Raw genomic sequence first — 57,671 nt, 5'->3', positions numbered from 1 at the left:
TGAAAGCAAGGTATTACTATTTCCTGATGGGCAGGGTGAGTACGTTGCCGTGACTCCTCTAGTCGCAGCGGGTTTTCAGAGGTGGGTACATAATCTGGTCACTAATCCTGATATTAGAAGTCGGCCAGTATTTTATGCACGACCATTACAGGTGAGTAGTTTTCTGGGAACCTGTGGCGGTAAGTTATATTGCTTTCACTATCTTCCCAGATTGGGGAAACGAGATCATAGGCTTGAAGACAGTCTTCATCGTTGGCGGACCAAGAGGCATCTGCTCAGCGTTGGGTGTATTTTTCAAAAGAAGAATCTGGCTTTTTTGCTGGATTGCTCCTTGGGTAAGGTCGTTGTTGAGTCAGAAAAACAGAGGAAAGATCGTTTACAACAGGAAGCTGTTTGTATTGGAGCGATTATTGAAGAACTCTTTTCAAGTCTAAGCATGTTAAGGGCTCACTACCTGGCTGGTGAGAGCCAGATTAGCCAGACACTTGAAGGAACCATTGAGCTGCAGCTCATACAGGGGGGCTTAAGGGATGTAGATGAAGCTGTTGAATATTTTCTATCACAACTGAATGATGTATTGGAACAAACGGAATATTCCGTTCAGCTGGCATATCACCCAAGGTTATTGCCTATATTTGAAAAGGGAATAAAAGAAACAATAATCAAAATTGCTGAGCCTACTGAAACCGCTGATATCAAAGGTCAGTTTCTTCACTTCAAACGACTGGTGGCGTACGACGCTAACGCAAGAAGTAATCCATACGTATTAGGGCTACCAGCCTTAACAGCGTGGGCTGGGTTGGTACATGCCTTTTTATGTAACCTTGGGTATGAAAGCGGTCAAACCGATTTCCGGTTTGCTGTCATTCTTCGGAAATACGGATTGAATAAAGGGCATCCCCTGCCAGAGCAGGAAGTTAAGCATGGGAAAGTATTGAATGGCCCAATTATTGACTGTAGAAGTTGTGATCTTGAGTTTGACCTGATGATACAGCTGCCACTCTATTCTAAAGAGGTTGATTTAGGTGAAGATAATCTATTTTGTTGCATGCCTTCGAGATTTGCTGGCGGAACACTGACTCACCCTATCGAAGGAACCTACGGGCAGTGTGACCTCTATCAATGCTGTGCAGTTTATCGTTCTCTGGAAGAACTATCGGGTTCACTTTGCCAATTGCCAAGCTACGCAAGAATCATCTCATCTGTCTGTGACAGCCCTGGTAAGCATGAACTGATAAGCCTGCTATCCGAAGGCAAAGTACTACCCATAGGCTCCGGATTTCGGTTTCTGGGAAATCCCACTGTCAGGAAAGGTATTGAAGGCTACACCCACGCTTTTGCCTATTCTGATATGTCCGTGATAAGGCTTACATCCGTACACTCGATAAATCCACTTGATCGTAGCTTTTGGTCTATGAATTACAGTGACTCTGGTATAGCTATTTCTGTGGAGCAGCATACTCATGGCAGATAAAGTGAAACCGTGTAAACAACACTCGCAACAGCGTTCACTATATATTGGAAAGGGGCTTTTTTTCTGGGTAGACGAGAAATCTAAAGAACACCCTTTACCGCCAGACACGACCACTATCTCAGCAACCAAAGATGGTTACTCAGATGGTTATGCTCCAAATGGGGAAATAAAGAAAAGTGTAAAGGCTCAATCGCTATCTCAGGCAAATATTCAAACGATTCAAGAGGCTTATATGCCACCAGAAGCCGTGGCCCTGATTATACGCTTCTCGATAACTTTTAAAGCACATTCTGGCAAGTTGCATAGATGTGATAGTGAGGAGATGAAGAAGATTATCGCGAAGCTGGCCGTGGCATATAAGAATGTGGGTGGGTATCGTGTATTGGTACGTAGGTATCTTGAAAATTTGCTGCTTGGGGTCTGGTTGTGGGAAAACCAGTGCACGCTGGGAACTCAGATTTGTCTGACAGATTATAAGACTAAAGATCAACTTATCGTTGATGATGTGGAAATCAGGTGTTTTAGCCGGGATTTGGATGATTTAGAAGAGTCCCTTGAACCATGGATCGATAGGATTGAGAAGGCTCTCACATCACCAAAGGATTACTGCTCCATTTTGGTTGAGGCAAAGCTCAAATTGCCTTTGAGTGCTGAAGTTTTTCCAAGTCAGGGATTTGCTGAAGGAGAATCTCTTAGTAAATTGCTGGCAACCTGCAATTTTAATGGTGAGGAGCAAGTTGTTTTTACAAGACACAAGCTCGGTGCTGCGGTGCATCAGATTGATGATTGGTTTTCTGGGGCTGACTACCGGGTAAGGGCTAGTACTTACGGAGCCGATAGAGAAGAACTGACAGCTCATAGACTTCCAAAGGAAGGAAAGGACTATTTCTCTTTGCTGCAAAACGCTAATGACTATATTGAGTTTCTTGAGTCCAACCCTGACCCACAAGATTCAAAGATGGATAAAATTCATTTTCTTATGGCTTGTCATGTTTGCGGAGGACTCCGTCAGAAGAGTGATAAAAAATGAAACGCTTTGCCTTTGGCATTCGGTTTAAGGCCGGATCGAATAATGAGCTAATGGTTGGAAGGTGCTTGAAGGTTCTTCATGGATACCACTACAAGCAAAGCGTCAACATTATAGGCGTAACATTTCCCAAGTACTCTAATAGAACCATTGGAGATGTCATTGGTTTTGTTTCCGTAGAGTGGCTCTGTCTACAGCAATTAATGACACATCACTACTTCCAGCAGATGCAGAAGCTTAAAAAGTTTACCTTCAATGAGATCATCACCGTTCCTGACAACGTGCCTGAAGTTAGATATGGCAAAGATCAAAAGAGTGATAAATATTGTGAAGGAGGTAGGCAACGTCGTATAAGGCGTGGCCAGCGAATAGCTGGAAGAAAAGGATATGTGTATCAACCCCGACAAGACCCTTCAAGCCGGGAGCGGAATATACAGCTGTTTCACAGAATTCCGATGACCAGCTCTGAGAATCCCTCAAAAGTGTATTACTACAGGTTACAGAGGCATAAGGCCAACAAGATTGTATGTGATGGGTATACCAGTTATGGCTTGGCAAACCAAGTGGACGCCAGAGGGACAGTGCCCGAGCTGGTTTTTACCAATATATAACTGCCTTCTGTAATCCACTGTTTTTCAATAAATTATTTTGATATTTCAAAAAAAGGTATTTTGGATAATTCTGACCTATCCTTCTGTTACGCCTATTGTACGGGTGCTTTATGTCTAGTGACCTGCCGTGCAGGTAGTTGAGAAGATGCTGCAAATCGTTGATGTAGCGATCTCTGAGTGACCTACCGTGCAGGTAGTTGAGAAGGAAAACGAAAGAACTTACGGGGTCAAGATATCGTGACCTACCGTGCAGGTAGTTGAGAAAATGGGAGGCGGAGCTACAGCCGCATTTGGTGCGAACCTACCGTGTAGGTAGTATTAAAAAACACCCCCATTAGAGCAAACGCTCTAATGGGGGTGTTTTTTGGGTATGTATTGCCGTTTTAAGCAATAAAATGTCAAAAAGTGGTAGTATTTTCTATGACATATTAGAAAGTAACTCCTCTGCAGCCCCTATTCTTACTGATCATTATTTGTCAAAAAGTCAAAGTGCCGACACTTGATTTGTTGGTACTTTGATTAGGTGACATAAAACTTTAGTTTTTGACCAAACAGACCTCGGTGACAATACAACACGTGTTGTATAACTGAGGTCTTTTTTATGTACCGCAGAAAACTCGGAAAATCCAGGGTTAGCTGCTTATGTATTTCACGGCTTTTTCACATCGTCAAATTGTTGAGCGGCCTTATCGAAGGAATATACCCCGGCAAATTCTTCATTCATTTTCTCGATGATATTTCTGGATTTGCAAACGATCAGGGCATCAGCGAAACCGGCTTCTTTTCCTTTGACGGCTTTGGCTTTTTTGTAGGTATTGAGAGCTTTCCATACAACCGGCCCGTTTTCAAAAACAATGGACGGTTCATGGAATAGGTGCAAAATTGTTTTCACTATCTCTTTCTTTTTCAGCTGATACTTTCGGCCTGCTAATGTCCAGACGGTTTCGACCAGGACGGCATCCGTTACAAGAACACGCCAATTCCCCTTGATAAGCCTTGCTGCCTGTTTGCTCTGCACAACATCATCACTGAGCAAATACCTTAATAAAACGTTGGTATCTATGGCGATCATTGCAACCCACTCTGCAAAGATTCGTCATCAGAAATGTCTGCCTGCGGCTTTATATGACTCAAAATACCCTCAGCAGACCCCTTTATCTTCTTGATGATTGTTATCTGCCCATCTGCAACAAAGCATTCAACCTCATCGCCGGGCTGAATGCCCAGTTCTTCACACTGATTGGCGGGTAGCGTGATCTGTCGCTTTGAACTCAAAATTGGCATCGTCAACCTCTTTACTTATATTGAATTGTAAAGATAGTAGCTGACTTTGCTTTATGCAAAAAGTAAAGCATGGGTGGTTCAGATGGGTTTCAGGGAGGTTTCATGGGGGGCATGCAGAAGTTCAGGCCATCAATCCTTGCCAGGTTCCCACGCAGAGCAAGGGAAGGTTGGGAATCAGCTCTTTTCTGAACTATATACACGACTTGAGCCTACCTTACATATCCTCCACAATAGCGACTGACGTCGTAAGCCAGTTTGTGCCAGCCGAACATCTCTGCACACCCGCACTCCTACTTGCAAGATTCAGAACATTCTATGTCTCAGTCCCATAACAACCTCGCTGCCTTTATCTGGTCTGTTGCTGACTTGTTGCGGGGGGATTTCAAGCAGTCCCAGTATGGTCGGATTATCCTGCCATTTACCCTGTTGCGTCGTCTGGAGTGCGCACTCGCGCCCTCCAAAGAGGCGGTGCTGGCCAAATATGAGCAGGTGCAAACCATGAACCTGCCCGCCGATGGCAAGGAGAAAATGCTGCTGCCTGCCACCCGCACCCCGGAGAACCCGCAGGGCCTGACTTTCTGCAACACGTCGCAGATGGACCTGTCCAAACTGGGGCAGACCGGGATTAAAGACAACCTGGAGAACTATATCCAGTCCTTCTCCAAAGATGCCCGGGAGATTTTTGAGCACTTCCGTTTTGACGAATTTATTGATGCCCTGAACGCCAGTAATCTGCTATTCAAGGTGGTACAAAAGTTCGGCACTATTGATCTCAGCCCGGCAGCGGTGTCCAACCATGAAATGGGGTTGGTGTTTGAAGAGTTGATTCGTCGTTTTGCGGAATCCTCCAACGAAACCGCCGGTGAACACTTTACCCCACGGGATATTGTCAAACTGACCACTGCCCTGGTGTTTATGGAAGACGACGATGCCCTGAACAGGGAAGGCGTTATCCGCACTATTTATGACCCCACAGCGGGTACTGGCGGCTTCCTGTCGTCTGGTATGGAGTATGTGTACGAACACAACCGGGATGCGGTGATGCGGGCTTTTGGTCAGGAGCTGAACCCGGATCCTACGCCATCTGTAAGGCGGATATGATGATCAAGGGGCAGGATGTCAGCCGTATCAAGCTGGGCAACACCCTCTCCAACGACCAGCTGAGCAACGACACCTTTGACTATATGCTCTCCAATCCGCCCTTCGGTGTGGACTGGAAGAAGATTGAAGGCACAGTGAAGGATGAGCATGAATTCAAGGGCTTTGATGGTCGTTTCGGCCCTGGCCTGCCAAGAGTATCGGACGGTTCGCTGCTGTTTCTGATGCACCTGATCAGCAAGTTCCGACCGATCACTTCTGATAACCAGAACCCCAGCCGTATCGGCATTATCCTTAACGGTTCGCCGCTGTTTACCGGCGGTGCGGGCAGCGGTGAGAGCGAGATTCGCCGTTATATTCTCGAAGCCGACCTCCTGGAAGCCATTGTCGCCCTGCCCACGGATATGTTCTACAACACGGGCATCGCCACCAATGTGTGGGTGTTGAGCAATAAGAAAGCCAATGCCCGCAAGGGTAAGGTGCAGCTGATTAACGGCACCAGACTGTTTGGCAAAATGCGTAAATCCCTTGGCTCCAAGCGCAACCTGATGAGTGATGACGATATTCGCACCATCACCCGTAGCTTTGGTGCTTTCGAGGTAACAGCAGACGAAAAATTTGGCAGTAAGATGTTTGCTACCCATGCATTTGGCTATCGTCGTATTACTGTGGAGCGTCCGCTGCGACTTTCGGCGCAGATTACTGATGCAGCTATTTATAATCTGCGCTTTGCGCCCAAGCCATTTAACGCCGTGATGCGCTGGATGGTTGAAGAGTTTGGTGACGGTTGTCACGAAACATCGGCGGAGATCGAACCGCTTGTTCGTGAAAAAATCAAGAACGATTTTAAAGAACTCAAAGAGAAGCAGATTAAAGAGCTATTCACCGTCAGTCTGTGGAAAAGGCAGTTCGATTTGTCGGTTAAGGCCCGTGCGTTGCAGCAGGAAAACGGTAACGCAGAGTTTCTCGACTTCAATGTCTTTGAAGAAAGCTTGAAAGCGGCCCTGAAAAAGACAGAAACCACACTGGATGCCAGGGAGAAAAAACAGTTTCTGGAAGCGGTTACAACCAAAAATCCGGATGCTGAGCCCGTTATTAAGAAAATTCTGAAGGGCGGCTCCTCGTCGTCCATGACGCCGCCGCATACCGTTCATCCTGAACATAAAGAAGCGCAGCCACTTTACGGTGCGTTTGAATACAAGAACAAAGTCGTTGAATTCCAGACCGATGGCGATCTGCGGGATAACGAGAATATTCCCCTCGACCCATCCGTCAGCACCACCACCCTGATCGAAACCTACTTTAACCGGGAAGTGGCACCCCATGTGCCGGATGCCTGGATTAATGCCGACAAGTGCGATGAGCAAGACGGCGAGATCGGTATTGTCGGTTATGAGATTCCCTTTAACCGGCATTTTTGTGTACCAGCCGCCACGGACACTGGAAGCGATTGATGCGGATTTGGATGCGGTCAGTCAGCGGATTATGGGGTTGCTGGCGGGGGTGCATTCGTGATGGATGGAAAATACGAAGCTTATCCAGAATATAGAGACTCCGGAGTTGAGTGGTTGGGGGCGATACCAGTTCACTGGAGAAACTCTTCATTGAAATACTACATACAAAGCATGGTTGCAGGAGGGACTCCAGAGTCTTCAAATCCTAAGTACTGGGCTGATAGTGGCATGGGTATTCCTTGGGTATCAATCTCTGATATAACTAAAGGATATTTGATATCCAAAACAAATAAAGATGTGACCCTGTTAGGAGGGAATGCGAAAAGCCTGAAAATACTGCCTAGAGGGACGATTCTGTACTCGATTTTTGCATCATTAGGAAAAGTGGCTGTTGCAAATGTACCATTGACCACTAACCAAGCAATTCTTGGGATAATCCCGTCAGCTGCTCTCGATAGTAAATTTTTACAGTATTGGCTCAGAGAATTAGAGTCTTATCTTTCTCTTATTTCAAGCTCAAACACCCAAGATAACTTGAATGCTGAGAAAGTAGGCAACTTGCCAAGTGTATATCCTCCTGAGGAGGAACAAGGAAAAATTGCCGCATTCCTTGACCACGAAACCGCCAAAATCGATACCCTGATCGAAGAGTAGAAAACCCTGATTCGTCTGTTGCAGGAAAAACGTCAGGCGGTGATCAGCCATGCCGTTACCAAGGGGCTGAATCCGGATGTGCAACTGAAGGATTCTGGCGTGGAGTGGCTTGGGCAGGTGCCGGAGCATTGGGAAGTATCCCTGCTCAAGTACTATACCGACTACATGCAGACAGGGCCATTTGGCAGTCAATTACATGCCGAGGATTATGTTGAGGATGGTATTCCAGTTATCAATCCTGCACACATCGTTGATGGAAAGATTGAGCCGGAATCGAAAAGCACAGTTGATGGCGTAACTTGTGAGCGATTAGGGAGACATAAATTAATAGAAAACGAAATTATATTTGCTCGTCGTGGTGAGTTAGGCCGGTGCGCAATTGTCCTTAAGGAGAATGAAGGTTGGCTTTGTGGTACAGGAAGCCTTCGTGCGGGACTATCTGGAAAGTTGCTACCTGAGTATGCCTATCTGCTGATTACATCTGATGGCGTAAGAGCAGAGTTATCTTTGGAGTCTAAAGGCTCAACAATGGATAATTTAAATACTGAAACTCTTGGCCGTATTCGCTTGCCAATACCACCCTTGGCAGAGCAGGAGTCGATAATTCAACATGAACAAACCATTGGCACCAAATATGGTGAGTTGTTAAAACAAGCACAGCAACAAGTTGGTTATCTCCAAGAACGCCGCACTGCCCTAATCTCCGCCGCCGTCACTGGCAAAATCGACGTCCGTGACTGGGTGCTGCCACTACACTCACCAAAACAACAACATCCCAACCCCGTCGAGGCCACTGCATGACAACACCCCAGCCAGCCACCGGTGCTACTGCCAGATAATCTGCTGAATATTCTGCACCGCTTTATCCATCTGGAGATCGAAGAGAAAGAACACGCCGATGGTCGTAAGTACAAGAAAAAGACGCTGATCTTCCCCCGTTATCACCAGTGGGATGTGGTGCGCAGGCTGATCACTGCGGCAAGGGATGAAGGCACCGGCCATAAATACCTGGTTCAGCACAGTGCCAGTTCCGGTAAATCCAACTCCATCGCCTGGACTGCCCATCAGCTTTCGACGCTCTATAACGGGCGGGGCGAAAAGCAGTTTGATTCGGTGATCGTGATTACCGACCGCACGGTGCTGGACAGCCAGTTGCAGGACACCATCTACCAGTTTGAACACGCCGATGGGGTGGTGGGGCGCATCAATAACAAGGAGGGTGAAGGCAGCTCCAAATCCGAAAAGCTGGCGAAGGCGCTGGAAACCGCCCAGCCGATTATTATTGTCACCATTCAGACCTTTCCGTTTGTGCTGGATGCCATTGCCGATAGCGTCAGCCTTCAACAGCGCCGCTATGCGGTGATTGCCGACGAAGCCCACTCATCGCAAACCGGCGATACCGCCAAGCGGTTGAAGCAGGTGTTGATGGTGGATGGGGAAGCCAAAGACCTGGAACTATCTTCAGAAGATAAATTGAATGCGTCGGTGGCGGCCCGTCGTCATAACAGTAACCTGAGCTATTTTGCCTTTACTGCAACCCCGAAAGCGAAAACATTAGAAGCCTTTGGTCGTTTGCCTAATCCGAATGCACCGCCTTCCATCAAGAATATCCCTGTCGCTTTTCATGTGTACTCCATGCGCCAGGCCATTGAGGAAGGCTTTATTCTCGATGTGCTGAAGAACTACACCAACTACAAGGTGGCCTACAAACTTGCCCAGAAGTTGGAAGCAGCAGACGAGGAGGTGGAAAGCAAAAAGGCCAGGGTGAAGCTGAGCCGCTGGGTGCGGCTGCACGATTACAATATCTCCCAGAAAGTGCGGGTGATTGTCGATCACTACCGAACCCATGTGATGGGTTTGCTCCACGGGCAGGCGAAAGCGATGGTGGTGACCAGTTCCCGTAAGTAAGCGGTGCGTTACAAGCTGGCGTTTGATAAGCACCTGGCGGAAGACTCTTCATGTAAAGAAATGGGCTCCATTCAGGTGATGGTGGCGTTCTCCGGCGAAGTGGCGTTTTCGGCGGATGATCCGGATAGTTTCATGCTGTTGGATCAGAAGTTTACCGAGAAGACCATGAATCCGGGCCTTAAAGGTCGGGAGATGCGTAAGGCGTTTGATACCGACGATTACCAGGTGATGCTGGTTGCCAATAAGTTCCAGACCGGTTTTGACCAGCCCAAGCTGTGCGCCATGTATGTGGATAAGCCGTTGGGTGGCGTGGAGTGTGTGCAGACGCTGTCCCGCTTGAACCGGACCTATCCGGGGAAGAAGGAAGGCGGAACTTTTGTGCTGGATTTTGTTAATGAGCCGGAGGAGATTCTGGCCTCGTTCCAGCCTTACTATCAGACAGCAGAGCTGGCGGATGTGTCGGACCCGGACAACATCTTTGAGCTGTTCAACAAGCTGCGGGAGAGCGGCGTCTTCCAGTGGCACGAAGTGGAAAAGTTCTGCGATGCCTTCCTCAGTAAAAACAAGAGCAATGCCGCCATCAGCAATATCTGCAAACCGGCGGTGGAACGCTGGCAGAAACGGTACAGCTCTGCCGTGGATGCTTATCAGGAAACCCGGAAAATCTTCGAGCGCACCAAAGCGGCAACCAACGACGCTGTGCTGTTAGCCAATGCGGAAAACAGCATGAAAGAGTGTAAGCGGGAGAAAGACCGGCTGGAGATTTTCAAGAAAGACCTGGGCAGCTTTACCCGGTTTTATGAGTTTATGTCCCAGATACTGGAGCGGCTGAATGATCTGTTTGTCACCGATAACCTGACTGACAAGGATATGATCAACTACGCCTGCACCGTTCGGGACAAGCTGGCTGAGAACGCCACGGTGATGAAGCAGATTGCCAACAATACGGCAGAGCAGGCGTTGTTGGGTGACTTCCCCCAGGCTATTGATGATGCGGTGATGGAGAGCAGTGAAGCGCATCAGGAGATGATGTTGCAGTATCTGTCGAATCCGGAGCTGGCGAGAGGGTTTGCCCGGGTGGTGTTTGATTTGTTGAAACAGTAAGTTCTTTTTGTCGGATACCCACATTGGACTGATGGCCGATGGTTAGTAGTGATTATTGATCCATGAAAAAATGCTTGACTCATTGGTGGATTTTGGCTAAATGTGTGTTTTTTGAACTGAGACCATAAGTTATTTCAGGGCGAAAACACGACTTGCGTAGTGCAATTGATGAACGCTTTGCCTCAAGATTGAAGGATAAAGTCAGTATGATCTCACCCTGTGAGTTTCCCAGGGTTAACTGATCTTGAAGGTTTCACTTGCAAGATTGTAACCTCAATGTAGAGCCTGTATCGCAATGCTATTTTGTACTCCTCAATTAACGCCTAAAAATAGACAAAATGATTTTTTCTTGAATAGTCATTGCGCACTGCTGGTCTGCAAAAATGATCCTTATTCTACAATCCTGGATGCTAACGATGCCTTCTATCGTTTGGTTGGTTACAGTCGGGCAGAATTCAAACATTTAATGAATGATCAATTTGCCTCAATTGTCATTGATGATCTGTCGGTGATACTTGATAAGGTTGTTAATGCGGTGAATAACGGGGCAACGCTTGATTATGAGTATCGCATACGAACCAGGCAGGGCGAGGTATTGTGGATACACGATATTGCCAATTACAACAAGGAACTTGACTGTTTTTTTGTTGTTATAATGAATATTACGTATAGACAAAACGCGCTGGAGTCGGTGCTGAGAACCACGGGGATAGACCATATTACCCAATGGTTGTCCTCTTTGATTAACCACATTCCTGACCCGATAACGATTTTCGATCCCACGGGCAAACGCATATTTTCTAACGAGGCGTTTTACACGATTAAGAGCCATGCATTCAGTGATAATGACTGGGATGCTGAGAAGTTCGAGCAAAAACTGGTTTCCCTGACTCAGCAAGGTGACGATGAGCAGTTGCTGATAAAGATCGGGAAGCAAATCTACAATGTACAAAGCAAGGAAATCATTCACCCATTTGAACAACAAATTTATACGATGTTGATGTTTAACGACGTGACTCAGTTGCGGGAAAAACAGCGTGAACTGACCAATGCCATGTCTGCGAGGGATCACTTCCTGGCGGTAGTCAGCCATGAGTTGAGAACGCCAATTTCGGCCATGATGGGTCTGATGAATTTGTTGCGGGAAGATCTGGTGACACCTGACAGTCATGCCGTTCTGGACAACGCATTAAAGTCTGCAAAAAGGCTTAACTTGCACGTAAACAGCATATTGGATTTTTCCAAAATTCAGGCAAATCAATTTGAACTTGATATCCAGAAGATTGATATCAGGTCAGACTTGCAAAACTTGCTAAACAGCTATCAACCAGTGTGTCAGCAAAACAACATTAACTTCCTGATTGAATGGGGTGCATGTGATCATGACGTGATTTACCTGGATGGAGTGAGGGTAAATCAGATCGTCGAAAACATCATGAGTAACGCCATTAAATTTACGGCTGACGGTTTTATACAAGTCAAGTTGTCCGTACGTGATCAGCTGTTAGAGATTGTTGTTCGTGATTCAGGCTGTGGCATGGCATCAGAGCAACTCGCTAATCTCTTTTCTCCATTTACCCAGGGAGATAAGTCGATCAGTCGACGTTATGGTGGCACAGGACTGGGGTTGTCGATTGTAAAAGGATTGGTTGACTTGATGGGGGGTGATATATCAATAAACAGCTTACTTCAAGTTGGCACATCAGTAAGGGTTGTATTGCCATACCAGGATTTGCAACAAGAGACAAAAACCCCACAGCCAGCGGTCTCTTCGGAGGAAATACCGGAGGTGAATCCGGTTGTTTCCCAGAAAGAAGTTGCACCTGACAAAGAGGTTGCACATGTTCTGGTTGTTGACGATGATGTGATTAACGGTCAGCTTTTTATGCTGCAATTATCACGTTTGAATATTACTGTAACGTATATCAGTGATCCGACGGCTGTTCTGGAATTTTTAGACAGTAATAACTCGCGTATTGATTTAATTATCATGGATATTCACATGCCTGAATTAAATGGGTACCAACTGGCAGAACAGATAAAATCCACAGAAACGTTTTGCATGTTGCCTATTTTGGCCTGTACTGCGGATAATGCTAAAAATGTCAACGATAAAGTGAAACAAGCTGGTATGGTTGATGTGATCTTTAAACCGTACAACATCGAAAGCCTGTTCGAAAAAATATGCAGCATTGTCAGTGACGGTAGATTGAACAGTAGTGACTCGAAAACGAAATAACGTGAGGGGTAATTTCCCAATATCCAGGAAACGTCACTGGCTTTCCCTTCTTCCTTTTCTTCACGTCAACTCTGGCGAAGCGTATCAGACGGGTTTTATCCTCATGCAAGAAAAACCAAACTGCCCCAGTCTTTTACCCCTGTTAACGCTTCACCGGATACCTCACAATATACGGCGCATGACCCGGGGCAGGGGTGGCCCGCCAGTCTTCCCCACAGGTGCTTTCAACCTTTAATGGTCACCAGGGGCCAGAGAAACTCCGGCGTGTTTGCCGACAGATCAGTGTTGGGTACGGCAGGCCCTGCAGAAAAACTTTACGGTTCATTAGATTTTTTTATTCTTGCGTCTAGTATGGGTCTATCTATAACGAATAGGCTGATTTTATGGATTCTGCACTGTACCCCCGCACCCCACTTAATATGTCGATGTCTGGCGAATTCAGTTCACCCCGAACTGATCGTTCCCATCCAGGCCGTGCACCAGAAGATAGGCATACGTCCGTTTATGGCAGGTTTTCTGTAGAGCGCTCTGATACTCGACCCATCTTTTCAGTGAGCAATTTTTTACCCGGGATGCCACTGGAAAGGGACCTTTACCCTTCAGGCAGATTTGGTTCGGGAGTTTCGAGTGTTGGTAATGTCCCAAGGAATTTGTCCCTGCATAATCAGGTAGCAATGGTGCCAGACTATCCCCCTTATCCCGTGGAAGCTCAGCAACTGGCAGGGGTTGGTATGGCTTCTGGTTATTGCCCCTATGGTTGCACCGCTACTCCCACCAGTCCAGTGAATGCGATGGTGGAAACCAGCCAGCCAGATTCCTTCAGGAAGACAACGCATCAGGCCGATACCAGTGAATCGAAGTCCCGACAAGCAGGCCCGCAGAAAAAAGCACGTAAAAAACGAACAAATTTTCCTCCATGGAAAGTTTATGAACTTAACAAAGCTTTTCACAAATCGGCTTATATAAAAAGCTATCAACGATCTGGGCTGGCTTCAAAATTACAGATGACAGAAGAGCAGATAAAAGTATGGTTTCAGAATAAAAGAATGAATGTCAAAAGGCAGGCCATGGCAGATTTGACAAGGAACACCGACCAATTTCCGGAGGCATCGAAAAAAGTGCCTGAGTCCTTATTGAGCACACAGCAAACGTCTACCGTTTCCGGGCAAGTCACTGGTGAACAGCAGAGATACTCGTTACTTGCTGACAGAGAGGGCACCAGTGCCATGGCTGAATCATCAACAGCTGATGCAGTAGAGGGCATGTTAGTAAAAATCGATGATATTGCTCAGGTACGATTCTCCTGTTTAGCCGATGGCTACAGACACTCCAGAGGTAATGATTCTGAACTTCCGGTAACTGCTTCTGCCAGGGAATTAACTAAAGCGCATTATGAGCCTGATTCTTCCAACTCACCTGGTCTAATAACCTGAATAGAAAAAGGCGGGTTGTCTTTCAATTTTCCATTTACAGAAAAATTTTACTGTTCAATAGATTTTTTGATTCTTGCGTCTAGTATGGAACTATCAACAACAAATTGGCTGATTTTATGGATCCTGCAGTGTTGCCCCCAAGCCCTATTGACAAAGCGTCGCCGGGCAGATTCAGTTCATCAGTAACTGCTGAAAACCATCCAGCCTGTAGGCCGGGGAGTCAACATTCGTCCGCTTATGGCAGGTTTTCAGTAGCTCACTCTGATACACAGCCAGTCTATTCAGTGAACAGTTTTTTACCCGGGATGCCACCGGTAAGGGATCTTTTCCCTTCAGGCAGGTTTGGCCTGGGTGTTTCAAGTGCGGGTCAGGTCCCAAGAAATTTGTCCCTGCATAATCAGGCTGCAATGACTCCATCCTTTACCCCTTGTCCCTCCGGGTCTCAGGAACTGGCGGGGCCTGGTATGGGGGCTGCTTATTTGCCTTTTTACTGGACTGCTACTCCCGGCAATACGCCCGGCAATACGGTGGATGCTGGGATGAGACGCTGCCAACCCGTTTCTCCCATCGTGACAGAGTGCAAGGCTGATACGAGTATACCGCACTCCCGGTTACCGGGTCCCAAATATAAAGGAGTTAAAGAACGAACAGTCTTTCCCGACTGGAAAGTTCAACAACTCAATAATGCATTCCGACGTGGTCAATATTTATCAAGCGAGTCAAAATCTGAGTTGGCGGCAAGATTGCAGATCAAGGAAGAGCAGGTAAAAGTATGGTTCCAGAACAAAAGGGCGAAGGCCAAAAGGTGGGTTCCTTCAAAAAATGGAAGTAACTGCGTTCAATCTCTGAGTCCATCGAGATCGAAATTGATTTCTCAGGCCTTAAGGGCTAGACAGCAAATGTCTTCAGATTCAGGTATTGGTGGAAAGCAGAGATACACTCTGCAGTGTGAAAGGGCGGTGGTCAGCCGTACTATGGCTATATCACCCATTGATGCATTGCAACAAATGTTGGTGAAAGAAAGAACTCCATATGTACGTTCTTCTTCAGTCACTGAGAGTAGTCAATCCAGGAGTCCCGAGCCTGAATCCCCTGCTTCCGGGGAACTCGCTAAATCTGATAGTGAGTCGGACTCTTCCAGGGCCAACTGACCGTTTTACATAATTGGGAGCCTGTCGGACTTAGGCGTCCGTAGCGAGGATTGCGAGAAGTTGAGGATAAAAATTTTTACCGTTAATTAGATTTTTTGATTATCGCGTCTAGTATGGATTTATCTACAACGAATTGGCTGATTAGATTATATGGATTCTGCAAGGCTCTCTCCCAATCGACCGGACATGTTATCATCTGGCTCAGTTAACTCTTTCGGTTCTGTTTACCCCCATTCAGCCTGTGGACCAGGATGTCGTCATTCGAGCTTATACGGCAGGTTTTCTGTCGCGCACGCTGAGCCAGCTTATTTCGTGAACAGTTTTATGCCCGGGATGTCACAGGCAAGGGACTTTTTTCCTCCAGAAAGATTTGGCCCGGGAATTTCAAGCGTAGGTAATGTAACAGGAAATTTGTATCTGCATAATCAACCTGCAATGGCACCATCCTTTATTCCATATTACAGAGGGCCTCAGGAGCTGGAAGGGTTAGGTATGAATCCTGTTTATTGGCCTTATGGTTGGGCAGCTACTGCCACTGAACCAGTGAATGCGGTGGCAGGGGGGAGTGGCCAGCCAGCTTCCTCCGGGAAAGTAAAGCGCAATGCTGATACGAGTGAATTGAATGCCAGACAAGCAGGTCCTGAGCATAAAGTACGTAAAAAACGAACGAATTTTCCCGATTGGAAAGTTCAAGAACTAAATGAAGTATTTCAATATACCAAATATGTAAATGCTGCTGATCGATATGTGCTGGCCACCAGGTTGGATATGTCTGAACATCAGGTAAAAACATGGTTTCAGAATAAAAGGATAAACACCAAAAACACCAAAAACCAGCCTAGTACAAATGTTGAAAAAAGTAACAGGGATCGATATATGGAGGCCCCGAAGGAGGTTTCTCAGATCTTTTTGGCCAATCAGCAAATATCTTCAGTTTCCTGGCAAGACGTTGATGCAAAAAAGAGATATACCTTATTTTGTGAAAAGGAAGTAGTCAGCACTACCCAGGCTAAATCACCCGTTGATGCGTTGCAAAACATGATAGTGAAATTTGATGGAACTCCCCAGGTACGATCAACCTTTTCAGTCGCTGACTGCAGTCAATCCAAGCGTTCTGTGCTCGAGCTTCCTGTAGCTATTTCAACCAGGCATCCAGCTAGAGATGATGACGAGTCGGACTCTCCCAGCTCAACGTCTCCAGGTAGCTCACAGAGCCTGGTCAATTAGAGAGCGTGGACAAAGTGACCGATAAGGGAGCATTAAGTGCTGATAGTCATCTGACCTTTCTTATCGGTTTTTCGCTAATCAGAAGCCACTGATTTAAATACGGGGGTAGGACTGACGGGTGTTTTCTGTGAAAATAGCCGGTTTTTCATCACAGCACCCAAGAATTCATGCCCACACCGAAAACCGCACCGGACCTTTTCGCCTATCCCAAGTACTGGGCTGAATGCTATGGCACGTCGCCCTGGTTGCCCATGTCCCGTAAAGAGATGGATGCGCTTGGCTGGGATTCCTGCGACATTATCATTGTGACCGGCGACGCCTATGTAGACCATCCCAGCTTTGGCATGGCGGTGATTGGCCGTTTTCTGGAATCCCAGGGATTCCGGGTAGGGATTATCTCCCAGCCGGACTGGAGTAACCCGGAAGATTTCAAACGGCTGGGCAAGCCGAACCTGTTCTTTGGTGTGACTGGCGGCAACATGGATTCCATGATTAACCGCTACACCGCCGACCTGAAAGTCCGTAATGACGATGCCTATACGCCGAACGCAGAGCCGGGCAAGCGACCGGACCGCTCCGTGATTGTCTACAGCCAGCGCTGCAAGGAAGCCTACAGTGATGTCCCGGTGGTGCTCGGTGGCATTGAAGCCAGTTTGCGTCGTATTGCCCAATATGATTACTGGAGTGATGAAGTGCGTCGTTCCGTATTGATCGATGCCACCGGCGATATTCTGCTTTATGGCAATGCCGAGCGGGCGCTGGCCGAGGTGGCCGATCGATTGGCGAAAGGCATGACAATCCGGGAGATTGATGATATCCGGGGAACCGTGGTCATCAAGTCGGCGGTACCGTCTGGCTGGACTGAAATTGATTCATCTCGGATTGACTGGCCCAGGGATATTCAATCACTGGAAGAGGCGTATGGCATCAGCCCTTACGCTGAAGTAGAAGAGACGGTTTGTGATAAGAAAACCGACGGTCAGTCGCAGCTGGCGGGTGATGTTGCGGATGATAATAGCGTGCAGCCGGTGCGCATTATTCCCATGCCACTGCATCGCAACCAGCAGCTGAACCCGGAATCCACCTGCATACGGTTGCCATCCTTTGACAAGGTGCGCAATGATCCGGTGCTTTATGCCCATGCTTCCCGGGTATTGCACCAGGAATCTAACCCCCATAATGCCCGGGTGCTGGTACAGAAGCATGGCAACCGTGAACTCTGGGTTAACCCGCCACCCATTCCCCTGGCAACTCCTGAGATTGACGGCGTTTTTGGCCTGTTTTACCAGCGTCGTCCGCATCCGTCTTATGGCAATGCCAATATTCCGGCCTACGAGATGATCAAAACTTCGGTCAATATCATGCGTGGCTGTTTTGGAGGGTGTTCTTTCTGCTCCATAACTGAGCATGAAGGCCGTATTATCCAGAGTCGCTCCCATGAATCGGTGATTGCCGAACTGGAAGATATTCGGGAAAAAGTACCGGGCTTTACCGGGCAGATATCGGACCTGGGCGGTCCAACCGCCAATATGTACCATCTCAATTGCAAGGATGAAAAAATCCAGGCCAGTTGTCGTCGGTTATCCTGCGTCTTCCCGGGGATCTGTAAAAACCTGAAAACTTCCCATCAGCAGACCACCGAGCTTTACCGGAAAGCCCGCGCCCTGCCGGGCATCCGGAAAATTGCCATTGCCTCGGGCCTGCGTTATGACCTGGCGGTGGAAGACCCGGAATATGTGGAAGAGCTGGTGACGCACCATGTGGGTGGCTATTTAAAGATTGCCCCGGAACATACGGAAAAAGGCACTCTCGATCTGATGATGAAACCGGGGATGGGAACCTATGACGCCTTTAAAAAGATGTTTGAACACTTCTCACAGAAGGCGGGTAAAAAACAGTATCTGATTCCTTACTTTATTGCCGCTCACCCCGGCTGTGAAGATGAAGATATGTTGAACCTTTCCTTATGGTTGAAGAAAAACAGGTTCCGTGTGGATCAGGTACAGACGTTCTATCCATCACCCATGTCCCTGGCCACGGCCATGTATCATGCCCAGAAGAATCCGCTGAAGCGGGTCAGCTATAAAAGTCCCCGTTTGTATACGCCCAGAACATTGGATCAGCGTCGTTTACAAAAGGCATTTCTCCGTTACCATGATGCGAAAAACTGGCCCTTCCTGCGTCAGGCCCTGCGGGATATGAATCGTTCCGACCTGATTGGTTCCGGTAAACATCAATTGATTCCGGAGGAGGAAAACAAGGGGCAGAGAAGATCAGGCCAACGGGTACAATCGCAGGACTTCCAGAAAGCCCGGGGCAGTCAGTGGGATAATCGCAATGCGAGGGCAGCAAAGAATACCTCTGCCCGACAGAAGAAAGGGCGACTCAGGTAGTAAGCAGTAGAGAGTACCTGAAAGGTTTTCACCCCGTTAACCTGATTTTGCTTACGGATAGACGTGGCTGGGAGGCACTACAGGCCCCAGCCCTATCCGGCATTTATCAAAGCCTTCCTGCCAGCCACTGCGATATTCCTCGTAGGTGCCTGGCAATGCCGGAGCCTGATTCCAGCCTGCCTGGGGCAGTCCTTTATTGCTTTGCGCAGCACGGCACCCCATGTACTGGCCATAGGTATGCATATTGGTGTATAGCGTATTTTCCTGAAGCGTATCGGGAGGTGCGGGCTGAAGCTCCCTGGATGGATCTTGATGATCAACTACCGAGCAGGCTGAGAACATTAAAACCGATACCAGAAACAATCCCACCTTCATTCTGTAAAACATTGAATGCTCCATCGAAAGAGTGAAACCATCATCAGTATAATGCTGATCGTGAAAGCCTCTATCCAGTCTCACTGCAACTGTCGGGTCGGCATTATAAAAATAAAAGCGAATCATTCGCATTATCGACTACATTTGTATCCGTACCCGAAACCTGTCAATAGCGAAGGCTGGCAATGACCCCTGTACTCACTTCCTGCATAACAATGACACCACCATCTGACTCAGCTGCCACTGATAGCGATCAAAGCCAGAAGCGCAGTTCTGGTTGGTCAAGCTATTGGAATGTCAGTAAGTCGCTGGTTAGATCTTTCCATCCGGACTTTGACCCCAGTCAAGGACCTGGTCAGCCAGATACCCCCTGGATACAACTGAATATTCAACCCAAAGAGCTGGCCCTGCGTCTGGTCCAGAAAACCATACCGGCCAATAGCTATCTGAACACCATTAACCAGGTGGCCATGGCCTGTCTGGCGCTGGCCAGCCTGCCGGGGTGTCATGGGTATACGACAAAAAGCAGCAACCCTGCAGACACTGTCAGCCCAACCACTCCATCGAACTGCAGTGTTGAGCCGATTCCTGTTGATAGCAGTGCAACGCTGGGCAAAATAGGCAAACCCTCAGAGCCATGCTACTCCGCCGATAAGCGCTACCTGCAGAGTGGCCCCATTGATGCGGGCAAACACCAGCCCATTGAACGTTTCACTGGCGACTACAACGGCGGTGGCAATGCCATCAGCAACCTGAAGGGCTGTATGTTTAACCGTCTTGAAGGTGATGGGGCAGTCCGTAATCTCACCGTTACTGATGGCCAAATTGACCGTACAGAGCTTGACGACGCCGACAGTGAGGCATTCGTTGCCTGCACCATGGCAGGGTCATCGAAACAGGAAAACATCGTCGTAGAAAATTCAACCATCAGGATTACGGCTGAAAAACCCGAGGAAAGGCGTAACCTGCAGCTGGGTATGCTGGCGGGCAAGATGAACGAAAGTACCACCCTAAAGGGGAACCTGGTCAACATTGCCACCATGGCGATCCAGGGCAGTGCCATTGATGCCGGCATGCTGGCCGGACAAGCACTGGATAACGCCACCATCGACAGTAACCAGGTTAAAAACTCCAGGGTATGCCTCTCTGGAATTGGCAGTGGCAAGCGTATCTGGAACAAGCCCGGACCAGACCCAGAGATCAATGTTAACATCGGCCTGATCGCAGGGAAAACCGTTGGTTACGAACATGATAACGTGGTCGTCAGGAACTCAACGTTGCTGCATAACCACATTAAAAGCTCCGAGTTCACTATAGGCGCCAATCTCGGTGGCGTTGTCGGCAGGGCCAAGTATACCCATGTTGAAGGTACGCTGGCCCACGGGCAAAACAGAATACATTCTCATTCCCTGGTTGAGGGGCGCATCGCCATGGTGGTTGCTGATGCCCGTCAATGCACCATTGTGGATACGACCTCCCGCGACAACCACTTGCTGGCCACGGCTAACTCCATTACACCAACCCTTGTTGGCATCGTTACCGCCGAATGTCACAACAGCACAATCGAGCATACCCTGGACGTCGACTCGGATCTGGATTTGTTCCACAGCAGCATTAAAGGTGCTGATAAGGGTGGGCACGTAGCCGTCGCAGCGGCGGTTGCCAACGGTTGTAATATCCATAACACAACCGCCATAGAGACGATAATAGATGCTGAAGTGAACAACAGCTCCGTTGCTATTGCCGTGGCGTTTAACGATGGTGACACTGCTGTTCACCAGACCACTGCCGTTGACTGTGTACTATTCGCCTGGGAAAAAAACACAGACAGTTATACCGGCAGTGCTGCAGTCGGTGTTGCTGCCGGTCGCTATGATAACGTTGGCAGAGTTAGCAATACCACCGCCTGTAATGTTGAAATCAAAGGGTATTCTGTCGGCATAGCCGCCGCAGGCGACCCCTATCGCAGCTTTACCGGCACCTCTGCCTGCAATACTGAGTTAACCAGTTTTGCTGATAATATCAGCAGCCCAGTAGAAGGCTGCGATGATGACCGTTGCCTCGCAGCAGAAAGAGCGGGTGATGAATTAACCCCCATGGCCAACCGTGGTCTCCCCATGGCCACCTGTGATCTGATGTCGCCTGTCATTAAACAAATGTCGTCAGCAATGCCAACCCGGCAAACCGGATCGCCAGTGTCCGTTGCACCCGGTAACGGAACCATAAACAGCACGGCTTCCGCCCTACGACACAATAACAGCGAAGAAGTTTCCGTTGATTTTCCAGCAGCCCTGACCGGTGGCATTGTGGCAGGAGGGGTTGTCGGCATTGCTGCGCTTTACGCCCTGTACCAGTGGTACCAGGGCTACCAGCAGGGGTTAGGCGGTAAAGCGCTGGCTATATACCCGTTTACCTGGATCAAGGATGCCATAGGAAAACGTTTGTCCACTGAAAACAGCAGCTCAACAGAGGAGTTGTCGGCTTTGCAAAGCACAAGTGAGGTCTGAATGCCTGACAGGCCATCTCGGGTTGAATGCAATGAATCAAGTCCCGCTAATGTCCTGGCAGGCTTCCCTCAGAAGTTCCATGCACGCCCTGTGGCCATGGCTGACAGCCAGGTCCAGAGCCGTCAAGCCATCGTCAGTCTGCTCATTGATCAGGATGCCCGCAGTGGCCAGCAACGCTTTGACACACTTTGGTTTGCCGTATTTTGCCGCTATGTGCAGGGCTGTCCTGCCATCAACCTTCTCATTGACCCGGATGCCTGGCGTGGCCAGTAATGCCTTGATGGCTTTTGCACTATTGTATTCGGCAGCGAGGTGGAGAGCGGTCCAGCCCTTCTTACTCTTTTTATTGACCCGGATGCCGGGAGTGACCAGTAATGCTTTGACGGAATCTGGATTTTCATCCATGGCAGCGATGTGGAGTGCAGTAAAGCCATTGTTAGTCTTCTTGTTGACCCGGATGCCAGGAGTGTTCAGCAACACCTTGAGGGGTTCTACGCTGTCGTTTTCAGCCGCCAGGTGGAGAGCCGTATAGCCATAAATATCCTCCTTGCCGACGTTGATGCCGGGAACAACGGCCAGTAACATGTTGACGATCTCTGCCCTGTCGCTCAGGGCAGCGAAGTGAAGAGGCGTCCAGCCCCGCTGATCGTTGACATAGATATCTGCTCTGGCGTCGAGCAGCCATTTCAAACGCTCGGTCTTGCCCCATAATGCGGCGATCATCAGGGGCGTGACGCCGTTGTTATCACTGACATTGACATTCAGTTCGCGGTTGGCAAGCAGCTCTTCCAGGCATCTGGTGTCGTTTTCTTTTTTGTTGGTATAGGTTTCGAGCACCTTGCAGTTATCGAAGCCTTCATCGATATTTCTGTTCATGGCAGCCCATTGCTGGTACACCTCGGTTATGCCGATTTTGTTGGCAATGTGCAGGGGCGTTTCGCCGTTCCTGTTGGTGGCATTGACATTCGCTCCACGGGTAACCAGCCATTTCAGGCACTGGACATTGCCATTCTCGGCGGCGATGTGCAGGGGCGTCTGACCATCCTGGTCACCGGCATTGATATCGGCCTGGTGGTCGATCAGCGTTTGGGCGCAATCCATATGACCGGAATCAATGGCGACGGCTAACGGGTGTGCAGGCTGACCGGTAAGTGCCGAGCGGTACTTGCGCGTTGCCAGACTGGCATCAAGGGCCAGCAACCTGTTCAGTTTCCTCAAATCTCCGGTACGACAGACATGAAGCATCAGGGATTCACAATAAGATGATTCGTCTTCCAGAATGTGGCTCCCGTCCAGACGAACCAGCGGCAGTGCCGGTTGTTTGCATTCACAGCATTGGCGCAGATCGAGTCTCATGTACTTTTGCGGCTCACCGTGAAACCATCGGGTGATGCATCCCAGGTGGAAAACATGAGGTTTTGGCTGGCAGGAAGTCCTGACCAGTGTGTGCCCGCCAAATTGTCCTGTGGCGATCCCATCGTTATCAAGGCAGATAGGGCAGGTAAATGAGGGGGAAGTGTTGCTGACACTATTCATCGCCTTTGGCTGTCTTGATACAGAAAGTGGGTTGGACTGAAAACAGCAGGAAAAATTCCATAAGACATTTCAGACCGAAAGGACGCTGAACAGATGGCGCACCTCTTCAATCCGGGCAAAACGTTTGACGCCGTGTTGGCGATTGTCAAAACGGATCGAGAAATTGCGGTCATTGACCTCAATCACTTGTCCACGACCAAAGATGGCGTGATCAATAATGGCGTTGAGCTGCCATGGACCGTCAGAAGGGATGCCACGGTCGTTAAGGGCAATTTTGTTGTTGCTGTTGGCATCGCCGGTCGATACGTCGGTTATCGCAATGTCGGGAATTGTCTTCAGCCGTTCGGTCAGTGCCGGGCGGGCTGAGCAGACGTATCGCCTTGATACTGGCGTGAGACCGATTTTGTCGATGGCTTCTGCCAGGTCTTCATCGACATCGTCATGGAGCAGGTTGCCCAGCGAGAAGACATGGGGCAGGTTCATTTCCAGTAAAAAAGGGCTGATACGGTCCTGGTGCTCACTTCCTGTGGTGGATTGGCCACCCGGTGACCATGGCTGTTTTCTATCCCGGGAAGCCTTTTTGGCTGTCAGGTCGCCCTGTGCGGTAAACAAGTGCAATTGTTTTCTGGCGCGGGTCATTGCGACATAGAGCAGGCGACGCTCAGACTCAATGGCATTACTGGTCTTATGGCCAGAAAGGCTGGCGATTTCATCTTCCCTCAGAAAAGGCCAATATTGGCGGGTTAACCCCGGCAGTATCACAACAGGCCACTCCAACCCCTTGGCGCGATGGCAGGAGCTGAGCGTAATACCCTGACTGGATTGCTGTCCCTGGTAATTCTGCTTTTTCTGCTTTTTCTGCTTCTCGATCAATTCAGCAATATGCAGGCAGCAATGAGCCGTGTCCAGATTCAGCTGCCTGAGGAAGCGATGAAAACCCTTTACCGCCAGAATCTGTTCATCCGTTCTCTGCTCATTGAGGCTCATGGATCTCAGACTGTCGTATATTTCGGACTGTTGAATATACCTGGCGATCAGCGTATGGGCCTTATGTTTGCTGCCATTGTGCTCCAGCCATGTGAAAAGCTCTGCCCTTTGTGTCAGTTTTCGCGCCTGAAAGTCACTGATGTCTTTGATTTTGGGGGCCAGCTTGCCCAGGGTTTTACCCAGTTGGTGACTTTCGTCTTTCAGCTGCTGGCAAAGCCAGTCAACAGGCTGTTGCTTCAGGCCGACATGGGGCAGCGTCAGAAGCCTTGCCAGCTTGTGATAACGAACCTCGGGCAGCAGGTCGGCAAATCCGCCACTGGCCAGAATCATTGCGTCGATCAATGATTCAATTTCCGGCCTTTGAAACAGGGAGGGGCCGTCACTGTGGTAGGGAATGCCCATTTCCAGCAGGTTCAGTTCAATGGGCACAGCCTGCGCCCAGACGCGCACCAGAATGGCCATGTCTTCCGCTGGTGTTCCCGATGCCAGGTATTCGGTGAGAGCCTCAACCACAAAACGGCTGTCGTCTGAACCGGGTTGACTCAGGCGAATCAGGGATGGCGCGTTGTCCGGATGGGCAATACAGAGCACATCTTTGCGGGACCGGTTCTGGCTGATCAAGTGGCTGGCCGCCAGGGCAATGCTGTGACCATAGCGAAAGGTATGGGGCATGGTGAGTTCTTTGACGTCGCCGGTATCGCCGTAGTCCCGCTGAAAATGGGTCAGAATGTTGTCGATATTGGCGCCGGCGAACTCGTAGATCGTCTGGTCAGGGTCGCCAACGGCGATCATTCTCGCCCGCTGTCCGGCAATCAGCCGGGTAAACTGGTGCTGTAGCGTCGACGTATCCTGATATTCATCAACGATGATAATGTCCATCTTATCTGCGACGTTGGGTACCAGTTCCGGGTGTGCCCGGATCAGTGTCACCGGGTCGTACAGCATGTCGGTGAAGGTGATCGATCGCTGTTGATGGCGCCACTGCTCAAACTGGTCAAACAGTTTGATGAAAAAGCGATAGTCATCGGTATAACCGGACTGCTCAAACCATTGCTCCGGACGGATCAAATGGGCTTTGACCGATTCAATAAAGCTGATGGCCGCTTCGATCAGGCGGGGGGCATCCGAGCGAATACGGTCCTTAATGGTTTCCGGTGCCAGTTTCAGAATCAGTGCCCTTACCTGTAGCTCAACGACTTTCTCCGATAACGGTTGTTTGTTATAGGGCGTTCTGATCTGCCAGCCTTCCAGTGTCCTGAGCAGTTTCAGTCCTGTGGCATGGTAGGTTCTGATTTCGGGGAGCTGCCGCTGGTTTTCCGGCAAGCCGGCCAACTGACCACTGGCCAGGGTTCGAAGCTTTTTGGCAAAATCGATCTGGGCCGCTTTATTGAACATCATCACCATCAATCGACGGGGATCAGCCCCTTTTAGCAGCAGGTTGCTCACCAGTTGTGCCAGCGTTGAGGTTTTTCCCGAGCCAGCCACAGCAATGCAGAGGGCATGGTCTCTATCATGGTTGGCAACAGCTTGTTGATGGGGCGTCAGTTTCATTAAGTCTGGTGATGTTATTGGGAAAGGGAAAGGCTAGCAAAATTCCTGTGGTTGATATAGTTGCTCCAGGTGTCAACTTCCGAAGCAAGGGTGCGGAAATTTCGGTGGAGATAAAGCGACAATGACGGAATAATGAGGCCATCGACAACCAGGACCTGCGTGTAATGGCTTCACTTTATTTCTATTTTTCTTCCATGGATTCGGGAAAGAGTACCTACCTTCTGCAATCAGCTCACAATTACGAGAGTGCCGGAAAACGGGTGTTGTTGCTGGCTCCGGTGATTGATGACCGTTTTGGTGTCGGCAAAATAACCTCAAGAATCGGCTTGCAAAGTGAAGCGGTGGCCATTTCCCAAAGTGACGACCTTAAACAGAAAATCGCTGAAGAGCACAGTGCAGACTATATCGCCTGTGTGATGGTCGATGAGGCTCAGTTCCTGACCCCGGAGCAGGTATGGCAGCTTTCGGATGTTGTTGATGTACTCGGCATTCCGGTGCTTTGCTTTGGCCTGCGCACAGATGCTTTTGGCAAGGCATTTGCTGGCAGTGAAGTGTTGCTCAGTATCGCTGATGAACTTACCGAGCTGAAAAGCATCTGCAAGTGCTGTGAGAAAAAGGCCAATATGCAGCTGCGTCTTGACGGAGATGGCAAGCCCGTCAAAAGTGGCAGCCAGGTGCAGATCGGGGGCAATGACAGCTATCTGTCCGTTTGCCGGAAGCATTATAAGGTGATGATGGGGGTTGGGAGTTAAGGCATTGTTTCTGAATTTTTCATTGCCCGTTACCCGTTACCCGCAAAAGCATGAGCGGCTTGTCTTTGGGCAACGGGTAACGGGCAACGGGCAACGCTTACCCCCCCCTAACTCATCCAACGCTGAACCCCAAGCGCCGTCATCACCAGCTCTACCGACAGTGCGGCCAGTATCATGCCCATTACCCGTATGATAATGGCCGAGCCATTGTGGCCAATGACACGGAAGATACGGTCGGCAAACAGCATCAGGGCGCAGGTGACCAGTAGTACCAGGGTCATGGCACCGGCGGTCATGGCCTGCTGGCTGAAAGTCTTGGCGTGGTTATCCGTCAGGACAATCACAGCCATGATGGCTCCCGGGCTGGCAATGGATGGAACTGCCAGGGGGAAAACGGCCAGCTGGTGACCCGGCTCCCTTGATCCGGTACTTTCTTCAGGGTCAGAAAAAATCATTTGCAGGCCGAACAGGAAGAGGATAACGCCTCCTGCCAGCTGGAGAGAGATCAGCTGGATGTTCATCGCCTTTAAAATAATCTGGCCAAGAACCAGAGCCGAAAGGAGGATGACAAAGGCATAAGTGGTTGCCTTCAGGGCGACCCGGCGTTTTTGTGTTTCTGTCAATCGGGCTGTCAGACCAGTGAAAAGTGCCAGGGTACCGACCGGGTCAATGGTCGACCAGAGCATAATAAAGTCTTTGAAGAAAAGCTCCATAATGGATACCTGCCCATGCTGGTTATGGGTGTTAGGGACATATAGGATGAAGCCAGGCAGCCATTTCCATGGAAATATGGGAAGATCGGTCAAACTGCGAAAATACCTGACGACATCTGTTCTTTATTCCGTTCTCTGTTTCATGGCTTTCGTACACCTCAATATCTGAAAAAATGAAAACCATGGCGGCGAAAAAATATTCCTTCTTTTTCTATTAAATAAGACAAACGTCAATTGTCCAGTATTTGCCTGGAAAAAATTACCTGTACGTATATTTTGACTGAGATTATCAATATATAATTTATTATTATTTTTTTATTCGAAAAAACAATATATCAAGGCCTGAGGTAATTTCCAGGGCCTTTGCCGGATATCGTTGCATGGAACTGTCACTTCTGCAGATGGTTGCTGCCATGGGGGTTGTTGGCCTGGGGGCTATTGTCCAGGGAACCATCGGCTTTGGCATGGCGGTGGTTGCCGCACCTTTTCTTTATCAAATTGATCCTGCCCTGGTGCCGGGGCCGCTGATTTTTTCCGGAATGGCGATCGGTGCACTGTCTGCCCGACGTTATGCCAGTGAGATCGACGTTTCCATTCTGGGTTATGCCCTGCTGGGCCGGGTACCCGGCTCCATGATTGGGGTTTTGATTCTGACGCTGGTCAGTATCGAGCATCTGAGCCTGGTGCTGGGAGGGGCTGTACTGCTTGCGGTGGTCGGCAGTATTCTTCCTTATAAGTTGAAAACAACACCATTCACGCTGTTCAGTGCCGGTCTGTGTTCGGGGATGATGGGGACAGCAGCCTCCATAGGGGGCCCACCGATGGCGCTGTTGTTACAAAATGAAAGTGGCAACCGGATCCGGGCCAACCTTGCTGTCTTTTTTGTGGTTGGCAGCTTTATTTCATTGATTATGCTGGCTATCAACGATCTTTTATCAAAAGGGCAGCTTGTCTATGGCGTGTGTCTTTTTCCTGCGGTGCTGACCGGCCACTGGATAGCGGGCAAAGTTGCTGAAAAGGTTGAAAAGGAAAGGATTCGCCAGATTATGCTGGTTCTATGCAGTATTTCAGGGATAACTGCTATTCTGTCGGCTGTTTGATGGTTCCCGGAGGGTGAGTCTGAGTGTTGACAGAAATCACTATTTTGGATAGTTTGTCACCCCATGCGCTGATTTGACCTTGGCTTGCGGGCGCATTACAAATTCTGCTAAAAGAAGGGTTTCAATAAAAGCATTCCTTATGAAACCACTCTGTTAGCATCAGGGTGGTTTTTTTATGCATATGATTGAATTGAAAAATCTGACCAAGGTGTTTGCCGATGGCACCGCCGGGGTCAAGGCCATCGATGGCGTAAACCTCGCGGTGCCTGAGGGTGCCATCTACGGTGTGATTGGCTCCAGCGGTGCCGGGAAAAGCACGCTCATTCGCTGCGTGAACTTACTGGAGAAACCAACTTCCGGCCAGGTTCTGGTGGATGGTCAGGATCTGACCCTGCTATCCGAGAAATCATTGCGGCAGGCCCGTCACAACATTGGTATGATTTTTCAGCATTTCAATCTGCTGTCCAGCCGCACGGTGTTTGATAATGTCGCGCTGCCTCTTGAATTGGCGGGTGCCAGCAAATCAGAAATAGAACAGGCCGTTCTGCCACTGCTGGAACTGACCGGACTGGACTCGAAAAGAAACAGTTATCCTGCCCAGTTGTCCGGTGGCCAGAAACAGCGGGTAGCTATTGCCCGGGCCCTGGCCAGTAAGCCGAAAGTGCTGTTGTGCGATGAAGCAACGTCAGCGCTGGATCCCCAGACAACCCGTTCCATTCTTGCCTTGCTGAAAGACATTAACCGTCAGCTCAGGATTACCATTCTGATCATCACCCATGAGATGGATGTGGTGAAAACCATCTGTGATCGGGTAGCCATCATGAGCTTCGGAAAAATCATTGAAGAGAATGAGGTTGAGCAGTTCTTTCTCAACCCCCGGACGGAGTTGGCCAAAGAGTTTGTCCGCAGTGCTATTCATGAAAAACCGGTGGCTGAAATTGAAGCCCGGTTCCAGCCCGATCCTTCTGAAGGTGCCAGGCCGGTGGTGCGCATTACCTTTGTCGGGCAGGGGGTTGTGCAGCCGCTGATTACCCGGGCGGCAAGGCAGTTCAATACGGACTTTAATATCCTGCAGGCGGATATTGAAACGGTCAATGAAAAAGCCATGGGTTTTTTGATGGTAGAAATCATGGGTGAGCCTGAAGGCATTGAGCAGTCTCTGCAGTTTCTCAAAGGCTTGCACAACTCTCCAGAAAATACGGTCCGGGTAGAGGTGATTGGTTATGTCAGCTGATGCATGGTCACTGTTGTTCAAGGCGCTCTGGGAAACCCTTTATATGGTGGCATTTTCCGGTGGTATCAGCCTGCTTCTCGGCATCCCGCTGGGGGTACTGCTCTACGTGACCCGGGAAGGGCGTATTCTGGAAAACCGGGTTGCCAACCTGGTTCTGGGGGGGATTGTGAATGCCGGGCGCTCTATCCCTTTTATTATTCTGATGGTGGCCATCATACCACTGACACGACTGCTGACGGGTACTTCCATCGGGACTACGGCAGCGATAGTGCCGTTGACCGTGGCAGCGATTCCCTTTGTTGCCCGCATTGCCGAAGGGGCCTTGAATGAGGTGCCTTCCGGGCTGGTGGAAGCGGCTCAATCCATGGGCGCCAGTCCGTTGCAGATTGTGACCCGGGTGTTGCTGCCAGAGGCCAGGCCCGGGCTGATCAATGGCATGACCATTACGCTGGTGACGCTGGTCAGCTATTCGGCCATGGCCGGTGCCATTGGTGGTGGCGGCCTTGGTGACCTGGGTATCCGTTATGGCTACCAGCGGTTTGATGGGGTCATCATGCTGGCCACGGTGGTGGTATTGATTGCCCTTGTGCAATTGCTGCAGATGGTGGGTGATCGCCTGCAGCAGCACTATGATCGTAGCCACTGAGATCGCAGTCACTGAATAATTATTAATAAAGTGGGAATCCATCAGCTTTGGTTGATGGCGTGTTGTTAAAGTCTGGGAGTAATAAATGAACGTTAATGTTTTAAAAACAGTAAAAATCCTGGCCAGTTCAGCGGTATTGGCGTCAGCAGCATTGCTGGCTGGCTGTGGTCAGTCTGATGATGATAACGGCCCGCTGAAGGTGGGGGTGATGGCGGGGCCTGAGGCCGATGTGATGAAAGTGGCCGTAGATATCGCCAGCAAAGACCATAATGTGGCTGTGGAGCTGGTTGAGTTCTCTGATTATGTATCGCCAAACGTAGCGCTGTCGGATGGCAGTATTGATGCCAATGCATTCCAGCACCGCCCCTACCTGGACAGTATGGTTCGCGACCGGGGCTTTAAGCTGGTTGCCGTTGGCAATACTTTTGTATATCCCATCGCCGCCTATTCCAAAAAGCTGAAAGACATCAGTGAACTGAAAGATGGTGCAACAATCGCTATTCCGAATGATCCCAGCAATGAAGGCCGCACACTGATTCTTCTGCATCAGCGTGGTTTCATTATGCTGAACGATGTGAGTAATTTGGAAGCAACACCGGCAGATATCATTGAGAATCCACGCAACTTCCAGTTTATTGAGCTGGATGCGGCTCAGCTGCCCCGCTCACTGGATGATGTGGATATGGCCTTTATCAATAACACCTATGCGGTACCTGCGGGCTACACCCCAACCCGTGATGCCCTGCTGGTGGAAGATAAGGATTCTCCTTATGTGAACATCATCGTTACCCGTGAAGATAATCAGGAAGATCCCCGGGTGTTAGCCCTGGTCAAGTCTTATCAGACGGATGCTGTTGAAGCGAAAGCTGCAGAACTGTTTAAAGGGAGTTCTGTTGCCGGCTGGAAGTAAATCTTCTATCTAAATGCTGGAGGCAGCCTGCTTCCAGCCTTATTTACTTTTTTGTGGCCTTGAGGCCGTTAATCAGGGTTAACCCTTCATTTAAAGTTAATATTATCTGTCTTTTCTGCGATGCCGATACCGTAGGCTGTCTGGTTCGCGCTTGTTCTTGCTGCAGCAGCCCAAGGTTATTGATGACTTGTTGGGCAAGATGGTTGACCTTTTGAATGGTTATTTCCCGATCACTTTTTCCTTCTCTTACCGCTTTTTCTACGAAATTGTCTTCTGTAGATTGGCTGCCGGTGTTGTCGCAAGTTACTTCACCGAGATTATCAACAGTTGCTTCATCGGTCTTGTTGTATGCTGCTCCATCGGGAGTTGTCTGTTGATTGTCTGGCTGACTGTTACCTGAACTTGACAGGGTAAAATTGATGGTTTTTCCGGCTGAGCGTGAGGCGTCAATTTTTCCTTCGACCTTTAATTTTTTGCGAGGTCTTGGCAACAGTACTTCAGGAAGCGGTTTTCGCTTGTTTCTGTCAGGTCGGGATTTTGCAACGGCAAAATCTCTCCAGTTAAACAGATCTTGTCTCTGAAAGTCCGGTGACATGGCATTGGATAACTCAACCCAGAGAGCCAGAAGGTAATAGCCATTGCGATGGGTGGTAATTTCTGGTCCATCTTTCATTCCCAGGGCAATGTTTTGTAGAAAGCTGAAGTGTTCTTTTTCATTCTTTCGTCTTAAAAAACTTGAGAGTGTTTCTTTCCCCGGTCTGAACTCCCCGGCATTTTCCTCAATGAAATCATGATATTTAAATGCTTTCTCGATCATATGATAGGCGGCTTCCAACCTGACCTTATCATCCTGGCACAATTTTTTCAGAATGGGCGGAGGGAAAAACCTTTTGACGAGCCCGGAGGTTCGACTATTCACGGTATTGTCAGTTAAAGCCGCAAAACAGAAAGGCTTGCCATCCAGAAAGTGGATGGCATCGTCAGTCCCTTCATCCGGCGGGATTTTTTTTGAGCCAAAGTGAATATCAACCTCCCGAAAGCCAAAGCTTTTGGCCTTTTTCAGCACGTCCACAACACTGGCGGTCGTTTTGGTGGCAAAGTTCTCGAACGTTGCGGCTACGGTGGATGTGGGATCAGTGTTGCCAACACTCTGGTCCATAATTTTATGCTCTTTGACAGTCCGGAAATGGATTTATCTCTCTGGTTATGATCCGGGTTAGCGGTATTGTTACCGAAGCCTGACTGATACTCAGGGCAGTTCGAAACAGGTCAGGTAGATGACAAATCTAGCTCCCGACTTTGTGGTTGACAAGGAGTCAGCGATGGTTGAGAACTGCTTTGGAGATGGTTTAGACGTGTACAGGGTGATCCAGGCAATACCCGGACCTGAGGTTAACCTTCTACCAGGTGAGTAAATGCCGCTAAAGCCTCCGGATCCCCGTTTTTGATTTTATTGGCAATGACATAATGGAAAAAGTAATGGAAGTGTTCGTGATCCTGGGCCGCAAACAGGCACTCATCACCAGGCAGGACCGGCGTGTTTTCAACTTTCTTGTCATCGGCAACCATGGCCAGGATCCGGCCATCAGTAAAGAGACGCCAGCTGGTGACATGAACCAGGACAATCGTTTTAAACTGGTCATCGGTCATAATCGCGTGAGTGCCGATTGTGTCAGGTATTTCCTGGACGATAGCGGGCTCGTCAGACTCAATTGCCGGATAGTAAGTGGCGGCGTTTTCCAGCTCCGCAGCCTTGTAGTCCGGAACGTCGAAAAATGCATGGTCGTGTACTTTGTCAAAGTAACCTTCCCAACGGCCATTTAATGGGTCATTAAGCTCACGGGCAGGCACTATCTTGTTCAGCCAGGGGATCAGGGCATCAACGGTGCCGTCCCTCATCAGTGCCCAGCAGAGAATTTTCATGCTGAACAGTTTTCCCGGATTGGCGTCATTGCTGTAGAGCATCTCCATGCCATCCAGTTCCGGGGCTATACGAACGATTTGATGAAGGTTGGCCTCATCCAGGGGTTTGCGGGTGAACATATCGATGACATTACCATCATCGGACTGATTTTTATCTTCAGGTTCTCTGGCCATGAACAATCCCGGGTAAAGCTGAGTCTGGTGAAAATGAAGGCGTTCATAGCCCATATCGGCATGGTTGTTTCATCCTGCACTTTTGGTTGCAGTGAGTGGGATTGTGTTGCGGTATGAATCCTGACGCTGATTAAAAGACTTTTTGCACTGCTTTTTTGGACTGCTTTGCACCACAAAGGCACCAAGAATACAATGAAGGTCCACTGGACGATCTGTTGAGTCACAGGCTCCGTAGAAAAGTGTTATACAAATAATCGGTTAAACGCAGCGCCCTTCAGCCTGTCTGCCTGAGAGGCTATCTTCAGAATAAAGTTTTCTACCGGACACCTACTGATGGAGTGCTCCATGACAGAATTAAAATTGGACTCATTTGACGAAGGTTTGAACGTTGCCGTCATCGGAGCATCCGGTGCCATTGGCAAAGCCATGGTCCAATGGCTGGAGCAGGTACCAACAGTCAACAGAATTTATGCCTTGTCACGCAGTGAGCCCGATGTTGACCGGATGAATAAAACCGATTTTCACTACATGGATCTTCTGGATGAAAACAGTATTGCTGCCGGCGCAGAGCAAATTACGGAGCCGTTGGATCTGGTGTTAATCACCACAGGTATCCTCCATGAGGGGGAAGGCCTCAAGCCAGAAAAATGCATCAAGGATTTTCAGCCCGAGCACTTTGCCAGAATCTTCGCCATCAATACAACCGGTCCTGCCATGGTTGCCAAATACTTCCTTCCCAGGATGGCCAGAAACCGCAAGAATATGTTTGCCGTTTTATCCGGCAGGGTTGGCAGCATTTCGGATAATCAATTAGGCGGCTGGTATGCTTACCGGGCATCCAAGGCAGCGTTGAATATGATCATCAAGAATCTGGCCATTGAAATTGCCAGAAAAAACAAATCATCGATTATTGTCGGATTGCATCCGGGAACGGTCGATAGTCACTTGTCCATGCCGTTTCAGTCCGGTGTGCCTGAGGGTAAACTCTTTACCGCGGACTACGCAGCAGAACAACTGCTGAATGTGATGGATCAGCTGACACCACAAGACAGTGGACACATGTTTGCCTGGGATGGGGAAAAGCTGCCTTTCTGATGACTTTCTTATTGATGTTGGTAGCATGGTCGTTACTTTTCCAGCATCTTTTCCAGCATCGGCAAAATCCAAGGAGTTGAGATGGTTATAATTCACTGGTTTCGTCAGGATCTCCGGTTGTCTGATAACCCCTCTCTGTTCGAGGCGGCTGGCAATGGCCAGGTTCTTCCCGTCTTTATTCTGGATGACTACTCTGCCGGTCAATGGGCTCCCGGCAGGGCCAGCCGCTGGTGGCTGCACCACTCACTGGCAGCATTGAACGATGCGCTGAAAGGTCGGCTGCTGGTGCTTCAGGGGGACGCACGAAAAGTGCTCCCTGACGTAGCGGCAGAATATAAGGCCGATGCCGTTTACTGGAACCGCTGCTATGAACCCTGGCGGATACAGCGGGATATGCAAATCAAGAAATCCCTGCAAAAGGCTGGCCTGGAAGTCAAAAGCTTCAACGGTTCCCTACTCTGGGAACCAATGACCGTGCTGAAAAAGGATCGTACGCCCTACCGGGTATTTACACCCTACTATCGAAAAGGGTGCCTGGTATCTGAACCGCCCAGGGAACCGTTGCCGGTTCCCTCAAAAATCCGGGGTGTTGCGACAACCTCGAAAAGTGACATAAATGCCCTTGGTCTACTGCCTGCGGAAGGTCTGGTTCCTGTGCATAACCATGATTCTGCCTGTGAGGCAAAGCAGGTACGCTGGGACCATAATCTGCATGCTTACTGGTGCGAGCAGGGCAGGGGAGTTGGTGAGGCAGCGGCAAAAAACAAACTTCAGGACTTTCTGGACAAAGGGCTGAATGGCTATAAAGAGGGTCGTGATTTCCCGGCCAGACGCAGCATTTCACAGCTGTCTGCCCATCTTCATTTTGGCGAGGTGTCCCCTAACCAGGTCTGGTACGCGTCGGCTGCGGCGGTAACTGATGATAATGTGGAGACAGACCTGGACTGTTTTCACTCAGAGCTGGGCTGGCGCGAGTTTTCTTATTACCTGCTGTACCACTTCCCAGCACTGCCGGAGCAAAACTTTCAGCCAAAGTTTGACGGCTTTCCCTGGCAGGATGACCCCGAAAAACTCAGGCGATGGCAGAAGGGACTGACCGGCATTCCCATTGTTGACGCCGGGATGCGCGAACTCTGGCAAACCGGGTTTATGCACAACCGGGTGAGAATGATCGTCGGCTCATTTCTGGTCAAAAACCTGCTGCAGCCATGGCACCATGGGGAAGCCTGGTTCTGGGACTGCCTGGTGGACGCTGATCTGTCCAGCAACTCGGCAAGCTGGCAATGGGTGGCGGGCTCAGGTGCAGATGCGGCACCCTATTTCCGGATTTTCAATCCCGTTAGCCAGGGGCAGAAATTTGATCCGCACGGAGAGTATATACGACGATATGTGCCTGAGCTTTCCGGGTTACCGAATAAGTATCTGTTTGCGCCCTGGGAAGCCGGTGAAAGTAGCCTTTATCAGGCAGGCGTTATATTAGGGGAAAATTACCCAACGCCTGTCGTCAGCTTGAAAGAATCCCGGGCCAGGGCGTTAGAGGCCTGGCAGGCCGTTCGAAGTCAAAAATGACACTGTTATTTTTTTTGCAGTCGGCCATATTTCTTCTCAGTGAGACAGCTCAGAATCAACCTTGGTGCATCCTGCCTGTCAGCCAGAAATGTTATAAATTCAAGGGTTGTCAAGGGGCCGATGGCAGCACTTTGATGACACAAACAGTGTTTGGCGATGGTTAATTTACTCTCTTGCGGGCATTCTTTCCAGAATTGGTGAATATAGCCCTGGTAATTTTCAAGGTGATTTCGACAGAGATAATCCCGGTAACGTCGCATCTTATCCAGAGGCAGGGCATCGGTTTTTGGGCATGATATTGGGTTGTTTTGTGTGCTTTCGTTATCTGACTCAGGAATGTTCTGCAAGCAAAGCTCATCCGCACTGTTGGCATTAATGCCAAATTCTATGTATTTATCATTGGATTCAGGGAACAGGACAAGGTTAATAACATTTAACATCAACGCCAGAACCGCTTCCCGGGAATAATCACGGCGTGCGACGCGATAGAGGAAAAATAATTTTTCAAATGGATTACCTTGTTGCCCCGGGTAATTTCCTTCTTTCAGGAAGAGGGTCCTGAACTCGAAATACACATCTTTGAGATCTTTGATCTTGTGATCATAGAATTCCGGATTATTCGCGACAAAATTTTTGGCATTGGCATTATTTTTAAAGTTAATGGCAATAAGTTCATAAATAATTCCACACAGTTGCTGTGGATAAGTTCTGCTGATTTCATCAATATGTTGGCGCAGAATATCCCGGCTCAGACCATCCAGCGGTGTTAAGGAGCTGCATAGTAAAGAACTTTTCAACATCACCTTGAGCCATTGTTCCAGGTTGAACTCATTGTCCTGATTAACGCACGACTGATACAGGATTCGGGAAAGCTGGCGGGTACTTTCACATACCAGGCCATCCTGATCATCTTCAGGGTAGAAACAGGCATTGTCTAATATCGATGATGAAAACCGCTGACCTGCAAAAGAACATTCGCAGAAAAAAACATTTTCAACAATGGCACTGCCTAACAGCCCGGTATTGAATTTACACTTCTTGAATGACAGGGATTGCAACACGGTACCCTTCATTGAGCAGCCGCTGAAATCAATCCCTGTTAAGTTATATCTCCTGCCTTCCAGCTTGAAACCATCCAGGGAATCCAGCTTTCCCGTCAACAGTCGTGGGTTTTGCTCAAACAACAACTGTATGCGCTGTTCACCACAAACCTTGACGAGACTTTTGATGCCTTGGTCAAACAGGCTGTCTTTACCAGTTAACTCCTGGTAAAGGACTGGCCAGGAGTGCGGAAAAATCTGCTCCAGCGGACGCCCGTCGGGCCAGTGGCTAAAGCGTTTCTTCAGCTTACGCAACAATTCCTCTCCTTCGGGAGAACTCATCTCAATGGTGTGCAACTCGTCAGGCAAGGACACAGGATTGGCAAAACGGGTCTCTTGTAACTTACTGTGCCGAATTACACTGTGGTAGTCATCGGTTGACTGCGTAATGATTTTCTGGTTACGGGCGAAGGCGTCCAAATCAAGGACAACCTGGCTTTGATCCCGATATATTTGTGCATCCAGACGGCCGAGTGCTGCAGAAGCCAGACGCACACACATGGCTTCACCACTTTGCCGGGAATTAGCCGCCAGCGCCTGTAGTCGGGAAAATGTATATCTGGTGTCGTTGTTCATCCTGCGTTTCGAAATATTCCAGATCGGTGCCATCCCGATCCAGGAGCGTCGTTTAAAAGAGGTCAGGGCAGCTTCATTTTCCAGACAATCGGTTACAATCCGGCTCCTGTTCCGTTGCCCCATTACCCCAAAGGTTATATCGTGTCCGGGGCAGAACTTACCGGCGGGGTCTGCCCCAATGCCATGGGGCAACCCCGGGCGGTAATGCACCAGACGTCCTGCGCGAATACGACAATGGAATTTCCAGCGCAGTGCTTTGCCAATGAGGTTCGGCAACCGTTTAAGAAACGCTTTCTTGCGGGTGTTTACCGGCGTATTGATTTCTGATGCCACGGCACGGTTCATATCGCCAAGGCAGCCGTAGAAGTCGGCCAGGGCGTCCAGCCATTGCTCCTCCAGGTCGGCGGCACCCGGTCGCTCACAGTCAATGCCCAGCCCTGCCAGTTCCCTGAACAATGCTTCAACCACCGCTTTACTGTGTCCCAAAAAGGTGAGGGTCAGTTGATTTTCAAAGCTCTGGGCTTCAGGCAGGTTCGCAGGAGAAAACAGAATACTGCCGCCTTCACAGACAGTCGATTCGAGTTCAACTGCCTTAACCGGTTGCCTGGTCAGGCCGGCAATACTCATTTGTTCCGGATTCAAATAACTGACCCTCTGGCCTGTCAGTTTGGCAAAACCGTGGCTGAATTCAGCCAGTTGTATTTTCATTTCAACCTTTTTGCCGGTTCTTGAACTGACCCGTACCGGAAAGCGCGGCTTGGGCAGGGGCGTTGTGATGGTTGGCAGTTCTGCAATGGACGGCACGTCGGCGGCTAATGATGCCCGACACTTGTCAGCAATGTCCTGCAGAATCATCACGGTATTTTCAATGGTCTTGTGATCTTTTTCATTCCATCGGGTTTTATCTCTGGTTAACTGCGCCGCCATGCCCGCGCACTCATTGGCCAGGCTGGTCAGGTCACTGCGCCAGTCGCGGTAATGGTCGGCATGTCTGGAAGGATTCAGGGCAAGGTTGGTATATTTAACCTGTCTGGCCAGACAGTGCAATCCCCGTTCCAGGGCCAGGTTGTCCGCCAGTTTATTGCCCGCTTCCCGGGACAACGTGAGGGACATCCGGGTGATGGGTTGGTCATTGGCATCCAGTAACTGGCTAATGCCGATCTGCCCGCCCCGGATCGCCCGGCCTTTTACCGGCAGCCAACCGCCACGGATACCCGCCGCTTCTATCGCCTTGTATTCCGCCATGGACACCCGCTCATCTGCCTCCAGGCTGTTAGGGAAGCAGGTGGTCAGCCAGGCAATACGATCGTGAATGGTCTGCCGTAGCCAGCTGCGGTCACCGGGCAGAAAACCGCTGTGTTCGATCAGCCGGTCCAGGGCCTGCCAGTCAAGCTGGCGCAAGATATCTTTCAGGGTATGGCCCAGCAAGTCATCCTCTAATTGCGCAAGAATATCGACGCAGGGGTTGTCGATCGGCAACGAGTTCATGGGGGGCGCCTGAGGGTCCCGCAGTTTATTCAGCAGTACGGGCATGGAGGAAAAGTCATCCGCTTCGGGGGCGGGCTCCGGTTTCTCAGGACACGGGTAGCGGGTCGCCAGCCCGGCAAAGTCCCAGTGGAACATCACCGGCTCCCCTTCGGGGGTCAGTTCAATGCCCTCCCAGGCGCTGTTCACCATATTTTCGTTACCGACAATCACATTGATCAGTAATAATCTGGCCCACTGCTCTGGAGACAAAGAGCGCAGCGTCGCCTCCCCGCCTTTGAGCTTACCCTGCCATTTTCCGGGGACAGGACTGACCACATAAAAATGACCCTGTTCCTGATGGACAAAGCTCTCGGGTACTTTAATGCCCAACAGCCCGGCGAGGTTGGCCATCAGTCGCTGGTTTTGTGCACTTAGCTCACAGCTGGTCGGTTTGATGTAATAAACCTGTTGGTTAATCGGGTCGTTATACAGCCCCCTTGGCCAGCTGCCCTGGCACGCTTTTATATCCACACCGGGTGGGGTCAGTTGTGCCAGGGAGAAGGAGGGTTCCGGTGGTTCTGCCAGGTGTTTGGTATAAGGCGAGATTAACTCCCGGATAGTAGCGGACTGTTTACCGATGCCAAAGAGCTGATAACTGAAGGGCGAAGGATGGTGCTCCCACTGCTTTTTGGTGTTTATACACGGACTGGCCGTACAGAAGCTGAAGAAATATTCACGGTTTGTGGCGCTGTCATGCAATGTTATCGGATAACAGAGGTCACCCTGGCTGGCGATCACCTGGCAGACCTCTCTGGCCAGCAGTCGCCAGTCTTGCCTCTGGTGATCATCCTGACAGGCAGCAAAACACTCCAGCCGGCCCATGTCAAAAGAGGTCCTTACCCGCATAACATCCAGCGTGTCAGCATCATGGAGCAGACTGCGCAAGGTCTGTATCGCCTCTGGCAGATGCTGGCAGCCCCGGGGGTTATCCTTGAGGCAAATGGCTTCACCACACTGCCAGGCCAGGGACTGCTCCACGTTGCAGTTGCGCAGGTGTTCCCTCAGGTTGTCAGCACTGGCTCGCTCCCACTCCACAGTATCGGCCCCATCGCCTTCACGGCCGGTATCGTGAAACAGGCAGGCTTTGACCAGCAGGGGGACCATGTGGTCGGGAAATGCCAGCGCTTGGGGATCGCCGTGCAATTTACGCTGTTGTAACAGGGCTACTGCCCAGATCGCCGTCCGGCAACTGTGCTGGAGACCATGAACGGGGCGGGCAATAGGCTGTGCATGTGACAGGATACTGTTAGGACGGTAATGCATAAGCAAGGCCGTTTTCACGACCTGGGTGGATTCGATCAGGGATTGATCAATGACCGGCAGACTCGCTGGTTCAATTGCTGCTGTTTTTACACACTTGTGTGCCGGTTCAATGGTCACCGTATCCAGTGCTGTCTCAGTGATTTTCAGGGCAATATCTGAGACGGTTACTTTGTGTTTATGCACGTCCTTACGGCTGAGATCAACATTGACCACCGACTCATCTCCCTTTACAGAGGCAACAACCGGGAGCATTAACTGTTCATTTCTACCAACGTCTCTGGCAAAAGCGATGCCTGTCTTATCAATATTGTCAGAACGGACACCACCGGCATAAGACGCCTGTTCTGTCGTTTTTCCTGCTGTGTTGAGCGAATCCATGTTATCAGTGTCTTTTTTCCCTGAGCCTAAAGATTATCAATAATGTAAAACACAATTCTGTATTGCGCTTCGAGATAGATTAAGTGACCACCGTCCGCCGCTGGGGCTTTCTCACCCGGTTCTGGTACATATTTCAGCGCGCAAAGTTCACTCAGGTAAGGCTCATCGAATGCAAACTGTTCCTTCAGTTTTTCACCACAGCGTAACCATTTGTCCTTGTCGGTACAGTTTGTATCGATAAGCTGGTTAATTTCCTGTTGTAATAACTGAATAGGATAAATAGAGTCAACAAGTTGATATTTGTCTGGACGTTTAGTAGTGATAAGCGAATCAAGCGTTTCCTGGAATTGGGTTAGAATTTTGATGAATTCAGCGTTTTTTGGTTGAGTGTTTGATTGAGAACTTGGTGGAATGTTAAAGAAATTATCATTAAAACGTAAATCCAGAGTTCTGTTAACTTCCTTCAAAATTTTAATGGCCTTGTCAATGTCGGCCCTGGAGATGTCTTTGGGATTAACTGCAAGGTTGCTGGAGATGATGTTTCTGGCAATAAAGATCAGGGAGACCTTTTTTTCCAATTCTTTCATTAGATCCAAGTAATCTTTCAGGCAGTCTGTGAAGGCTCTTTTCAAATTATCAAACACAGCATCTTTTATTTTTTCAGTTGAAACCGTTTGAGTTGAATCAGTGCCAGTCGAGATCGGGTCAGCTGAAACCGTGCGTGAGCTGATGGCTTTGTTGTCAGCTTGACTCTGTTCAACGTTGCCCGATTGACCAGAGAGGTAATTAAAAACAGACGAAACAGCCTTAACAACCCTGCCACAGAAATAGCCGATCAGTCTGAATGGGGCTTTGATTGCTTCGATAAATAAATGCCCGGCGGAAGCGGCGATGTCAGCGATACTTGCCATTAGTTATTCTCCTTTTAAGCGACTCAACGACTGGGAACTCCTTCTGTTTCCTGCATGATCGTACCTGATGGATGTACATTATCTGACCATCGAGTGGTTAAAAGGTTCCATGAAAGTTGATCAAACGCCATCAGTTTGTCTTTAGCAGATATTTATTGGAAACAGCTTTAAACGAGATTCTTTCTCCCGGGTTTTTGCCGTCGAATACGTAGACAAGGCCTTCCCGTTTTTTCTTATTGTTCACTTTGGATTGCCCGTCAGCCTCCATTAATACCCCATCAATAGTTGCAGGCAGGTTCTGGCCATCAGAAACAACAGGGCAGGTGGGCAAGCCCAGGCCTTTGCATATTGTTTCCATTTCACATTTTTTCAGGTATGACTGTTGGTCAATGTCATAAATGTTAAACACATAACACGCATTGCCATTGATAGCGTATCGATTACCTTGTACTTTCTGGCCAATGACCTCAGCTTGTATCGCTATATTTCTCCCCAGGCTTCTGAGTTTTGACTCAAGCCTGTTTTTACTGGCCACCTGGCACAGTGTATTGCCTGAATCTGTTTTCAGTTCGTAATTCCTTGAACAGACACCTAACTTATCATTCCTGAAATAAAATGTTGAACTCGTACCATCCAGCTTCTCTGAGACATAAAATTTTTTATCTTTAAAGGTGGCAAATTCAGCTTTCCGGTTTTGTATTCTTTCTTCATCGTTCTTCGGGATAAAGTGGGGAAACGGACCTTTAATACAGTCATCTGCTGGCAGTCCTCCCGCTGGCTCATATTTGGTAATGCCGAGTTTTGCGGTGACATCATCCCCCGGATTCACTTGTACGCCATTGCCTAATGTTGCAAGCGGTAAAAGCAGGCCTTGTGAGATCTGACCACGGAGTTTGAGGGTTCTCAAACGAAACCCTTCCGTGCCATCGGGTAATACGATATGGGATGATTTTCGGAGAAACTCGAACTCATCCCTGACCGGCAGGATGCTGTCAATTTCACAATAGATAACCGGCTGGCCTGCCTTAAAGTCTGATTTGGCGACCACCACTTTCCAGCCATCCACCGTGGCAACTTCAATGTTATCGGCATTTTCAATAGGTTGTATTTCCGAGATTGTTCTGATAGTAGCCAACAGTCTTCCCTTATCAAGTAGGCCCGGATTGGCTGACAGCTGTGCTGAGTCAGGCTTATCTACCGCAATCGACCGGTCAATGAAAGTTGTTGCATCTTTGGCAATGGCTTGTCCGGAACTATGGGCCTGCCCGTTGACCGACGGCAATTGTTGTGCAAATTCACCACTCTGGAAAGAGTTGGCAACGGACTTGCCAGAAAAAGCCAGACAATTTGATGCATGGAGACCTGAAGTGTTTTCATCCATGCCCAATGACCCGGGGTCTCTGTTAACTACCGTAAAATTCCCGGCACTCCTGCTGAGGCTATCGGAAGGGAAGGACATGGCGCAATTCTCCTCATGGCTGCTCATAACTGCTTGATCAGGATTCCCTGACGCGTTTGACCATGTTGGATCAACAAAAGTTTCGCAGGGTTCCATGCCAGGTGATTAACTTGCCCTGTTCCCAGAGGAAAATAGCCTTATTTGCCCTGGTTGGTCTGAAGCGCAGGTGCCTTGCCACATTGATCGAGGAATTTTGCCCAGACCGTTGTATGGTATTTGATGCTTTGCTCCAGCTGATACCAGGGGCTGCTTATGTCTGACTCCTCAGTGATCAAACTGAGATAGCGTTGGGTTTCATCCTCTGGTGCCGCTGGCAAGTAGGAGAGCAGGCGCTTGAAGTCGTTGCGGATAATTAATCCTTCCTGATGCACCCTGGCAAGATAGGGTTGAATTTTTTCCCGGTAAAAGAGTCGGAAGACATTGTGCAGCCTTTCTTCTTCCGCAGGGTCGGCAGCCGGGCAAACAGGCCTTTGTTGCAGACGGCGGTCCAGTATATCGGCCGCTTGATTCAGTGTCCGGCCTAAAACCGCAGCGGAGTAGATCAACTCGCCAAGATACCAGGAGGCAGAAACCTGCTGTAAGTGGCTCTCCAGGTTGGTGAGGGTGAAGGGGGGAGCAAGCGTTTTATCGGGAAGCAATCTGGTGAGATAGTTCAGGGTTTCACGGGTTCCCTGAAAACCGGTCCGTCCATTGGCGGGTAGCAACCGCCCCTGGCTGCCCAGTTGCCTGCCGAACTCGGTATTGGCGAATACCAGGTTCCACTCAATGCCTGGGAACGACGCCTGTTTTTCGCTGAGTACTTCCTGAAGCCTGGCAATGGCTTCCTGATTCTGGTCAGTTTGCTGCAGGGAATCGATGCACTGTGGTATCAGTGATAACAGGGTTTTCTCATAGAAGTAGTGTTGAGAGGGCAGCATCTGCTTGCCCAGGCTGCTGTTCCTGTAAGCCACTGCCTGGCTGAGTCCGGGGCATTTGAGCAAATCAAGTGCCTCCAGTGCTTTCATGCGGATATCCGGAACCGGGTAAGCGCGTTGTCTTAATGGTGGCAATGCTGGTATGGGGATGTCTGGTTCAGGAGTATCTATACCAGTAACCCGGCTGAGGCGGTGGGTGTATTCCTCCAGAAAATACTCTGGCGAAGCGTGGTCTGAGCATCCGGATAGCATGAGGGCCGAGACAAACAATAAGGTTGGGAACCGGTCTGCAATTATCTTGATCACCAGATCCTCAGGCAGGGATGTTGTGTTTGAGGCTTTCATGTTGGTATAACATAGCCAACCTATTATTTTTAGCTTTTTTTAAGGTTCAGCGCTGGCTGTTAATGAAAACAATTTTATGAAAATCGTTGCTGATGAAAATATTCCTTTGCTGATGGAGTGCTTTGGGGTGATGGGGGAGATAGTTGCACTGCCCGGTCGCAGCATTTCACCGGAGGATGTGCGGGATGCGGATGCCTTGCTGGTAAGATCGGTGACCAAAGTCAGCAGGCAACTGGTAGAAAACAGTTCACTGAAATTCGTTGGGACTGCCACGGCAGGTTTTGATCATATCGACCGGGAATATCTGGCCAGCCGCGGAATTGCTTTCAGTCATGCGCCGGGTTGCAATGCCATGGCAGTGGTTGAATACGTTCTGGCGGCTTTGGACATTCTGGCAGAGCGTGATGGTTTTCAACTGCGTGACCGCAAAGTTGGCATTATTGGCAAGGGGCAGGTGGGTGGTCGCCTGTATCAGATGATGGAGCGTCTTGGGGTAGAAGTCTGTGCCTGTGACCCCTGGCTGGCAGCGAAAGGAAGTAACGGTGATGGTGGCCGCTATGTCAATGTTGATCAACTGATTGAATGGTCGGATGTCATCTGTCTCCACACACCACTGGTCATGGATGGCCCTTACCCAACCCATTACCTGATCGGTGAGCAGCAACTTGAGGCAATGAAACCGGGAACGGTGTTAATTAATGCGGGGCGGGGACCGGTGATTGATAATGCCGCTTTGAAGCAGTGTCTTTGTGAGCGTGAAGATATGACAGTCGTGCTGGATGTCTGGGAGTATGAACCCGATGCAGACCCGGAATTAATGGCCCGGGTAGATATCGCCACTCCCCATATTGCTGGCTACAGCCTGGACGCAAAGATTCGCGGTACAGAAATGATCTACAAGGCAATGTGCCAGCACTTTGGACTTCCTGCCAGGGTTCGTCTGCCTGCGATTACGCCATTGCCGGTACTGAAACAGATGAAGTTCAGTGAAGGAATGACCTTTTCAACCACCTGTTCCAAAGCGATCCGTGCTGTTTACGACATTCGTCGTGATGATGCCACGATGCGAAAAGGGCTGATGGGAGCGGCAGAGTCTCAACGTAAGCTGATGTTTGATTTGTTGCGTAAGGATTATCCGGAACGCCGCGAGTTCAGTACACTGCGAGTAGAATTAAAAAACTGTGCAGCAGAATTAGTGCCTGTCTTTCAGGCATTGCAGTTCAGGATTGGGGATGAACTCTGAATGGAGTTCATTTTTCTTTCCTGAATTTTCTGGATTGAGGCCTAGATATCAAGAAAAACCTGCCAGCAAACCAGTAGCGTTTTAAAATCATCCAGTCCGCAATGGCTGATGGATTCACTATCGTAATAGTCCAGTTCTTCCATTTCGTCACAGTCCATTTCTGTGTCCAGCAGGGCTGCCCGAACTTCGGCATGATCTCGTGTCAGATGAAGGCGATAGTCAATGCCATCATCAAAATATTCCCAGCGCTGTCCTTTCTCCAGACTTTCGATAACCTGTAACAGGTGCTCCAGCTGCTGCCTGTTATTGCCCAGCTCTTCTGTCAACCAGATGCCCATTGCTTCATGGTCCATGGAGAACTGAGCTTCGGGGTGACCGGAAAAATTGCGCTGGAAATGATAGTCCATAGTTTTGTGATATCAGGGAAATCAATAAAAAAGGGAAAGCTATTTTAGGGGGCAGCGCAGGTTTGCCAATAAGTAGTTCAATCAAAAATTAATCAATATGCACCAGATAATGTCGTTCATTTGCAGTTTTGATTTTATTTTGGTGCATGGATTATCGATGACTGGCATCCTGAGGGTTGGCCGGAGAAGCCAGGCCGGACTGGGCTAATTAAGCGGGGCTGATAACGGGCATTTATCAATTTGCCAAAGAACAGGCTAAGCTCACGATTGAGCAAATTATAAAATCAGATAAAAAAAGGACATTCCTGCGCCTGAACGGGCATGGGGATACAATGAAAATGAAAATTTATTCGGAAACCATCCAAGAAATAAAAGCGCTTGTCGAACAGCATGAAATCAGGGATAAGCAGGATATTGAACAATATTTAGACCGCTGCTCAGAGCTTGATCCTGTGGCAGAGGGTATTTATGCCACGGTTTACAACCTTCCCGATGAGCCGGATAAGGTGGTCAAGGTGTGCCCTGACAAGAAAGATGGCTATTACCTTTTTGCCCGATGGTGCATGACACCGGAAAACCAGAGCAACCCACACCTTCCTGTTATTCATCGTGAAGATGTCATTACCTTACCCTGCGGGATCGTGGTTCGCATTTACGTGGTTGAGCGCCTTTCAGATTTTATGGATGATGGATCGCGGGCAACCCAGCCCCGGCACTTTCATGACTATGACTTTGGCCTTTTATGGGGGGCTTGCAAGGCGGTCATGCAGTCTTTTGGCGTGGATAACAGCGGCTTTAACGGGGAAATCAAAACGCTGGAAGTGTTTGTTGAGAAGATCAAGGTATCAAGTTCTAACCTGGTGAAAAGAACGGACAACGATATTTCGGATGTTGTTGATAGCAGTATCATTGAATCCCATGATGACTTTCTGCAAACACTCTTTGATGTTTTGACCCAGCTTTCTACGGTGGGCTCAATGGACCTTCACGGTGGTAACTTTATGCTTCGTGGTGATACGGTTGTGATTACTGACCCAATTGCCCACAAGTATGCGGCTTAATACGCCAGCTTCCTGATAAGTACTTTGTTTGCATATTATTGGGAGCATTCATTGTCCTGAAAACTGAAGCTGAGCTGGAGACGGTAATATTTGCATATTGAGCTGATCGCCTGTTCTGCCTTAGCTTTGATACTCTCAAGCTCGTTTTTAGTTGGCAAAGTATCGTTATGGATGGTTATCTCTATATTGACCCATAGCCATCTGCCGAGCCAGATCATGCTGATACTGATTTTCTGAGCGTGCCACTGTTCTGCAATTACATTTCTTGTTGACTCTAAAAGCTCCGGCGTAGCAACGTCTTTTAACAGCAATTGTCTAAAGTTCTTGTGTACTGTCCTGAGGGGGAGCCCGACCAGAAACAGCAGTAGCGAGATGGTGAGTATGGAATCGATAAAAGGGGTAACCGGGTGACTATTTCCTAACTGGTACGCAATGGCAAACGCTACAGTAGCCCCTGCACTGACAGCAGAGTCAACCAGCCATTCCTGACATTCAAAATAGATCAGCGGTGATGGTTTTGAGCGATTGAGCAGAAAAAAAAGTGTGGCGGTAGCACCTCCGATGATTGTTGAAAAAATCTCGTAAGCCAGGGCAAGGTCAAACTCCGGTATATACCCCCCCGTGATCAGTTTGCAGACAGAAAAAGAGAGCAGGGCAAGGCAAAGTCCCAGCAGGATAATGCCTTCGAAAAATAGCATTAATGGCTCAAGCGTGGGATAGCCGTAGGGGCTTTCAGGGGTTGGTGGCAACTTGACTATCTGGGATATTCTTACGTTTGCCATCATTGTCAAGGTACAGAGCAGGGAATAACAGCCGTCGAGAAGTACCGCATTTGAACGACTGTAGAAGGCAACAAGAATACCTGTTACACCAAAAAAAAGTTCAAGTACAACAGAACAGCGCAGGATGTTGAGTTCATTTAGCTGTAACCATTGATACATATTTTGCTCATCATGAATTTTTCAGGAGTGTGAGAATCTGCCCTATACGATCTTTAAAGATGACTAATCGATGAAGCATTGAGCAGACCCTTGTGGATTAAGGGTATTTATTCTCAGATTTTTAAATGTGAAATTACAAAGTGTCGGATTTGCATAAAGGCAACCATCTAAAATCAGGTATGTTTTATAGCAAATCATAGTGCCACTTGGGTTTTATTCTAGGCTGGAAGAGAGCTATCGCAGTATGGCAACCGCTGAATGGTGTATTTACAATACACATCAAAAATTAATTCAGGCCTGCGGCTTGTGCATTCATGGTTTTTCCCTCTTCAACACTGAACTATGCAAGCCATTAAATTATCCCTTCAGGTGTCTGGTCTTCAGTGATTAAGGGATAGCTATCCAGGTTTGGCAGCTGGTAGTGCCACCACTCAGTTCTCAGGGGGTTAAAACCGGCAATATTCATCACACCTGCCAACAAAAGCCGGTTGCGCTGTGCTTCTTCTGAAACCAGATCGTTACCATGGTGAGCCAGCGGGCGGAAGTCATCAAACAGACTACCCATTTCAAGCTCTCTGCCAAAACGGTCGGTGATGGTGAGATCTAACGCAACGCCCCTGCAGTGAGGGCATGGGCTGAATTCCGGGTTACCAACGTAATCAGGGTCAGGCATATGTTTATAAAGGGTTTTCTGTGCCGACAATGGACGAAAGGCATCCCAGATTTTGAGTCTGAGATTGAGTGGTTTCAGCAGCTCAACCGCTTTCAACAGGCACGCCAGAGCGTCAGTATGCAAATAGCACAGGTTACTTTTGTAAACAGGTTTGCCAGTGAAATTGTTGCTACTGGCGTAGACAATATCAAGCGTTACCGGATGGCGTTTTTCGCTAAGCAGAACCAGATTGCCGATGTTATTTATTATCGTCATTGGCGTCTCCATACCAAGGCAAATGGCAAGCATAGTCACTATTTCACAGGTTTCCTGTATTTTTAGCGGGGGCTGGGGAATGGCAATAGCGTGTTTTTAGCTGCCGCTTTCGTTAAGGCAAACATTTTGCCACTGCCTGATAAACCAAACATATGAACTATCAGTTAGCCAATTGGTCTCACATGCAAAACGCTTTATTCAGGTCAGCATGTTTATGGAAAGTCTTCACCAGCCAGTTCCCAGGTGCACGCCACTGACTCGCTGCGAGAAGAACTTTGGATTGCAATTGGGGCCTCAGTGTAAGGTTTATGCCCTGGCCGTTGTGCACCATGTTTTATGTGCCTGCGGTCAGCTCCTGCCCTACAAAAATGGTGATACGAATGCATTAAGCGCACGTAAAATTGCCAAGTCCTGCGGTTCGGCCGTTGGTGAGATTACCTCACCCAAGCAGTTTCAGAAAGTGGCCTGCGGTATGGGTATGGACACCAGTTTACTTGAATATAAAGACCCGGTTGAGATGGTGTCGCTTCTCGACCATGCCTTTCGAATGGAGTGTCATGTCATCGTTTTTGTCCAGATGGACCGGGATACCCAAAGTCACCCGGCATCGTCCGACTGCCAAAGTCAGTGGCTTGAGCACGCCATTGTGGTTATCGGTTGGAGTTCAGACACTCTGACAACGCTTAAAGCCCAGGGTGATGTTAGTAATATAGAGTACAAAACGCTCAGCGTGACCTGTTTTGCCCGATCCGGTGGTACAGAAGATATCAGCCTGTCCGAGATCTACAACAGCTCCTGCCAGGTGGCGGAACAGAGAAAGCCTGAGCGTTTCTACAAACATTTGACCCTCGATCGTCATTTGCCAGATCGTACTATCAAGGACTCCTGGCTTGGTATCTGTGATCCATTTCTCAAAGGTGGGGACTCTTGCTACTGGCACGATTTTGATTTTCGTTACCAACACTTCCTTAAGCTCCATTGCGAAAGGTATCCGGATTTGCACATATCCTCTGACCCGAACGCTTTATTCGATAGGGCAGCGTCCGGGCTGATTCCTGGAATTGTTACCCGTGAATCTTTTTCGGACAACCACAGTTTCAGAAAGAAACTGGTCGTAGTCTCCTTGAAGACGACAGATGACTACATTATGAGTGAGGTAGAGCCGAAAGGTTGACAAGCTGAAACTTTTTGATGGTCTTATGTTCTTTCATGGAGTGAACCGTAATCTGAGCCAGTCAAAATTTCAGGAGAGAGTATGTCAAATCCCATAGTACTGTTGCCCATGGCGAAATCATTTCTGGCAAAAATGACAACAATAATGAAAAAAAAGTCGGGCAGGGCGGACAGGGAAAGATGGGAGCGGAAAGGGAGAATCGGAGTAAATCCGGTATCACGTTTGAGTGACACCGGGAAAGATAAAGAGGAGAAGGTTAACTGCGATCGGCTACATGTATGTAGTCACGTTTTGCTTCACCGGTGTATAGCTGACGAGGACGCCCGATACGGTAGTCACCGCTGATCATTTCATGCCAGTGGGCAATCCAGCCCGGAGTGCGACCGGTAGCAAAGATTACGGTAAACATCTCTGTCGGAATACCCAGCGCCTTGAGAATAATCCCGGAGTAGAAATCCACATTAGGGTAGAGCTTCTTCTTGATGAAGTACTCATCTTCCAGGGCAATCCTCTCCAGACGCTTGGCAATCCTGAACAGAGGGTCATTTTCAAGACCCAGTTCGGTCAGGACTTCGTCGCAGGTTTGCTTCATTACTTTGGCGCGAGGGTCAAAGTTTTTGTAAACACGGTGTCCAAAGCCCATCAGGCGGAACGGGTCATCTTTGTCTTTTGCCTTGGCAATATACTCATCGATATTAGCTTCATCACCAATCTCGTTCAGCATAACCAGTACGGCTTCATTGGCACCGCCATGAGCAGGCCCCCAGAGCGCAGCGATACCGGCAGCAATACAGGCAAACGGGTTGGCACCGGAAGAGCCTGCAAGACGGACGGTGGAGGTAGATGCATTCTGTTCATGGTCAGCATGAAGCAGGAAAATGCGATCCATAGCCTTTGCCAGAACAGGCTTGACTTCGTACTCTTCACAGGGTGTGGCAAACATCATGTGGAGGAAGTTACCGCCGTAGCTCAGGTCGTTTCGTGGATAAATAAACGGCTGTCCAATGGAGTATTTGTAGGCCATGGCAGCAAGCGTAGGCATTTTGGAAATCAGTCGGTAGGCGCAGATTTCACGATGTAATTCATTGGTGATGTCCAGTGAGTCGTGATAGAACGCCGAGAGGGCCCCGACAACGCCACACATGACCGCCATCGGGTGGGCATCGCGACGGAATCCGGAAAACAGGTCACTCATCTGTTCATGGATCATGGTGTGACGCATGATGGTGTTTTCAAACTTTTCCTTTTCCTGACGGCTTGGGAGATCTCCGTACAGGAGCAGGTAACAGGTTTCCAGGTAATCCGACTGTTCGGCCAGTTGTTCTATTGGATAACCGCGATGGAGAAGAATGCCTTTGTCTCCATCGATGTAGGTTATTTTGGACTCACAGGATGCAGTAGAAACAAATCCCGGGTCGTAGGTGAACAGACCGCTGGAAGTCAGCCCCCTGACATCAACAACATCAGGCCCGAGAGAGCCTGAATAAATCGGTAACTCCAGAGCCTGGTTGGTGCCGTCTTCCATGCCGGGAATGGAGAGTAGAGCTTTCTTGTCAGCCATGTATGGCCTCCTGTCATGCCGTTTAATCTCGTTATAGTTACTTTAGATGGATGCTTTTTTTCAAAAATGAAGCCAGAAAATCACAAATAAAGTCGGAGGCTTGTTTAAAAAACATTCCAATTAATTATTGTCAGCCCCTTGTTACGGTTCGACCACTATAGAGAGATATATTTTTTTGTCAAACGAACTGATTGTGAGTGTAATTCGTAACGAACATATGTTTTACGGTGTATTTGTTTAGGGGTAAATGCTTAAAAAAGTGAGCAATTGTAATTATACAGTAGAGTGTATATACTCCGATTCAAAGGCCGTAAGGGTAGGTTTTCTGACCCCAGCTTTAAATTGAGGGGAACTCGTTTGATTTGAACGTGGCATTCCCTGCTTGCTTGTCGTAGGGTCCAGAGAACCTGGATGTTCTTGCTGATTCTGCTGTGAACGCCAACGGGCGTTGGGGCAAATAGAGTGAATAGCAAAAGACCTGTCAATCTCGATATTACAACAATTAAATTACCCCTGCCTGCATACACCTCGATATTGCACCGCATATCGGGTGTTATCCTTTTTGTTGGTTTGGGTTTTCTTCTGTATGGACTGGAACTGTCGCTTGCATCCGAAGCGTCGTTTGATGCTCTGAAAGCCTTGCTTTCAGCTCCCCTGGCAAAGTTCATAATCTGGGGCATTTTGTCCGCCCTCATTTATCATTTTATTGCCGGAGTGAAACATCTTTTGATGGATATGGATGTGGGGGATGGTAAGGAGTCCGGAAGCCTGGGTGCTGTTATTACCCTGGCTCTGTCAACAGTGCTGATTATCCTTGCGGGGGTTTGGGTATGGTAACCAATATCACCAATTTGTCCCGCAGTGGGCTTTATGACTGGATGTTACAAAGGATGACGGCAATTATCCTTGGTGCCTATTCGGTTTTCCTGTCGGGTTATCTGGTTATGAATCCCGGTCTTCAGTTTGGTCAATGGGCTGACCTATTCAATGAGACATGGGTACGGATTTTTACCCTGCTGGCACTGATTTCTATTCTGGCTCACGCCTGGATCGGTATGTGGACGATTACCACGGACTATTTTAATGATCGCGCTTTTGGCAGTAATTCTGTTCTTATTCGTTTTCCTATACAGGTTGTGTGCTTTATTGCCCTGTTCAGTTATGTGATCTGGGGCGTGCAAATTCTTTGGGGGCTTTGATCGATGTCAGCACTTCGTACCCTTACCTATGATGCCATCGTTATAGGTGGTGGGGGCGCAGGCATGCGTGCTGCGCTCCAGCTTACTGAAGCAGGTATTAAAACTGCCTGTGTCAGTAAGGTATTTCCTACCCGTTCCCACACGGTCTCTGCCCAGGGTGGTATTACCTGTGCGATTGCCAGCGCTGACCCAAAAGATGACTGGCGCTGGCACATGTTCGATACGGTGAAAGGTTCCGACTATATTGGTGACCAGGATGCTATTGAGTATATGTGCTCGGTGGGTCCACAGGCGGTATTCGAGCTGGAGCATATGGGGTTGCCATTCTCCCGGACTGAAGAGGGAAGAATTTATCAGCGTCCCTTTGGCGGTCAGTCCAAGGACTTTGGCAAAGGTGGTCAGGCCGCCAGAACCTGTGCAGCTGCAGATCGTACTGGGCATGCGCTGCTTCACACGTTGTATCAGGCTAACTTGAAGGGTGGTACGACCTTCCTCAATGAATGGTATGCCGTTGACCTGGTAAAGAATCAGAAAGGACAGGTTGCCGGTGTTATTGCAATTGATATTGAAAGTGGCGAAACCGTTTATATCAAGGCAAAAGCAACGGTAATGGCCACCGGTGGTGCTGGGCGTATTTATGCTTCTACTACCAATGCCCTGATCAATACCGGTGACGGTATCGGTATGGCGTTGCGCGCCGGCTATCCAATGCAGGATATGGAAATGTGGCAATTCCATCCCACCGGTATTCATGGTGCGGGTGTGCTGGTAACAGAGGGTTGCCGCGGTGAAGGTGGCTATCTGATTAACAGTGAAGGTGAACGCTTCATGGAGCGTTATGCGCCAAACGCCAAAGACCTGGCTGGCCGGGATGTTGTGGCGCGTTCCATGGTGATCGAGATTCTTGAAGGTCGTGGTTGTGGTCCCAATAAGGATCACGTGTTGCTGAAGCTGGATCATCTGGGTGAAGAGACGCTGAACCTGCGGCTGCCCGGTATCTGTGAGCTGTCTAAAACCTTTGCTCATGCCGATCCTGTTAAAGTACCGGTACCTGTGGTGCCAACCTGTCACTATATGATGGGTGGGATTCCCACCAATGTTGGCGGTCAGGCTCTTCGTCAGGATGGGGCAGGAAATGATGAAGTGATTGAAGGCCTCTATGCTTGTGGTGAGGCGGCCTGTGTATCTGTTCATGGTGCCAATCGTCTGGGTGGTAATTCTCTGCTGGATCTGGTGGTCTTTGGTCGTGCAGCAGGTCTGCAGATTGAGAAGAACCTGAAAGAGGGTTTTGATTCTGTGGATGCCTCAGACACTGATGTGGAAGCAGCCTTGTCCCGACTTGATCGCCTGAACAAATCAAGCAGTGGTGAAAGCGTTGCCAAGGTACGCGCTGACCTGCAGAACACCATGCAGCTCTATTTTGGTGTGTTCCGCGAAGGTGAGAGCATGCAGAAAGGTCTCAAACTGCTGGATGAGTTGGGTGAACGTCTGGCGAATCTTCATTTGGAGGATAAGAGTCAGGCGTTTAACACGGCCAGAATTGAAGCGCTTGAGTTGGAAAATCTGTATCAGGTTGCTTATGCAACTGCTATTTCGGCAGAGGTCAGAACAGAGTCTCGTGGTGCTCATGCCCGTAATGATTACCAGGAGCGGGATGATGAAAACTGGTTGGCGCACTCACTTTACTCACCGATTGATCAATCAGTCAGTAAGCGTGCTGTCAACTTTGCCCCGGCAACCATGGAGGCATTTCCTCCTAAGGCAAGAAGCTACTAGGGGAGACTAATGAAGGTAAGTATCTATCGCTATAATCCGGAAGCCGACAAAAAGCCCTATATGATGGACTTTGATGTCGCGATCCCGGAGGGCAAGGACCTGATGGTTCTGGACGTTCTGAATCTGATTAAAGAGCAGGATCCAACGCTGGTTTACCGGCGTTCCTGCCGAGAGGGGGTTTGTGGCTCCGACGGCCTGAGTATTGGTGGTACCAATGGTCTGGCCTGTATTACCCCTTTGTCAGAAGCTGCCAGGGGGAATAAACTGGTCATACGTCCACTGCCTGGATTGCCAGTGATCAGGGACCTGGTTGTCGATATGAGTCTTTTCTATAAACAGTATGAAAAGATCAAGCCATACCTGATTAACGATACCCCGCCCCCGGCAATAGAACGCCTGCAGTCCCCTGAAGACAGGGAGAAGCTGGACGGGCTTTATGAGTGTATTCTCTGTGCCTGTTGCTCAACAGCTTGTCCTTCCTTCTGGTGGAATCCAGACAAATTTGTTGGGCCTTCCGGTCTGTTGCAAGCCTATCGTTTTCTTGCCGATAGCAGGGATACAGCAACAGAGGAGCGTCTGGCGGACCTTGATGACCCGTTCAGTGTTTTCCGTTGCCGAGGTATCATGAACTGCGTCAACGTCTGCCCTAAAGGCTTGAACCCGACACGGGCTATTGGTCATATCCGGCAGATGTTGTTTAAGAGCGCAACGTAGTATATTTACGGGTCATGCTTTCCTGCTGGTGGTTGTTGGCAATAAAAATTCCCCGGTAAAGTCTTTTTTCGGGGTACTTCCGAGCCAGAGAGCCGCAAAGTTAGCTAAGCTGTGTCAGGAGTGTGCAGGCGGCTTCTGAAAGGATTAAGCCTGTTGTTACGCATTATGAAATGAATTGTGTTGCGGCCAATTATGGGGCCGCAATAGCTTGAACCAGCAGGGGCGGTCGGAAAACATCCGATCTTATCTGAGGGGGACTGTTCACTGACTGACGATCGACACCATCAGTGACCTCTGTTTTTCAGCCAGTCAGGGTTGCAGAAGCAGGTTTCCCGGGATAAGCCCCAGACTCACGGGGTAATAATCATGCAAGAAGGTGTAATGCAGCGGATGTGGAGTTCATCCCACATTGCAGGGGGAAATGCTGCATACGTCGAGGATATGTACGAACGCTATCTGCGCGACCCCAATAGTGTTGAGGTGCAGTGGCGAGACTATTTTGAAAAGTTGCCCCCGGTCAGTGGTGGAGGTGCCGATGTTCCCCACTCTACCATCCAGGAAAATTTCATTCTGATGGCGCGTCAGCGCCAGACTACCCGCCCGATTCAGATATCATCGGTTTCCAGTGATCATGAACGCAAACAGGTTCAGGTTTTGCGCTTGATCAGCGCTTTTCGGATCCGAGGTCATCAGCAGGCTGCTATCGACCCGCTTGGTGTGATGAAACGGGAAGAATTCCCTGATCTTTCCCTAGCCTACCATGGTCTCAGTGAAGCGGATCTGGATACTGAGTTTCAGACGTCAACGCTCTTTATTGGCAAAGAATACGCTTCTCTTCGGGAAATATACGATGCCTTGAAAGCCACCTATTGCCAGTCAATTGGTGTTGAGTATATGCACATTCCCCAGACAGAAGAGCGACGCTGGTTCCAGAGCCGTATGGAAAGTGTTCGCAGCCGACCGGAAGTCGGGGTGGATGCCAGGCTTCACTTGCTGGAGCGATTGACCGCAGCAGAGGGGCTGGAAAAATACCTGGGGACAAAGTTTCCCGGAACCAAGCGGTTTGGCCTGGAGGGTGGTGAATCTCTGATCCCCATGCTGGATGAAATTATTCAGCGCTCCGGCTCCTATGGTTCGAAGGAGCTGGTTATCGGCATGGCTCACCGCGGCCGCTTGAACGTGCTTGTTAATATTCTGGGTAAGAAACCTGGTGATCTGTTTGACGAATTTGAAGGCAAGAGGCTGGTTGAACGGGGATCCGGTGATGTGAAATACCATCAGGGCTTTTCTTCCAATGTGATGACACCGGGTGGTGAGGTGCATCTTGCCCTGATGTTTAACCCATCGCACCTGGAAATTGTTACCCCGGTTGTCGAGGGTTCTGTCAGAGCCCGTCAGGACCGCCGCAGGGACTCTGTTGGCAATCAGGTAGTCCCTGTTGCTATTCACGGTGATGCCGCTTTTGCCGGGCAGGGTGTGGTCATGGAAACCCTGCAGATGTCCCAGACCCGGGCCTATAAAACCGGTGGAACCATTCATATCATCATTAACAATCAGGTTGGCTTTACCACCAGTTTCCGTGAGGATGCACGATCAACGGAATACTGCACCGATGTTGCCAAGATTGTGGGAGCACCGATCCTTCACGTTAATGGTGATGATCCGGAAGCGGTTCAGTTTGCCACCAAACTGGCACTTGATTACCGAATGGAATTCCATAAAGACATTGTTGTTGACCTCGTCTGTTATCGTCGTCGCGGGCACAATGAGGCGGATGAGCCGTCTGCAACCCAGCCGATGATGTACAGCAAGATTAAATCTCACATGACCACCCGTGATCTTTACGCCAGGGCTTTGCTGGGGGAAGGTGTGATCAGTGAAGCGGGTGATAAAGAGCTGGTAGAGAGTTTTCGTAATGCCCTCGACAATGGCGAGCACGTCGTCAAGGCCCTGGTAAAAGAGCCTAATAAACAACTCTTTGTCGACTGGGTTCCCTATCTTGGTCACGAATGGACTGCCCGTCATGATACCCGTGTCGCTGTAGGAACACTGCAGTCATTAGGCC

At 49.2% G+C, this 57,671-nt stretch carries 44 protein-coding genes and 2 pseudogenes (1 of these 46 running past the window's edge); 30 read left to right on the top strand and 16 right to left on the bottom strand.

The annotated features are described in order from the left end of the window. The 3 genes in view from KDK13_RS00530 to cas6f are tightly spaced (each overlapping or abutting the next) and all read left to right on the top strand, a layout consistent with a single transcriptional unit that may run on beyond the window. Positions 1–1,474, top strand: partial view of a type I-F CRISPR-associated protein Csy2 gene (locus KDK13_RS00530; RefSeq protein WP_257282769.1) — the 3' portion only. The gene continues 569 nt to the left of window position 1, outside the view; 1,474 of the gene's 2,043 nt are visible here — the last part of the coding sequence; its start codon lies off the left edge, out of view; it ends in the stop codon at positions 1,472–1,474. Next, the gene (gene csy3, locus KDK13_RS00525; protein WP_257282768.1) at positions 1,464–2,504 is read left to right on the top strand and encodes a type I-F CRISPR-associated protein Csy3; all 1,041 of its coding nucleotides are present in this window, start codon (positions 1,464–1,466) and stop codon (positions 2,502–2,504) included. The genes KDK13_RS00530 and csy3 overlap by 11 nt, the downstream gene beginning before the upstream one ends. After that, entirely contained in the window at positions 2,501–3,112 is a 612-nt protein-coding gene (gene cas6f / locus KDK13_RS00520) for a type I-F CRISPR-associated endoribonuclease Cas6/Csy4 (RefSeq protein ID WP_257282767.1), read from the top strand. The genes csy3 and cas6f overlap by 4 nt, the downstream gene beginning before the upstream one ends. Before the next feature lie 649 nt (positions 3,113–3,761). Here cas6f and KDK13_RS00515 read toward each other — a convergent pair. Both KDK13_RS00515 and KDK13_RS00510 read right to left on the bottom strand, forming a co-directional pair. Beyond that, positions 3,762–4,184 (bottom strand): PIN domain-containing protein, encoded by a 423-nt coding sequence (locus KDK13_RS00515; protein ID WP_257282766.1) that lies wholly within the window; start codon positions 4,182–4,184, stop codon positions 3,762–3,764. Next, entirely contained in the window at positions 4,181–4,396 is a 216-nt protein-coding gene (locus tag KDK13_RS00510) for an AbrB/MazE/SpoVT family DNA-binding domain-containing protein (protein ID WP_257282765.1), read from the bottom strand. The genes KDK13_RS00515 and KDK13_RS00510 overlap by 4 nt, the downstream gene beginning before the upstream one ends. Before the next feature lie 315 nt (positions 4,397–4,711). Here KDK13_RS00510 and KDK13_RS18940 point away from each other — a divergent pair. The 11 genes and pseudogenes from KDK13_RS18940 (at position 4,712) to KDK13_RS00460 (ending at position 19,057) form a co-directional block, all read left to right on the top strand. Beyond that, positions 4,712–6,948 (top strand): annotated as a pseudogene (locus KDK13_RS18940) (N-6 DNA methylase). A 60-nt stretch (positions 6,949–7,008) separates the two neighbouring features. Further along, positions 7,009–7,602, top strand: coding sequence for a restriction endonuclease subunit S (locus KDK13_RS00500; protein WP_257282798.1), 594 nt, complete (start codon positions 7,009–7,011; stop codon positions 7,600–7,602). Positions 7,603–7,620: 18 nt separating this feature from the next. Beyond that, entirely contained in the window at positions 7,621–8,403 is a 783-nt protein-coding gene (locus KDK13_RS00495) for a restriction endonuclease subunit S (protein ID WP_257282764.1), read from the top strand. A 21-nt stretch (positions 8,404–8,424) separates the two neighbouring features. Further along, on the top strand, positions 8,425–9,510 hold the full coding sequence (locus KDK13_RS00490; protein ID WP_257282763.1) for a DEAD/DEAH box helicase family protein: 1,086 nt from the start codon (positions 8,425–8,427) through the stop codon (positions 9,508–9,510). A 3-nt stretch (positions 9,511–9,513) separates the two neighbouring features. Then, positions 9,514–10,614, top strand: coding sequence for a hypothetical protein (locus KDK13_RS00485; RefSeq protein WP_257282762.1), 1,101 nt, complete (start codon positions 9,514–9,516; stop codon positions 10,612–10,614). Positions 10,615–10,963: 349 nt separating this feature from the next. Beyond that, complete coding sequence (locus KDK13_RS00480; RefSeq protein WP_257282761.1) at positions 10,964–12,853, top strand: hybrid sensor histidine kinase/response regulator; 1,890 nt, start codon at positions 10,964–10,966, stop codon at positions 12,851–12,853. Positions 12,854–13,503: 650 nt separating this feature from the next. Further along, positions 13,504–14,286 carry a homeobox domain-containing protein gene (locus KDK13_RS00475; protein WP_257282760.1) on the top strand — a complete coding sequence of 261 codons (783 nt, stop codon included), beginning with the start codon at positions 13,504–13,506 and terminating at the stop codon, positions 14,284–14,286. 116 nt (positions 14,287–14,402) lie between these two features. Next, positions 14,403–15,080, top strand: a pseudogene (locus KDK13_RS19080) (homeobox domain-containing protein); the annotation flags it as partial. Between the two features lie 105 nt (positions 15,081–15,185). Beyond that, a complete protein-coding gene (locus KDK13_RS00470; protein WP_257282759.1) occupies positions 15,186–15,437 on the top strand; it encodes a hypothetical protein in 252 nt (83 codons plus the stop codon). Between the two features lie 312 nt (positions 15,438–15,749). After that, a complete protein-coding gene (locus KDK13_RS00465; RefSeq protein WP_257282758.1) occupies positions 15,750–16,664 on the top strand; it encodes a homeobox domain-containing protein in 915 nt (304 codons plus the stop codon). A gap of 167 nt (positions 16,665–16,831) precedes the next feature. Then, entirely contained in the window at positions 16,832–19,057 is a 2,226-nt protein-coding gene (locus KDK13_RS00460) for a YgiQ family radical SAM protein (RefSeq protein WP_257282757.1), read from the top strand. 51 nt (positions 19,058–19,108) lie between these two features. Here the strand turns inward: KDK13_RS00460 and KDK13_RS00455 are convergent, their stop codons facing one another. Then, positions 19,109–19,444, bottom strand: coding sequence for a hypothetical protein (locus KDK13_RS00455; RefSeq protein ID WP_257282756.1), 336 nt, complete (start codon positions 19,442–19,444; stop codon positions 19,109–19,111). A 203-nt stretch (positions 19,445–19,647) separates the two neighbouring features. Between KDK13_RS00455 and KDK13_RS00450 the strand changes: the two genes are divergently transcribed. Continuing rightward, positions 19,648–21,939 carry a hypothetical protein gene (locus KDK13_RS00450; protein WP_257282755.1) on the top strand — a complete coding sequence of 764 codons (2,292 nt, stop codon included), beginning with the start codon at positions 19,648–19,650 and terminating at the stop codon, positions 21,937–21,939. A 36-nt stretch (positions 21,940–21,975) separates the two neighbouring features. Here KDK13_RS00450 and KDK13_RS00445 read toward each other — a convergent pair whose 3' ends face one another. Further along, complete coding sequence (locus tag KDK13_RS00445) at positions 21,976–23,475, bottom strand: ankyrin repeat domain-containing protein (protein WP_257282754.1); 1,500 nt, start codon at positions 23,473–23,475, stop codon at positions 21,976–21,978. A 69-nt stretch (positions 23,476–23,544) separates the two neighbouring features. Beyond that, positions 23,545–26,013 carry an ATP-dependent helicase gene (locus tag KDK13_RS00440; protein WP_257282753.1) on the bottom strand — a complete coding sequence of 823 codons (2,469 nt, stop codon included), beginning with the start codon at positions 26,011–26,013 and terminating at the stop codon, positions 23,545–23,547. 164 nt (positions 26,014–26,177) lie between these two features. Between KDK13_RS00440 and KDK13_RS00435 the strand changes: the two genes are divergently transcribed. Next, entirely contained in the window at positions 26,178–26,765 is a 588-nt protein-coding gene (locus KDK13_RS00435) for a thymidine kinase (protein WP_257282752.1), read from the top strand. A 107-nt stretch (positions 26,766–26,872) separates the two neighbouring features. Here KDK13_RS00435 and KDK13_RS00430 read toward each other — a convergent pair whose 3' ends face one another. Further along, positions 26,873–27,478, bottom strand: coding sequence for a MarC family protein (locus tag KDK13_RS00430; RefSeq protein WP_257282751.1), 606 nt, complete (start codon positions 27,476–27,478; stop codon positions 26,873–26,875). Positions 27,479–27,858: 380 nt separating this feature from the next. On the opposite strand from KDK13_RS00430, the gene KDK13_RS00425 reads away from it, so the two are divergent. The 4 genes from KDK13_RS00425 to KDK13_RS00410 all read left to right on the top strand — a co-directional run bounded on the left by KDK13_RS00425 (position 27,859) and on the right by KDK13_RS00410 (position 31,368). Beyond that, positions 27,859–28,578: a sulfite exporter TauE/SafE family protein gene (locus tag KDK13_RS00425; RefSeq protein ID WP_257282750.1), complete on the top strand. Its 720-nt coding sequence runs from the start codon at positions 27,859–27,861 to the stop codon at positions 28,576–28,578. A gap of 181 nt (positions 28,579–28,759) precedes the next feature. Beyond that, positions 28,760–29,812: a methionine ABC transporter ATP-binding protein gene (locus KDK13_RS00420; RefSeq protein WP_257282797.1), complete on the top strand. Its 1,053-nt coding sequence runs from the start codon at positions 28,760–28,762 to the stop codon at positions 29,810–29,812. Then, on the top strand, positions 29,802–30,458 hold the full coding sequence (locus KDK13_RS00415; protein ID WP_257282749.1) for a methionine ABC transporter permease: 657 nt from the start codon (positions 29,802–29,804) through the stop codon (positions 30,456–30,458). The genes KDK13_RS00420 and KDK13_RS00415 overlap by 11 nt, the downstream gene beginning before the upstream one ends. An 85-nt stretch (positions 30,459–30,543) precedes the next feature. Then, on the top strand, positions 30,544–31,368 hold the full coding sequence (locus KDK13_RS00410; RefSeq protein ID WP_257282748.1) for a MetQ/NlpA family ABC transporter substrate-binding protein: 825 nt from the start codon (positions 30,544–30,546) through the stop codon (positions 31,366–31,368). Positions 31,369–31,411: 43 nt separating this feature from the next. Here KDK13_RS00410 and KDK13_RS00405 read toward each other — a convergent pair whose 3' ends face one another. Both KDK13_RS00405 and KDK13_RS00400 read right to left on the bottom strand, forming a co-directional pair. Beyond that, positions 31,412–32,527, bottom strand: coding sequence for a hypothetical protein (locus tag KDK13_RS00405; protein WP_257282747.1), 1,116 nt, complete (start codon positions 32,525–32,527; stop codon positions 31,412–31,414). Between the two features lie 233 nt (positions 32,528–32,760). Next, complete coding sequence (locus KDK13_RS00400; RefSeq protein WP_257282746.1) at positions 32,761–33,465, bottom strand: hypothetical protein; 705 nt, start codon at positions 33,463–33,465, stop codon at positions 32,761–32,763. 345 nt (positions 33,466–33,810) lie between these two features. On the opposite strand from KDK13_RS00400, the gene KDK13_RS00395 reads away from it, so the two are divergent. Together KDK13_RS00395 and KDK13_RS00390 are read left to right on the top strand one after the other, a co-directional pair. Further along, a complete protein-coding gene (locus KDK13_RS00395) occupies positions 33,811–34,560 on the top strand; it encodes an SDR family NAD(P)-dependent oxidoreductase (protein WP_257282745.1) in 750 nt (249 codons plus the stop codon). Positions 34,561–34,641: 81 nt separating this feature from the next. After that, positions 34,642–36,129, top strand: a complete 1,488-nt coding sequence (locus KDK13_RS00390) for a deoxyribodipyrimidine photo-lyase (protein ID WP_257282744.1) — start codon at positions 34,642–34,644, stop codon at positions 36,127–36,129. Positions 36,130–36,134: 5 nt separating this feature from the next. Here the strand turns inward: KDK13_RS00390 and KDK13_RS00385 are convergent, their stop codons facing one another. The 4 genes from KDK13_RS00385 to KDK13_RS00370 form a co-directional block, all read right to left on the bottom strand. Further along, entirely contained in the window at positions 36,135–40,973 is a 4,839-nt protein-coding gene (locus KDK13_RS00385; protein ID WP_257282743.1) for a hypothetical protein, read from the bottom strand. A gap of 26 nt (positions 40,974–40,999) precedes the next feature. After that, positions 41,000–41,884, bottom strand: coding sequence for a hypothetical protein (locus KDK13_RS00380; protein ID WP_257282742.1), 885 nt, complete (start codon positions 41,882–41,884; stop codon positions 41,000–41,002). 130 nt (positions 41,885–42,014) lie between these two features. Beyond that, on the bottom strand, positions 42,015–43,343 hold the full coding sequence (locus KDK13_RS00375) for an RNA ligase (ATP) (RefSeq protein ID WP_257282741.1): 1,329 nt from the start codon (positions 43,341–43,343) through the stop codon (positions 42,015–42,017). Between the two features lie 137 nt (positions 43,344–43,480). After that, positions 43,481–44,602, bottom strand: coding sequence for a DUF3080 domain-containing protein (locus KDK13_RS00370; protein ID WP_257282740.1), 1,122 nt, complete (start codon positions 44,600–44,602; stop codon positions 43,481–43,483). 76 nt (positions 44,603–44,678) lie between these two features. On the opposite strand from KDK13_RS00370, the gene pdxB reads away from it, so the two are divergent. After that, on the top strand, positions 44,679–45,845 hold the full coding sequence (gene pdxB, locus KDK13_RS00365; RefSeq protein ID WP_257282739.1) for a 4-phosphoerythronate dehydrogenase PdxB: 1,167 nt from the start codon (positions 44,679–44,681) through the stop codon (positions 45,843–45,845). Between the two features lie 41 nt (positions 45,846–45,886). On the opposite strand, the gene KDK13_RS00360 is transcribed toward pdxB, so the two are convergent. Beyond that, a complete protein-coding gene (locus KDK13_RS00360; protein WP_257282738.1) occupies positions 45,887–46,252 on the bottom strand; it encodes a YacL family protein in 366 nt (121 codons plus the stop codon). Positions 46,253–46,584: 332 nt separating this feature from the next. Between KDK13_RS00360 and KDK13_RS00355 the strand changes: the two genes are divergently transcribed. Then, positions 46,585–47,313 (top strand): hypothetical protein, encoded by a 729-nt coding sequence (locus tag KDK13_RS00355; RefSeq protein ID WP_257282737.1) that lies wholly within the window; start codon positions 46,585–46,587, stop codon positions 47,311–47,313. A gap of 35 nt (positions 47,314–47,348) precedes the next feature. Here the strand turns inward: KDK13_RS00355 and KDK13_RS00350 are convergent, their stop codons facing one another. Both KDK13_RS00350 and ddpX read right to left on the bottom strand, forming a co-directional pair. Then, complete coding sequence (locus tag KDK13_RS00350; RefSeq protein WP_257282736.1) at positions 47,349–48,254, bottom strand: cation transporter; 906 nt, start codon at positions 48,252–48,254, stop codon at positions 47,349–47,351. A gap of 352 nt (positions 48,255–48,606) precedes the next feature. Continuing rightward, positions 48,607–49,182 carry a D-alanyl-D-alanine dipeptidase gene (gene ddpX / locus KDK13_RS00345; protein ID WP_257282735.1) on the bottom strand — a complete coding sequence of 192 codons (576 nt, stop codon included), beginning with the start codon at positions 49,180–49,182 and terminating at the stop codon, positions 48,607–48,609. Between the two features lie 214 nt (positions 49,183–49,396). Here ddpX and KDK13_RS00340 point away from each other — a divergent pair, with 214 nt between their 5' ends. Next, positions 49,397–50,356 carry a hypothetical protein gene (locus KDK13_RS00340; protein ID WP_257282734.1) on the top strand — a complete coding sequence of 320 codons (960 nt, stop codon included), beginning with the start codon at positions 49,397–49,399 and terminating at the stop codon, positions 50,354–50,356. Positions 50,357–50,612: 256 nt separating this feature from the next. On the opposite strand, the gene gltA is transcribed toward KDK13_RS00340, so the two are convergent. Then, positions 50,613–51,917: a citrate synthase gene (gltA, locus tag KDK13_RS00335; protein WP_257282733.1), complete on the bottom strand. Its 1,305-nt coding sequence runs from the start codon at positions 51,915–51,917 to the stop codon at positions 50,613–50,615. A 462-nt stretch (positions 51,918–52,379) separates the two neighbouring features. Here gltA and sdhC point away from each other — a divergent pair, with 462 nt between their 5' ends. The 5 genes from sdhC to KDK13_RS00310 all read left to right on the top strand — a co-directional run. Beyond that, positions 52,380–52,754: a succinate dehydrogenase, cytochrome b556 subunit gene (gene sdhC, locus KDK13_RS00330; RefSeq protein WP_257282732.1), complete on the top strand. Its 375-nt coding sequence runs from the start codon at positions 52,380–52,382 to the stop codon at positions 52,752–52,754. Continuing rightward, positions 52,748–53,116, top strand: a complete 369-nt coding sequence (gene sdhD / locus KDK13_RS00325; protein WP_257282731.1) for a succinate dehydrogenase, hydrophobic membrane anchor protein — start codon at positions 52,748–52,750, stop codon at positions 53,114–53,116. The genes sdhC and sdhD overlap by 7 nt, the downstream gene beginning before the upstream one ends. A 3-nt stretch (positions 53,117–53,119) precedes the next feature. Next, positions 53,120–54,892 carry a succinate dehydrogenase flavoprotein subunit gene (gene sdhA, locus KDK13_RS00320; protein ID WP_257282730.1) on the top strand — a complete coding sequence of 591 codons (1,773 nt, stop codon included), beginning with the start codon at positions 53,120–53,122 and terminating at the stop codon, positions 54,890–54,892. A gap of 9 nt (positions 54,893–54,901) precedes the next feature. Continuing rightward, positions 54,902–55,606 (top strand): succinate dehydrogenase iron-sulfur subunit, encoded by a 705-nt coding sequence (locus KDK13_RS00315; protein ID WP_257282729.1) that lies wholly within the window; start codon positions 54,902–54,904, stop codon positions 55,604–55,606. A gap of 366 nt (positions 55,607–55,972) precedes the next feature. Next, positions 55,973–57,671: thiamine pyrophosphate-dependent enzyme (locus tag KDK13_RS00310; RefSeq protein ID WP_257282728.1), on the top strand; the 1,699-nt coding region annotated here is incomplete at its 3' end.

The sequence above is a fragment of the Endozoicomonas sp. SESOKO1 genome (genome assembly GCF_024606265.1).
Taxonomy (GTDB): domain Bacteria; phylum Pseudomonadota; class Gammaproteobacteria; order Pseudomonadales; family Endozoicomonadaceae; genus Endozoicomonas.
The sequence above is the reverse complement of the archived record's forward strand: the minus strand, read 5'-3'. Positions and strand labels throughout refer to the sequence as shown.

Bases quoted from the DNA above. Each gene is read 5' to 3' on its own strand.
- csy3 (WP_257282768.1), top strand. From the start codon at position 1,464: ATGGCAGATAAAGTGAAACCGTGTAAACAACACTCGCAACAGCGTTCA.
- cas6f (WP_257282767.1), top strand. From the start codon at position 2,501: ATGAAACGCTTTGCCTTTGGCATTCGGTTTAAGGCCGGATCGAATAAT.
- KDK13_RS00515 (WP_257282766.1), bottom strand. From the start codon at position 4,184: ATGATCGCCATAGATACCAACGTTTTATTAAGGTATTTGCTCAGTGAT.
- KDK13_RS00510 (WP_257282765.1), bottom strand. From the start codon at position 4,396: ATGCCAATTTTGAGTTCAAAGCGACAGATCACGCTACCCGCCAATCAG.
- KDK13_RS00500 (WP_257282798.1), top strand. From the start codon at position 7,009: ATGGATGGAAAATACGAAGCTTATCCAGAATATAGAGACTCCGGAGTT.
- KDK13_RS00470 (WP_257282759.1), top strand. From the start codon at position 15,186: ATGTCTTCAGATTCAGGTATTGGTGGAAAGCAGAGATACACTCTGCAG.
- KDK13_RS00460 (WP_257282757.1), top strand. From the start codon at position 16,832: ATGCCCACACCGAAAACCGCACCGGACCTTTTCGCCTATCCCAAGTAC.
- KDK13_RS00455 (WP_257282756.1), bottom strand. From the start codon at position 19,444: ATGTTTTACAGAATGAAGGTGGGATTGTTTCTGGTATCGGTTTTAATG.
- KDK13_RS00450 (WP_257282755.1), top strand. From the start codon at position 19,648: ATGACACCACCATCTGACTCAGCTGCCACTGATAGCGATCAAAGCCAG.
- KDK13_RS00445 (WP_257282754.1), bottom strand. From the start codon at position 23,475: ATGAATAGTGTCAGCAACACTTCCCCCTCATTTACCTGCCCTATCTGC.
- KDK13_RS00440 (WP_257282753.1), bottom strand. From the start codon at position 26,013: ATGAAACTGACGCCCCATCAACAAGCTGTTGCCAACCATGATAGAGAC.
- KDK13_RS00435 (WP_257282752.1), top strand. From the start codon at position 26,178: ATGGCTTCACTTTATTTCTATTTTTCTTCCATGGATTCGGGAAAGAGT.
- KDK13_RS00430 (WP_257282751.1), bottom strand. From the start codon at position 27,478: ATGGAGCTTTTCTTCAAAGACTTTATTATGCTCTGGTCGACCATTGAC.
- KDK13_RS00425 (WP_257282750.1), top strand. From the start codon at position 27,859: ATGGAACTGTCACTTCTGCAGATGGTTGCTGCCATGGGGGTTGTTGGC.
- KDK13_RS00420 (WP_257282797.1), top strand. From the start codon at position 28,760: ATGATTGAATTGAAAAATCTGACCAAGGTGTTTGCCGATGGCACCGCC.
- KDK13_RS00415 (WP_257282749.1), top strand. From the start codon at position 29,802: ATGTCAGCTGATGCATGGTCACTGTTGTTCAAGGCGCTCTGGGAAACC.
- KDK13_RS00410 (WP_257282748.1), top strand. From the start codon at position 30,544: ATGAACGTTAATGTTTTAAAAACAGTAAAAATCCTGGCCAGTTCAGCG.
- KDK13_RS00405 (WP_257282747.1), bottom strand. From the start codon at position 32,527: ATGGACCAGAGTGTTGGCAACACTGATCCCACATCCACCGTAGCCGCA.
- KDK13_RS00400 (WP_257282746.1), bottom strand. From the start codon at position 33,465: ATGGCCAGAGAACCTGAAGATAAAAATCAGTCCGATGATGGTAATGTC.
- KDK13_RS00395 (WP_257282745.1), top strand. From the start codon at position 33,811: ATGACAGAATTAAAATTGGACTCATTTGACGAAGGTTTGAACGTTGCC.
- KDK13_RS00390 (WP_257282744.1), top strand. From the start codon at position 34,642: ATGGTTATAATTCACTGGTTTCGTCAGGATCTCCGGTTGTCTGATAAC.
- KDK13_RS00385 (WP_257282743.1), bottom strand. From the start codon at position 40,973: ATGGATTCGCTCAACACAGCAGGAAAAACGACAGAACAGGCGTCTTAT.
- KDK13_RS00380 (WP_257282742.1), bottom strand. From the start codon at position 41,884: ATGGCAAGTATCGCTGACATCGCCGCTTCCGCCGGGCATTTATTTATC.
- KDK13_RS00375 (WP_257282741.1), bottom strand. From the start codon at position 43,343: ATGTCCTTCCCTTCCGATAGCCTCAGCAGGAGTGCCGGGAATTTTACG.
- KDK13_RS00370 (WP_257282740.1), bottom strand. From the start codon at position 44,602: ATGAAAGCCTCAAACACAACATCCCTGCCTGAGGATCTGGTGATCAAG.
- pdxB (WP_257282739.1), top strand. From the start codon at position 44,679: ATGAAAATCGTTGCTGATGAAAATATTCCTTTGCTGATGGAGTGCTTT.
- KDK13_RS00360 (WP_257282738.1), bottom strand. From the start codon at position 46,252: ATGGACTATCATTTCCAGCGCAATTTTTCCGGTCACCCCGAAGCTCAG.
- KDK13_RS00355 (WP_257282737.1), top strand. From the start codon at position 46,585: ATGAAAATGAAAATTTATTCGGAAACCATCCAAGAAATAAAAGCGCTT.
- KDK13_RS00350 (WP_257282736.1), bottom strand. From the start codon at position 48,254: ATGTATCAATGGTTACAGCTAAATGAACTCAACATCCTGCGCTGTTCT.
- ddpX (WP_257282735.1), bottom strand. From the start codon at position 49,182: ATGACGATAATAAATAACATCGGCAATCTGGTTCTGCTTAGCGAAAAA.
- KDK13_RS00340 (WP_257282734.1), top strand. From the start codon at position 49,397: ATGGAAAGTCTTCACCAGCCAGTTCCCAGGTGCACGCCACTGACTCGC.
- gltA (WP_257282733.1), bottom strand. From the start codon at position 51,917: ATGGCTGACAAGAAAGCTCTACTCTCCATTCCCGGCATGGAAGACGGC.
- sdhD (WP_257282731.1), top strand. From the start codon at position 52,748: ATGGTAACCAATATCACCAATTTGTCCCGCAGTGGGCTTTATGACTGG.
- sdhA (WP_257282730.1), top strand. From the start codon at position 53,120: ATGTCAGCACTTCGTACCCTTACCTATGATGCCATCGTTATAGGTGGT.
- KDK13_RS00315 (WP_257282729.1), top strand. From the start codon at position 54,902: ATGAAGGTAAGTATCTATCGCTATAATCCGGAAGCCGACAAAAAGCCC.